The organism is Streptomyces sp. CY-1 (assembly GCF_047218265.1).
Classification (GTDB): domain Bacteria; phylum Actinomycetota; class Actinomycetes; order Streptomycetales; family Streptomycetaceae; genus Streptomyces; species Streptomyces niphimycinicus.
Genome location: NZ_CP178393.1, coordinates 1,261,358 through 1,319,028, shown reverse-complemented (window position 1 = coordinate 1,319,028; position 57,671 = coordinate 1,261,358). Strand labels below are relative to the sequence as shown.

Genomic DNA, 57,671 nt, shown 5'->3' with positions numbered 1-57,671 from the left:
CGAGAACGGACTGCTCAACCCGCTGGGCATCAACTGCCTGCGCACCTTCCCGGTGGTGGGCCCGCTGGTCTGGGGCGCCCGCACGCTGCGGGGCGCCGACGCGCAGAGCAGCGAATGGAAGTACGTCCCGGTGCGGCGGCTGGCGCTGCATATCGAGGAGAGCCTGCGCCGCGGACTGCAATGGGTCGTTTTCGAACCCAATACCGAGCAGTTGTGGCAGCAGATCCGGCTGAACGCCTCCGGCTATCTGCACACCCTGTTCGAGAAGGGCGCGTTCAAGGGCGGCACTCCGCGTCAGGCGTACTTCGTCAAGTGCGACAAGGACACCACGACGGACGAGGACATCGCCAACGGCATCGTGAATGTCGTGGTCGGTATTGCGCCGGTCAAGCCCGCGGAGTTCGTGATCGTCAAGATCCAGCAGATGGCCGGACAGTTCGAGATTTAGGAATGTGATGGCTGAGTTCCAGGTCAACGCCCATCGCTTCGACCCGTACAAGAACTTTAAGTTTCTGGTCCTCTGGGACGGTCGTACGGTCGCGGGCATCAGCAAAATCAGTCCGCTCAAGCGCACCACCGAGGTCGTCAAGCACCGCAACGGCGGCGACCCCAGCTCGCCCCGCAAGTCCCCGGGCCGGTCCGAGTTCGAGGGGATCACCCTGGAGCGCGGGGTCACCCACGACCCCGAATTCGACCGCTGGGCCAACAAGGTCTGGCAGGTCGGCGCGGGGCTCGGCGCCGAGGTCTCGCTCGCCGACTTCCGCAAGGACATCGTCATCCAGGTCCTCAACGAGGCGGGCCAGGTCGCCGTCTCGCACAAGCTCTACCGGACCTGGCCGAGCGAGTACCAGGTCCTCGGCGAGCTGGACGCCAACGCCAACGCGGTCGCGATCCAGAGCCTGAAGCTGGAGTGCGAGGGCTGGGAGCGGGACTACGAGGTGCCGGAGCCGGAAGAGCCCTCGTTCACCCACCCCGCGTAGGCGGGGAGCGGACGGCCTGAGAGATGGGGAACACGGGGCCCGCGGAGCTGCTGGCCATCTGGGAGGCGGGGCTGGCGCACCACGGCCCCGGCCGCGCCCTGCTGCTGCACCGGGCGGCCCGCCCGGAGTCCGCAGCGGACGAACTGCGGTCGCTGCCGGTGGGCGAGCGCGAGGCGGACCTGTACGCCCTGCGGCGCGCGCTCTTCGGCGAACGGATGCAGATCCGGGCCGAATGCGGTGCGTGCGGCGAGGCCATGGAGTTCGACCTCGACGCCCGCGACCTGGGGGTGCGCCCGCGGGAGCGGGACGGGCCGCTCCGGGTGGAGGAGGGCGAGTGGACGGTCGAGTTCCGGCTGCCCACCGTCGCCGACCTCGAGGCGGCCGCGCACGCGGTGGCCGGAGGGGGCGGTCGTGCGGTGGGCGAAACGGGCGGTCGTGCGACGTCAGGAGCGGGCAGTCGTGCGACGTCAGGAGCGGGCGGGCCCGGGGGCGGGGACGGAGTCCTGGGTGAGGACGTGGACGTGGGCGGGCTCGTGGGCGCGGACGGCAGCGAGGCCGCCGAGGCGTCCACGGCCGCGGACCGCGCCCGGCGGGCCCTGCTCGCCCGTTGCCTCGTCTCCGTACACCGTGCGGGGCAGCCCGTCCCGGCCGACCGCCTCCCGGTGGCCGAACTGCCCGAGCCGGTGCAGCGGAAGCTCGCCGAGGCCGCCGAACACGCCGACCCGGCGGCCGATGTGACGCTCAACGTCGCCTGCCCCGAATGCGGTGAGGCCACCCGGGCCGAGCTGGATATCGCCTCCTACCTGTGGGCCGAACTCGACCACTGGGCACGGGACCTGCTCCTCGATGTCCACCTGCTCGCCACCGCATACGGCTGGAGCGAGCCTCAGATCCTGGCGCTCAGCCCGCTGCGGCGCCGCTACTACCTGGAGCTGTGCGCAGATGGCTGACTTCTTCGACCGGCTGCTCGCGCGGCACGCCCCCGTGCCCGCGTCCGGGCGGGTGGCGGGCGGCGGCGCCGGCGACCGCCCGGTCCGGGCCCGGCCGCGGCTGCCCGGCCCGTACGAGCGGATCGAGGCGCTGGGGGAAGAACAGCCGCTGCCGGGGGAGCCCGCCCCCGCGAGGATGGCCGCGCCACCCGCGGCCGACCGCCACCGGGAGGTGGTGCGGCACGAGCGCGAGGTCAGGACCGACCGGCACACCGTCGTACGCGCCGAGCCCATGCCGTACGAGGACGTGGAGCGGTACGCCGAACTCCCCGCCCCGGCACCCCTGTTGCTCCCCAGCACCCAGATCACCGTCAGGCCGCAACCGGCCGCCCCCGACACCCCGGCCACCCGCCGGGGCGACACGGCGGCCCCGGCACCCGACACCGCACCGGCCGCCGCCGGACCCCGGCCCGGCCCGCCGTCCGGGGGCCTGTGGCCCGCGGCGGCCGCCGTGCCACTGCCGCCCTGCACGGCCGACCCCGCCATGGGCCGGGATGGCGCGCGGCTCCCCGCCGGGCGGCGCCGCGGCCGAACCGCCCAGCGCACGGTTCATGTCCAGATCGGACGGCTGGAGGTCACCGCCGCCGCCCCGCCCGGCGCCGACCGAGCCGCGCCCGCCCGCCCCGGAACGGCGGGACGGCGCGCACCCGCGCTGAGCCTGGACGACTACCTGGCGCGCGGCGAGAGGAGGGACTGACACCATGAGCAACGGACTCGCGTTCGCCACCGTCACCCAGGCCCTCGCGCTGCTGATCGCGAACAATCTGCGGCCCGAGATCGACATCGCGGTCACGGTGGACACCCGCAGGCCCCCGACGGAGCCGCCCACCGAACCGACCATCAACATCTTCCTCTACCAGGTCACCCCCAACGCCTCCATGCGCGCCACCGACCTGCCCACCCGGGCCTCGGACGGCACGCTGCTCAAGCGACCGGCCGCGGCGATGGACCTGCACTACCTGATCAGCGCGTACGGGGAGGAGTCCGAACTGGTCGGACAGCGTCTGATCGGCAGTGTGGTGCGCACTCTGCACGAGATACCGATGCTGCCGAAGGACGTGATCGAGGAGGCCGCCCGGCGCCCGTATCTGGCGGGCAGCGACCTGGCCGAGTCGGTGCAGCGGGTGCGCTTCACACCGACGCAGATGGACGTGGACGAGACCTCCAAGCTCTGGGGGATGCTCTACCAGACCCCGTATGTGCTGTCGGTCTGCTATCAGGGCTCGTTGGTCCTGATCGAGGGGCGCGAGCGGCCGGTCCCGGCGAAGCCGGTGGAACGGCCCACGGTACGGGTGCTGCCCTTCGGCGCGCCGGGAGCGCCGGAGCCACCCACCCTGCCGGGGGCGGATCCGGAACGGCCCGAGGAGCCCGCCCGGGCGGAGGCGGCGACGGAGAACGAGACGGCGGCCGCCGCCGAGCCCGCCAAGAAGCGTTCCGCCACCACGAAAGCGGCTGCTGCCAAGACGCCCGCTGCCAAGACGGCTGCCGCCAAGACCGCCAAAGCCGCCGCCACCAAGTCGGCCGCGAGCAAGACCACCAAGACCGCCGCCGCCAAGTCGGCCGCGAGCAAGACCACCAAGACCGCCGCCGCCAAGTCGGCCGCCGCGCCCAGCCGTACCCGCAAGGCCACGCCCCGGCGCCGCGGCGGGCGCTCCGAGGACACGGAGAGCTGAGGCACGCGATGGGGGAGAAGGGGGTGGACGACGGCATGGGTACGCGGGACGGCCACGCATCGGTGGCCGCCGATGCCATCGCGGACGGAGACGCCATCGCGGGTGGGGACTCCGTAACGGGTGGCGACTCCATCGCCGCCGAGGACGGACAGGCCCTGGCCGCCGCCGTCCAGGCCGTGCTGGCCCGCGTCGACGCCCATGCGCGCCGCGCCACCTCCAACGGCTCCCGGCCCGGCGCCTCCAGCTCCGGCGGCGCCGCACCCCGCGATGCCGTCACCGCCGACGAGCCCACCACCCCCGCCGAGGGCGACGAACACCATTCGCCGCAACGGACCAGGTCCCAGGCGACGACCCCCGGTCCCGCGCCCAACGGCTCCCGTTCCGACGGAGACCGTCCGCACAACCCCTCCGCGGCCCCGGACGATGCCACCGCCCCCCACCCCGCCCCCGCTCGGAGGGCGGTCTCCGGCCCCGCCACCCTCGACGCGCTCGTGGCCTGCTTCGGCCTCAGCACCTTCGAGCGCCAGCTCGTCCTGCTGGCGGCGGCGGCCGAACTGGACCCCACCGCCGCCGCGCGGTGCGCCGCCGCCAGCGGCGACCCGACGCGTACGTACCCCACCTTCTCGCTCGCCCTCGCCGCGCTCGACGAGCCGCACTGGAGCGCGCTCACCCCCGTGTCCCCGCTCCGCCGCTGGCGGTTGACGGAGCTGGACGACGAGACCCGGCTCACCACCTCCCGGCTGCGGATCGACGAGCGCATCCTGCACTTCCTGGCCGGATCGCCCTACCTCGACGCCCGGTTGCACGGGCTGCTGCGCCGCGCACAGGCCCCGCGGACCCTGCCCGCCTCCTACGGCCGGGCGGCGGACCGGGTGGCCGCGGGCTGGAACGAGTCCCGCCCGGAGGCCCCGCTGCGCGTGGAACTCGTCGGCGGCGACCTCACCACCCGTACCGACATCGCCGCCACGGCCGCCCGTCGCACCGGACTCGCCCTGTACGTCATGGCCTCGGACGACGTCCCCACCGACGCGGCCGAACGCGACCGGCTCGCCCGCCTCTGGCAGCGCGAGGCCGTCCTGCTGCCCGCGGCGCTCCTGCTGGAGGTCGGCGAGATGGACCGGGACCAGACGGCCGCCACCGACGCGTTCATCGAGGCCGCCGCCGTGCCCCTCGTCGTCTCCGGCCAGGACCCGCGCCCGACCGGCCGCCCGCGCGGCGAGCGCGTCACGGTACCCGGGCTGGACGACACCGAACAACTCGCCCTCTGGGCGGACGCCTTCGCCGACATCCCGCGGATCCAGGAGGGGCATCTGCGGTCGCTGGTCGCCCAGTTCCAGCTTCCGCCGCATGTCATCCGCTCGGCGGCCGCCGCCGTACGCCGTGACCTCCCCGACACGGGCACGGGCACGGGCACGGACGCGCTCGACCCCACCGAACTCGCCTGGCGCGCCGGGCTCATCGAGGCGCGCATCGGCCTGGACGAGCTGGGCCGGCGGATCGAACCCGAGGCCGCCTGGGACGATCTGGTGCTCGCCGGCCACCAGTCGCGGATCCTGCGCGAGGTCGTCGCCCATGTGCGGCAGCGCGCCACCGTCCACCAGGAGTGGGGCTTCGCCGCGACACTCCGCCGGGGCCTCGGCGTCACCGCCCTGTTCGCGGGCGGCTCCGGCACCGGCAAGACCCTCGCCGCCGAGGTGATGGCCAAGGAGCTGGGCCTGGACCTCTTCATCATCGACCTCTCCCAGGTGGTCAGCAAATACATCGGCGAGACCGAGAAGAACCTGCGCAAGGTCTTCGACGCCGCCGAACGCGGTGGCGCACTGCTCCTCTTCGACGAGGCGGACGCGCTGTTCGGCAAGCGCAGCGAGGTCAAGGACAGCCACGACCGGTACGCCAACCTGGAGGTCAGCTATCTGCTGATGCGCATGGAGGCGTACCGGGGCCTGGCCATCCTCACCACCAATATGAAGAAGGCCCTCGACCCGGCCTTCATGCGCCGGATCCGCTTCGTCGTCGACTTCCCCTTCCCCGGTGAGAGCGAGCGCGCCGAGATCTGGCGCCGGGTGCTTCCCGCTCAGGCGCCGATGAAGGACATCGACCCCCAGCGCCTTGCCCAACTCACCGTGGCGGGCGGTTCGATCCGCAATATCGCGCTCTCGGGCGCCTTCCTCGCCGCCGAAGAGGGCGACCGCCTCCAGATGCGCCACATGCTGGCGGCGGCGCGTACCGAGTACCAGAAGCTGGACCGTTCGCTCACACCCTCGGAGGTCCACGGATGGGTCTGAACGATCAACCGCGTGCGGTCCGTGTGGACATCGGCGAGCTGGCGCTGTCCGGCTTCGGCGCCGGGATCGACCCGGACCGGGTCTCGGCGGCGTTCCAGACGGAGCTGGCCCGGCTGGTGCGGGAGCGCGGCGTACCCCTGGCTGCGGCCGGGGAGGGCACGGCGATCGAGGCCCTGTCCGACCTGCCCCCGCTCCCCGCCACCACCTCCCCGGCCCGGCTGGGCGAGGCCCTGGCCAGGGCCGTGCACGCGGGCCTGTCCGGAAGGGGGCGGGAGGGGACATGAGCAACACACCGTCCGCCACCCAGGACGACCGCGCGTCCCAGTCCGCCAAGCGCCGCAAGCGCAAGGAGCGGACCGGCAAGGCCCGTGCGCCCGAGCCCAAGGACATCGTCAGCGGCGCGGGACAGCCCCTCGACCCGAGCGTCCGGCGCGACCTCGAGGAACAGCTCGGCCACGACCTCGGCCAGGTCCGCCTGCACACCGACCGCGACGCCGGCCACCTCACCGAACTGCTGGGCGCGGACGCGGTGGCGGTCGGCCAGGACATCTTCTTCCGCGAGAACACCTACCGCCCCGGCACGACCGAAGGCCGGCGCCTCCTCGCCCACGAACTGCTGCACACCGTCCAGAACCCCCACGGCCTCGGCACCCTGCGCGCGGGCCGCGACCTGGGCGCGGTGAGCCTCCCGCAGGACACGATGGAGCGCGAGGCGGAGGGCGCGGCGCGGGAGCTGGTCCGCGGCGGGCAACCGGAAGCGGACGTGACCCCGGAGAAGTCCACCACCCCGGGCTGGCTCCGCTACGCCACGGTCGACGCCGACCGCAACCGCATGGAGAAGCTCGACCCGGCGACGCTGGTGGACCGTCTGGCCAACGGCGTGATCCGCTCCCTGCGCGGCGATCCCGAGGACCGCTCCAAGCGCACCCGTATGCAACTGGCGCGGATGCCGGACGAGGTGCAGGACGCCGTCCTCGACCGCCTGGAGACCAGGCTCCTCAGCTCGGAGCACGAGCGGGTGCTCGACTTCGTCGACGAGATCGAGGCGGACGACGACCTGGAGCGGGAGCCGCTGGCCGCCCCGGACGTCGAGCCGGATCCGGTCGAGGAGCTGCTGTTCGAGCGTGAGACGGGGCGGCGGAGGGCGGAAGAGCGGCGCGAGGAGGAGCAGCGTCCCGCGCCTGCGTCGGGTCCGGAGAAGGACGAGCCCGCGGAGGAGGGCGCGCCGGGCAGTACGCCGCGGAACGGCGGGGGCGCTTCCGGGAAGGAGGGCCAGGGCGGGAACCAGGCGCGGAGGCCGGGCGCCGACGCGGGACGCGAGGGCGGAAGCCCTGCGTCGGGTGGGAAGTCCGGCGGTTCGGCCTCGGCGGCACCGGCCGCCGCGCCCCAGTCCCAGCAGCAGCGTTCGTCCTCTTCCTCGTCCTCGGGTGGGAAGTCCGAGGGCTCCGAGAAGGGCAAGGACGCCAAGGACGGCAAGGCAGGGGGCGAGGGGAAGGAAGGGCAGGACCAGCAGGGCGTCGCGACGCCGAGCAAGGAGGAGTCGGCGGCCAAGAACCGTCCGGGCGCGGCCGATGCGCTCGTGGCGGGCCGGCAGTTGAAGCAGCAGGACAAGCGGGGCGCGGACAAACCCACGGGTTCGCCGACGGTGTCCGGCAAGGACACCCAGTCGCCCGGCGCCTTTTCCACCCTCGATGGCGTACGCGCCCAGGATCTGGACGGCCCTAAGGAGCGGGCCGAGGAGGATCCGTTCGGCTCGGGCAGTGAGTCGGAGGTCGAGGTCGGGGGCGCGGAGAAGAGCGCCTGGGACACCAAGCTCCAGCCGGAGGACTTCCTGCCGGAGCAGGACCTCGATGTGTCCGGCGTACCGACCGCGGACACGTTCGACGCCGCCTCGTCCGCCACCCCTCCCGTCCCGTCGTTCCCCGCCCCGCCGGTGACCAAGGCCGACAAGGTGCAGGCCGAGCGGGACGCGGAGGACGCCGAGGACGAGGCGGCGGACGCCGAACCCGATGAGGACACCGCGGACTCGGCCGCGGACGCCGAGCCGTCGGCGGAGGCGGACGACGGCGCGGCGGCAGGCGGCGGGCTTGGCGATCTCGACGGTCTGGCCGTGGAGCAGGCCGCCGAGAGCCGACCGGGACCGGCCGCGACCCGGGACCCGAAGAGCGGCGCCGACCCCAAGGACGGGCCCGTCGTCGCCCAGACGACGGTGCGGGAGGCCGCGGGCAGGTCGGAGGACGGCAGCGAAGCCACGGAACAGGCCGCGAAGGAGGAGAAGGGCACACCCGCGGCGGGTGACACCTCCGGCGGTGCGCAGGAGAAGGCGTCCCCGCAGGCGGTGGCTGGCCAGGCGGCGCAGGAGCCCGCGGCCAAGGAGGAGCAGAAGAAGGCGGACACGGCACCGGCGGGCAGGAGCGAACCCACGGCGGACGCCAATTCCCCCTCACCCGCACGGGACACCCAGGTCACGGGCGGGTCCAACGCGGATACGCCCGGCGGGGCGAGCAGCGGGGCGCGGAGCGAGCAGAGCGCACCGACGGCAGACGCATCACCGCCCGCCCCGGAACCCAAGAAGACCGCCGAGCTCGAGCAGACCGCCGAGCCCGCGGCCGCGCCCTCGAAGGAGACACCGGCGCCCAAGGCCGCTTCCGGGGCTAAGGCAGCGGCGCCCAAGTCGGCACCGTCCGCCAAGACTCCAGGCGGCGGCGGTGGCGGCGGATCCCGAGCCGGTGGCGGGGGAGGTGGTGGCGGCAAGGCGTCCGCCCCGGCCAAGGGCAAGAAGAAGGACTCCGGTCCGGCCCCGAACCTCTCCCAGGTGTCCCCGGAAGCGGGCCTGTCCACCGCCTCGAAGCTCAAGCCCCATGTGGCGCTCCAGGCCATGACCGGTGTGAGCGGCTCGGTGGACCGTACCGTCGGCGACGAACACAAGGCGCTCGCCGCCTCCCCGCCCTCGATGCAGCGTCCGGCCGGCGCCCCGCAGACCCTCCAGGGCAAGCCCGCAACCGACGCCCCGGCCCAGTACTCGCAGGATCCGGCCCAGAAGTCCGAGGCGCCGGAGAAGGAGGACGCCAAGGTCACGGGCGACAAGCCGCCCGAGGGCCAGATCGAGGCGGAGAAGGCCGAGGAGCCCGGCGGCTGGGACACCTTCAAGATGGCCTTGGGCTTCATCGGCGGCAAGATCGTGAACGGGATCGCGAGCGTCTTCGGCGCCGACAAACCCGTGGTGGACCCGCAGGAGCTGGCCGCGAAGTTCGCCGGCCTGCCGACCAAGGACGACGCGCTCAAGAAGGCCCAGGCGGGCAACGCGCCGGGCGTGCAGATGCAGGGCGCCGCCGATCAGACGGCCGGTGAGCAGGGCTCAGCCGTCGACACCAAGGGCCAGGAGACCGTCGCGACGGGCCGCGACGACGCGGGCCGCGGGATGGGCGAGGACCAGGTCTATCCCGACGCGCCCAAGGAACAGATGGCGGCCAAGGTCCCCGGCCAGGGTGGCGGCGGGGGCGGCGGTGCGCCCGGCGGCGGCGCCACGACGGGGGCCGTCCCTCCCGAGGCCGCGTCGGAAGTGGCCGAGCACGAACGCGGACCGCAGTTCCAGGCGGCGTTCACCGATGGCCAGAAGAGCATGTCCGAGGGGCGGCAGACCAAGGACCGCGACTTCCGGGACGGTCAGCAGAAGCACAAGCAGCAGGTCGACGCAGAGGTCGCGGGCAATACGAAGAGCCAGGCGAGCGAGCGCGAGAAGGCGATGACGGAGGTCACCGCCAAGCGCGCGGACTGGCGCACGGAGCAGGACAAGGAGCTTCATTCGCTCGGCGACAAGAAGTCCGAGCGCCACGAGAAGATCCGCAAGGACGTCAAGGACAAGGAAGAGCAGACCGACAAGGACGTCGACAAGGAGAAGGACGACAGCGACAAGAAGATCCAGGACAAGAGCGACCAGGCGGAGCGGGACGCCGAGAAGAAGCGAGACGACAGCGTCGAGGAATCGGGCAACTGGGTCAGCAAAGCCTTTGACTGGATCAAAGACAAGGTCATCGAGATCAAGAAGGCGATCGTCCGCGTCATCAGGGAGGCGCGGGACGCGGTCATCGGGTTCATCAAGAACTTCAAGGAGACCGTCGAGCGCTGGATCAACGACGCCCGTAAGGCGATCGTCGACGCGATCAAGAACTTCATCAACGATCTGATCGAGTTCGCCAAGGCGATGGTGCGGGCCGTCATCGACCTGGCGAAGCGCATCCGGAACTTCATCACGGGCCTGATCAACGCCGCGATCGCCCTTGTCAACAAGCTCGCCACGATGCTCAAGCAGGCCATCACCGACCTGCTGAACGCCCTCGGCAAGCTGCTGAGCAGCATCCTGGACGTCCTCAAGAAGATGCTGATGGACGTGGTCAAGGCCGTCGTGGACGCGGTCAAGCAGGTCCTGGACTTCGCCTCCAAGCTGCTGGGCGCGCTCGGCGACTTCATGCTCATCGCGGTCGACTTCCTCACCGATCCCGGTGGCTGGCTGAGCGGTGCCAAGAACTCGGCGGTGGACGGCGCGAAGAACCACCTGTTCAGGGAGGTCAAGTCCGCCGTCAAGGACTGGTTCCAGTCCAAGATCCAGGAGATTATCGGCGTCCCCAAGGCCATCCTGGACAAGCTGTTCAAGGGCGGCTTCACGCTGGAGCAGATCGTCAAGGAGACGTGGGACGCGATCGTCCCCCAACTGCCTTTGATCATCGGCGAGATCGTCATCACGAAGGTCATCGCCAAGCTGATCCCCGGGGCGGGCTGGGTGATGGCCGTCATCGACGCCATCCGCACGGCCATCGGCTCGCTCGGCGCGATCCTGCGCGCGATGGGCGCGGTCCTCGACTGGCTGAAGGTCGTCCGCATGGGCGGCGCGGGCCTCCTCTTCGCGAAGGCGGTCGCGGCGGGCATCGTGGCGCTCCTCGAACTGGCCTACCAGGCGCTGCTGTCGGGGATCGGCAAGTACGTGGCGAAGGTGGGCCGGCGCTTCAAGGCCATCGCGGCGAAGCTGGGCCAGGGCAAGGGTGGGAAGGGCGGGGCGGGGGGCAAGGGCGGCGCGGACGGGGAGGGCTCGGACGGCCGGGGCGGCAAGCCGAAGCCCGACGAAAAGCCCGAACAACCGACCTCACCGAAAACCACGACGCGACCGGCGCCAACGGCCACGAAGCCGAAACCGGGCGCCGAGGCACCTCCCAAGAGGCCCACACCGCAGTCCCAGCCCAAACCCACCAGGCCCGAAACCCCCGGCAAACCCAAGCCCACACCCGACGCCAAGACCCCAGCCCCCACGACGAAGGACAAGAACGGCAAGCCCAAGCCCGAGGAAGACCGCCCGGACACCCGCCCAACCCCGACGGCCAAGCCCACCCCCAAGCCGGAACCCCCGGCGAAGCCGAAGCCCGAGCCGCAGACGAAGCCCAACCCCAAGGACGACAAAACCCCGGGCACCCCCAAGGACGACAAGGGCCCCGAGAACAGGCCCAAGAGCGACGACGGCAAGCCCTCGACCAAGGACCCCAAGGACCAGGACCCGACCAAGCCCAAGCCCGACAAGGACGGCATGGGTAAGAAGGGCGCCGACGGCAACGGGAAGAAGGACACGGGCGGCCCGGGCAAGAAAAACTCCGGCGGCAAGGGAAAGAAGGACGGCGACGGAAAGAGAAACAAGCACTCCAAGGGCGACCGCGACGATGACCGTGACAGGCCCGGCAGGCCGAAGAGCACGAAGGGTAAACGAGATAGGGAGAACGAGGAGAAATCCGATAGCGAAAAATCGAAGCGGTTGGCACTGATCATTTCGAGGATCAGGCCGATCATCAAGCGCAGGACCAAGCATGGGATGCCCGACACGGATTTCCAGGACATGCTCACGAGGATGCGTCTGCACTATCACCTGAAGCGACTCTACGGCGTCGGATCTCCAGAAATTACCCTGTTCGCCGGGCTGAGCCCTACAAGGCCCTTCGAGGACTTGTACCAGGAGCAGGGGGCGGCGCAGGGGCAACAAGTGGACTTTGACGAGCGGCAGGAGGAACCTCCCCTTCCGCCGACGAAACTTCCGACATTCAGAGACGGGCCAGAAAAGGCGCCGAGCCTTAAAGCACATCACATCAAGAAATCGACACCGAAGGGAACGGAGGCAGACGAAAGGCCGAATGCCTTGCCCAAGGGCTGGGATGCGGTCTCACCGAAATACAGCAAAGGTGGCGCGTGGGTGCGTATGCACCTGCTTCCCGCGCAATTGGGGGGCGAAGCAACAACTTCCAACCTCGTTCCTGCCCGCGGGACTCAGAACAAAGATGCCGCCAACGAAATTGAGCATCCCGCCATCAGGTCTCTTGGCAGCACAATCCGAAACTCCCCGTGGCGGGGGAAGAGTAACAAAATGATTTGGTATGACGTCAACGTCTCCTACTACGGCGACGATAAATTCCCAGGATTCCCAAGCTCGATGACCATCACTTGGGGCGGATACGACCATCCTCGTGGCCATTGGCAGCGGGATCCCGCCACCGGAATCTGGTCACGCGGATTCCAGCCGCCCCCTAAAAAGGATGACATTCCGTCAGCGCCCGTCGCCAACGTGAATCACGATGACTCGAACGCCATCCGCCTTGCGACTGGAATCAGCGTGTACTTCGCCGAGCGAATCTCCCGCATGACGGAGCCAAACCGGGGAAGGTCCCAAACATTCGCCAACATGGCCGCATTGACAAGGGCGCTCAACAAAGGTCAGCACCTATCCCCGGGGGAGTCCGACGAGACCCGCACGGGCGGTAGCCACAAGAACAGGATTGAGGCACTGGCCAGACTCAAAAAAGCCGCCAAGAAGGGGCGACTGACTTTCTAAGAGATTGTGAGGATCATTCAGAATGATGAAACTGACGTCCTGGGAGCAGGAATGGGTCCAGATCCAAGAGGATCTCCGTCAAAGTCCGGGGGTGCGTGTCCTCCAGGATATTAGGGGGGATATCCTGGAGGGGGGCCTCCTTCCTGATGCAAAAGACCCCGGCGGGGGTCCACATTTTGCCCCGTCTCTCTACAAGCGGTCTGTTCGGTTCTCCGAGATCGGGAGCCAGTGGCAGACAGTGGAGCCGTATTCATTCGTCGTCGGTGAATTCTTTCTGACCCCCCTTGAACGGGCATTGTGTGAAGAGCCACCCGATTTAACATCCTCCTTATATTCGGACGAGGAACAGCGCATCGGGCAGGGACTCCGCGTTATCGACGACACCCCTTTCACGGGGGCCGGATCTTTCACCGCGATCAGGCTGCATCCAGAGTCGACCGGCTCTGAAATGTGGTTTTCTGACCACCTGCGGGGCTTGTGGAGAATGGAACTCGACTACAGTACGTATGTCGAACTCCTCCGTCTCACCAAGGGTGCATTCGGCTGGCAGCATCTCTTCACCCAAGCCCCATTAGAAGAGGAAGAGTTCCAGCGGACAGCTGACCGGATCGTGAACATGCTCGACGCGCTTCCACAGATCTTTCCAGACCGTGACTACACACCACTTCGGGAGCGTTGGGAGGCCCGCCTGTGACCCGCTACGCCGACATCCCCAAACCCATCCGCTCCGGAATAGTCCTCGTCGACCCTGAGCGGGGGACACCCCAACGCATCATCGTGTTGCAGTTCAATCCGGACACGCTGGAGCGGTCGCTCTCCCCCCAATCCGCCGGCGACCAAGCCGACAGCGGCGGAGGCGGCAGCGGAAGTGGGGACAAGAACGAGGCACTGCGCCTCAAGGGGCCCGCACAGGAGACGTGGAAGTTCACGGCGGAGATCGACGCGACCGATCAGTTCGAGGTGGCCGCGCCCGACGGGATACACCCGCAGCTCGCCACGCTCGAAATGCTCGTGCAGCCGACCACCGCCAAATTGCGGGAGGCCATGCGGCTGTCCAAGAAGGGGACCATCGAGATCAGCCCGATCGAGATGCCGTTGACCCTCTTCACCTGGGGCAGCAAGCGCGTCATGCCGGTCCGCATCACCGAACTCTCCATCAACGAATCGGCATTCGACGTCAACCTCAACCCCATCCGCGCCTCCCTCAGCATCGGGCTGAAGGTGCTCACCGTCAGCGACCTCCCCGCCGGCCACCGCGGCGCCGAGCTGTATCTCGCGCATCTCGCGCAGAAGGAGCGGCTCGCCGCGGCGGCGCGTGGCGGGGCGCTCAGTGCGTTGGGGTTGAACAGCGGGGACATCGGGCTGGGGAGGGTTTAGCAGATGACAGAGCGACAGCCGTACGAAAGCGCGCTCGACGCGATTCCGGGGGCGCACCCCTACCCCCGCTCCAGCCGCTACCACGACGCCGAGATCGGGATTCACACCCAGCCCGACGGCACCGCCGTCCGGTACGTCAAGCGGCGGCTGCTGCCGCCCCTCGGCGAACCCCCCGAGGACACCGGGACCACCCACACCGTCAGCAGCGGCGAGCGCCCCGACCACCTCGGTCAGCGCTACTTCGGCGACCCCGCCGCCTGGTGGCGGATCGCCGACGCCAACCCCGTCCTCGACCCGCGCGAGCTGACCGCCGAGCCGGGCGAGGAGATCGAGATCCCGAACGGGTTCCCCGGAAGCGGGCCAGGGGGTGGGAGGCGTGGCTGATGAGCCCGTCGGGCAGGGGCCCATCCACCTCGAATTACGGATGGGGCCCAAGCTCACCCGCCCCGTGCCCCCCGAGGTCACCGAGGCGCTGCTGTCCGCGCAGATCACCACGACCGCGGGCGAACGCAGCGGCTTCCAGATGGCGTTCGACCTCACCAAGAAGGGGGCGATCATCGACCGGCTGCTCCCGGAGGGGTTCTTCGATCCCCGCACCCGCGTGGTCGTCACGGCCGCCGTCAAGGGCACGCCGATCGTCCTCCTCGACGGCCTCATCGTGCGCCACGAGGTGGGGGCCAGCAATCAGCCGGGGCAGACGACCCTCACCGTCACCGGCGAAGACCTGACCCTCCTCATGGACCTCGAGGAGCGGACCGACCGCTATCCCAACCTCCCGCCCTTCAAGCGCGTCGCCCGCGTCCTCTCGAAGTACACCGACTACGGGATCGAGGCGGACGTCATCGAGGAGAAGATCCTCCAGCCGCCCAACGCGCAACGCCGGGTCGACTACCAGACCGGCACCGATCTTCAGTACGTCACCGACCTCGCGCAGGCCAACGGCTATGTCTTCTATCTCATCCCCGGGCCCTTCGCCGGGGTCTCCACCGCCTACTGGGGCCCCGAGAAGCGCATCGGGACACCCCAGCACGCCCTCAGCGTCAACATGGACGTCAATTCCACCGTCGACCAGCTCACCTTCGCCTACGACGGCACCGCACGCGAGGAGCCCCAGGCGCGCTGGCAGGACCCGGCCACCCGCACCTCCACCCTCCTCGCCCAGCCCGACATCAGCCCGCTCCGCCCGCCGCTGGGCAAACGGGCCACCCCCGCCCTCAAGCGCAAGACGCTCTCCGGCACGGCCAAGAAGGACCGGGCGCAGGCCGAGGCCGAGGCCCTGGCGCGGGCCGCCGTCTCCGCCGACGCCATCTCCGGTTCCGGCTCGCTGGACGTCAACCGGCACGGGTACATCCTCCAGCCGCGCCAGCTCGTCGGCGTCCGGGGCGCCGGGGTCACCTACGACGGCGAGTACTACGTCAAATCCGTCACCCACCATGTCCGGCCCGGCTCCTTCCAGCAGAACTTCACGCTCACCCGCGAAGGGCTGATCGCCCGGAGCGACACCGTTCGGCCCTAGGCCGCAGAAGACGACAGAGCAGGAGCCCCTATGGCGGCCACGCCCAACAACCGCTACCTCGGGAAATTCCGGGGCCGGGTGCGGGACAACCAGGACCCGCTCGGAATAGGCCGGATCACCGTCGAGGTGCCCGATGTCCTCGGCGACGAGCCGTCGACCTGGGCCATGCCCTGCTTCCCCTTCACGGGGGATCAGTCGCGGCCCGCCGGGCAGTACGTCGTGCCGTCCGTCGGGGCCGGGGTGTGGGTGGAGTTCGAGCAGGGGGACCCCAGCTTCCCCATCTGGACGGGGTGCTGGTTCGGGGCCAGGGAGCAGCTCCCGGAGGACGCGCGGACCGATCCGGCGACCGCGCACCCCGTGGTGATCCAGACACCGGGGAAGCACAAGATCGTGATGTCCGACGTTCCGGCCGAGGGAATTCTGCTCCAGGCGCCCGGCGGCGCGTCCATACGGATCGACGCGACCGGAGTGCACATCGACAACGGGCAGGGGGCTTCCGTTTCCCTGGTCGGAGATCAAGTCGACCTGAACCAGGGCCGGTTGACAGTACCCAAGAAGCGATAGTCAGAAGTAAACGGGGAGGGACCAGAGACGTGTCCGGGAATTCCGGCAATCTCGTCAGCCATACCGCCGTGATCAGTTGCCCGCACGGCGGACGCGTACGGGCGGCATCCGTTCCGTCGTCCGGTGTGCGGCTCGACGGGCAGCCCATGCCATCCGCCGACGACGTCTTCACGGTCGTCGGCTGCCCGCACACCGTCGACCGCGTCCCGCTGCCGTGCACCACCGTCCGGTGGACTCCGGACCGCGATGCGGTGCTGATCGACGGCGTGCCCGTACTGCTCGACACCTCCTCGGCACAGTGCTTCAGCGCGGGGCTCGTGCCACAGGGGCCACCCGTCGTCCCGGCCGCGCGGCAAGGGGTGAGGTGCGGATGAGGACACGGACCGGCAGGACCCGCGCGGTACGGACCGATATCGCCTTCCCGTTCCGCATCGACCGGCGCGGGCGCACCGCGCACGCGGACCACGACGACCACATCCGCGATCTGATCGAGCAGTTGCTCTTCACCAGCCCTGGCGAGCGCGTCATGCGGCCCGACTTCGGATGTGGCCTCCTCGACCTCGTCTTCACGCCCAACAGCCCCGAACTGGCCTCCGCCGTCGAGCTGTCCGTCCAGGCGTCGCTGCAACGCCGGCTCGGCGAGCTGATCGAGGTGGAGTCCCTGGACGTGGTCAGCGAGGAGAACGTCGTGCGTGTCCATCTGCGGTATGCGGTGCGCGCCACCGCCAGTCTGCGCGACGAAATGTTCGAGGGGAGGGGGCCGGCATGAGCGTGTCTTGGCGCGCTGCGCGGGCTGGACTGAGGAGCCGCGCAGCGACGAAGGAGCGAGCAGTGACGAAGGAAGCCCGCGCAGGGAAGCGCGCCAGGACTGAGCGGGAGGGAGGGGCGTGAGTCACCCGACCACCGCGTCACGGCGCGATCGCATCAGGGCCGCCGACCTCAACGGGGTGGACGCCGTCGAGGTCGGCGACGACGGCACCACCCTCACCGTCACCTTCCTCGGCAAGGCCCCGCACGGCCTGTGCCCGGAGAACGTGCGCATCGACGGTGGCCGCCGGATCACCGGCATCGAGGTCCTCGAGATCGCCGTCGAGCGCGAGGAGGACCCGGAGCTCGACGACAAGCTGTACGTCACCGTCGACCGGGCCGGGGACACCTCCGCCTACCGGCTCTCCATCGTGGACACCGATCCCTACGGGCGGCCCGGCACCGAGCCCCTCCCCGGCTTCGACCAGCGGTATTTCTCGGCCGAGTTCACCTTCCGGCCCGACTGCCCCACCCCCTTCGACTGCGCGGAAGAGGGCGACGACCTCCCGGCCACCTTCCGGACCGCGCCCGCCCCCGTCATCGACTACACCGCACGCGACTACGACACCCTCCGCCAGGTCGTCCTGGACCGGCTCCGGCTCACCACCCCCGACTGGGTCGAGCGCAACGCCGCCGATCTCGGCACCACGCTGGTCGAGCTGCTCGCCTACACCGCCGACCAGATCAGCTATCAGCAGGACGCGGTCGCCACCGAGGCGTATCTGGACACCGCCCGCCGCCGGGTGTCCGTACGCCGCCACGTACGGCTCATCGACTACGCGATGCACGACGGCTGCAACGCCCGCGCCTTCGTCACCGTGGAGACGGTCGAGCCGCTGACCCTGGACCCGGGGGAGTACCGCTTCGCCGCCATCGACGTCCGTGCGCTCGGCCCGCTGGACCGGCCGGACATCGGGGCGGTGCTGGACGACCGGGAGCTGGCCGTGCTCGACGAGCGCGGGTCGGTGGAGGTGTTCGAGCCCGTCGTCACCGATCAGCCCCTCCATCTGCGGCCGGAACACCACCGCATCCGCCTGTGGACCTGGGGCGGTGAGGTCTGCTCGCTGCCCGCGGGCGCCACCTCCGCCACGCTGCGCGACGCGTGGGCCGACGAGGAGTGCGCGACCCGCACGATCGACCTGCGCCCGGGCGATCTGCTGCTCTTCGAGGAGGTGCGGGGGCCACGCTCCGGAACGCCCGGCGACGCCGACCCGTCGCACCGGCAGGCCGTGCGCCTCACCTCCGTCACCCCCGCTGTGGACCGGCTCGCCGAACAGCCGGTGCTGGAGGTCACCTGGGCGCGGGAGGACGCGCTGGCCTTCCCGCTGTGCCTGGCCACCCGGGGCGGTACCGACTGCGCGCCCATCGAGGACGTCAGCGTGGCACGTGGCAATGTGGTGCTCGTCGACCACGGGCGCTCGCTGACCTTCTGCTGCGGCACACCGGAGACCTTCACCGCGCCGCCCGTCCCCGCCGTCGTCGGCTCCTGCGAACCCCCCGCCTTCGGCTGCTTCGACCAGGACGCCGGGAACGCGCCCGCACGGCTCATCGACTCCCTGCTGGACCGGACCCGCCACGGGCGGCCACTGACCGCCGACGACGTACGGGAGCTGTTCACCACCGTCGGCCTCGAGGCGACCGGCCGCGCCGGGATCGGTCTGGAGTCGGCCGGGCAGCGGCGCGAGAAGGTGGTGCCCGGCACCGCGTACGCCCAGGCCGAGGCCCTGCGGACACTTCTGGCCCAGTCCGTCTACCCGGGGATCGTGCCGCGCTTGCGGCCCGTACTGCACCAGGCGCCCGTCACCCAGGCCGTGCCCTTCCCCGATCCGCGCCATATCGCCGCCGGACAGGCCGAGCACCTGGCCGCCATCCCGGGGCGGGTACGGCAGCGGCTCACCGAGCTGTGGCGCAGCGCCCGCGACCGCGACGGGCTCTCGGACGAGGAGATCGCCGAGCTCACCGTCCTGTTCGGGCTGCGCGTGCTGGACCGCCTCCAACTGGCCCGCCATCCCGTCCGCGCGCTGCGCGAACTGCTGCACCGCTGCGACCGGCTGCTCGACACCAAGCTGAGGCGGCTTCGCGCACTGACCGCCAGGGCTCGGGCGGGCACCGTCCTGGACGGGCGCATAGCCTGGGAGATCGCGCACAGTTGGGGCCGGGCGTACGCCGCCGGGCTGCGCCCCGAGGACCCGGTGCTGCACGGGCCGGCCGCCACCCTCGTCCCGGATCCACGGGCCGCGCTCCCCGCCGTACGGATCGAGGCCGACGGCGAGACCTGGACACCGCGCCGCGATCTGCTGGGCTCCCGCCCCCGGGACCGCCACTTCGTCGGGGAGCTGGAGGACGACGGCCGCATCGCGCTGCGCTTCGGCGACGGCCGGTACGGCGCCGAGCCGAGGCCCGGGGCGCGGCTCGCGGTCCACTACCGGGTCGGCGGCGGCACGGCGGGCAACGTCGGCCCCGAGGCCATCAACCACCTGGTGCTGTGCCGGGATCCGGAATCGCAGGGGAAAGCCACCACCGGCCGGCCCATGCCCGTGGCCGGGGTGCGCAATCCGCTGCCCGCCGTCGGCGGCACCGAGCCCGAACCGGTCGAACAGGTCCGCCAGCTCGCCCCGCTCGACCTGAAGCGCACCCGGCACCGCGCCATCACCGCCGAGGACTACGCGGCGCTCGCCTCCGGGCTGCCCGGTGTGCAGCGCGCGGCGGCGGAGATCCGCTGGACCGGCAGTGTGCAGGAGGCGCATATCGCCATCGACGCCTACGGCACCGGGGAACCGCCCCCCGACCTCCTCGACTCGGTCGCGCACGCCCTGGAGGGCTACCGCCGGATCGGCCACGATCTGGTGGTCGGCCCGGCCCGCGCCGTGCCGTTGGACATCGCGCTCGCGGTGTGCGCCGCGCCCGGGCATCAGCACGGGCAGATTCTCGCCGAGCTGTACCGGGCGCTGGGCGGCCGCCGGTACGCCGGCGGGCGGCTCGGCTTCTTCCACCCCGACGCCCTGACGTTCGGCGAGCCGGTGCGGCTCAGCCGGCTGGTGGCCGTCGCCGCGGCGGTGCCGGGCGTACTGAGCGTCGAGGTCACCCGGCTGCGACGGCTGTGGCACGAGGGGCTGGAGGGCCCGAAGGGGCCCGCTGACGGCACCTCGTACGAGACATCGCACGGCGAGGCGCTGGAGGACGGCATCCTGCGCCTCGGCCCCCTGGAGATCGCCCAATGCGACAACGACCCCGACCGGCCCGAGAACGGCCGCCTGGTCATCGAGCTGAAGGGGGCCCGATGAGCGACCACCCCGACCACGTCAACTCCGCCGGCTGCGGTTGCGGCGGCCACGACGAGCGCCGGGCCCCCGGCGCCCCGCATAACCCGCCCGGCCGCACCGCCCTGGACTATCGCGTCGGCGACTACGGCTCCTTCCTGGCCGCCATGCTCGACCGGCTCGCCTCGCCCGCCTACCCCGCGCTGCGCGGCCTGACCGTGCGCACCCCGGACGACCCGGCCATCGGGCTGCTGGACGCCTGGGCGGTCCTGGGCGACCTGCTGACCTTCCACTCCGAGCGGATCGCCGACGAGGGCTATCTGCGCACCGCCCACGACCACCGCTCGCTCGCCCTCCTGGGGCGGCTGGTCGGACATGTGCCACGGCCTGGCGTGGCCGCCGACACCCATCTCGCGTACACCCTGGACCGGGATCCGCGCGCCGAGGACGTGGTGGTGACGATTCCGCGCGGCGCCATCAGCCACAGCGTCCCGGCGGCCTCCGACGAGGAGTCGCAAACCTTCGAGACGAGCGAGGACCTGGCCGCCCGCTGGGCCTGGAACGAACTGGCGGTGCGCCGCCGCCGACCGGCCCTGATCGGCCCCGACGACCTGCGGCGCCGGTCGGAACTGCTGGTCTCGGGGACCTCGCTCGGGCTGACCGTCGGCGACAAGCTGCTCTTCGTCTTCGGTGGGACGGCCGAGTCCGGCAGTGGCGGCCGGAGGTTGTTGCTGCCCGTGGCGCGCGTGAGCGTCGACCGCGAGGAGGACGTGACGGCGATCGGGCTGCCGGAGTCCGCCCCGCCGTCCCTCAAGGAGCTGGTGGACGAGGCCCGCCGGTGGATCACCGACCCGGAGGCGGGCGAGGACCCGGACGACCGGGGGGACGCCGAGCCCGCGCCGGACCACCCCAATCCGCGTCCCGTCAGCCGGCTGATCGAGGAGTTCGACACGCAGGTGCTGGCGCCGTTGCGAGCCGACCTGGACGGGATCACCACCCCCGCGCAGCTCGCCCGGCGGCTCGCCGAACCGCATGACCGGCTGGCGGAGGCGCAGGTGCTGGCCACCCCGTACGAGGAGGTCGCCGCCTGGTTCGAGCGGCTGGAGGCGGTGATCGGCCAACTGCGGGAGCATGCCTTGGAGTTGGACTCTTCCGGTCCTGGCGGCGAGGTACGGCTGAGGTCGCAGCTCGCCGAGGACCGGCCCGCGACCGACCACGGCTTCGGCGCCAAGACCTTCACCGCCGCCCACGGCTCCGCCGCCGTACGCGCGCTCGGCGCCGTCCTCCCCGCCCTGCGCACCCGCGTCGTACGGCCCCCCTCCGGCGCCCGCTCCACGGCGGCGCACGATCCGCGGCGGCTCTTCGGGCCGGGCTCCGACCTGGCCGCCGGGCTGCTCGCCGCCCTCGACCCGAGGGTGGCGAGCGGGATGTACGCGGCGTGGCGGCGCGCCGCCCCGGCCGCCACCGCCCCGCCGGGGACCGTCCCGCTGCTGCGTGAGCTGCTGGCGATGCGGGTGACGGCCGCGCCCTTCGGGGCGATGGCGCCGCTCAAGCCGGTGCAGGACGACCGGGGCCGGGTCATCCGGCAGACCGACTGGCCGCTGACCGGCGGTGAGCTGACCGCCGTACGGATCGTGTACGACACGGCGGGCAAGGTGCCGGTGAAGGCGGAGTTCCAGCACATCGAGACCGGGACGTCGTGGCAGCGCACCGAGAACCTGCCGCAGAGCGCCGAGTTCGACCTCGGCCCCGGAAAGGTCCAACTCTCCACCCGCCTCGGCCAGGACCACGACCTGGGCTGGCTCAGGAGCCGTCCCACCGACTCGCAGGAGCCCGGTGTCACCGCCACCCTGCTGCCCGGACTGCCCCCGCTCACCCTGTTCGTGTCCCGGCCCGCCGAGGACGGCCGGGTGCATGTGGTCGTGGACAACGGGGAGACCCAGCAGTGGATGCTGAGCCGTGGCGAACCCCCGAAGCAGATCACCTACGGGAGCTACGAACTGACGCTGCGGTTCACCCCCGGCAGCGAGCCCCCGGCCGTCGAGATCGGCATCGCCACCGTGCCGGAGCCCGCCAACCGCTATGTGCTGCCGCTGGATTCGGTCCAGAATTCCGTCACCGTCGGAAGCTGGGTGGCCATCGAGCGCCCCCGCAAGGGCTCCGGCGAGCCGGACGGCATCCCGGGCGACAAGAACCTCGCCTTCGTGACCACCCGTGTCGTCGCCGTGCGCACCGCCGCGTACACCAACTACGGCATCACCGGCCGCGGCACCCAGCTCACGCTCGCCGACCCGTGGCTCGACGAACACGATGTGCTGCTCTCGGCGATCCGCGACACCACCGTGCACGCGGGCGGTGAGCCGCTGCGCCCGGCGGACGAGCCGCTGGGCGAGGATGTGCACGGCAACGAGATCGAGCTGGCCGAGCTGTACGACGGGCTGCGTCCGGGCCGCCGGATCGTCGTCTCCGGCGAGCGCACCGACATCCCGGGCCCGGCCGGGCCGGGCGGCCCGACCGGGGTCCGGGGCACGGAGCTGGCGGTGATCGCCGCCGTGGACCAGCGCGTCGACCCCGAACTGCCCGGCGACCACGTCCACACCACCCTCACCCTCACCGCCGAGCTGGCCTACCGCTACCGCCGGGAGACGGTCCGAGTCCAGGGCAACGTGGTGCCCGCCACCCATGGCGAGAGCCGTGACGAGCCCATCGGCAGCGGTGACCCCGCCCTGGCCAACCAGACCTTCGCGCTGTGGCAGTCGCCACTGACCTGGCTCCCCGCGGACAACCCGCTGGGCGCCACCCCCGCCCTCGACATACGCGTCGACGGGCTGCTGTGGCACCGGGTGGACAGCCTCGCCGGCCGCGGACCGTACGAGCGCGTCTACGTCACAGGGACCACCGGCGACGGGCGGACCACGGTGACCTTCGGCGACGGGGTGCACGGGGCCCGCCTGCCCAGCGGCCACGAGAACGTACGGGCCCGCTACCGCTTCGGCACCGGCAAGGCCGCCAACGTTCCCGCGGACCGCGTCACCCAGGCCCTGACCCGGCCGCTGGGCGTCACCGCCGTCACCAATCCGCAGCCCGCCACCGGTGGCGCGGACGGCGACGGCCCGGGGATGACCCGGCGCACCATCCCGCTCGCGGTCTCCGCGCTCGACCGGCTGGTCTCCCTCCAGGACTACGAGGACTTCGCCCGATCCCGCGCGGGCATCGGCCGGGCCCTGGCCCGCGAACTGTTCGACGGGCGGCGCAAGGTGCTTCATGTCACCGTGGCCGGGGTGGACGACGCGCCGCTCGGCGAGGACGCGGAGGTGCTGCGCGCCCTGCGCACCTCGCTGGCCGCCTACGGGGACACCCGGCTGCCGGTCCGGGTGGATGTGCGCGAGCTGGTGCTGCTGGTGCTGGTGGCGCGGGTGAAGGTGGCGCCGGACCACTCCTGGGAGCTGGTCGAACCCCGGCTGCGTCAGGCCCTGCTGCGTCAACTTGGCTATCCCGGGCGCGAGTTGGGGCAGCCCGCCGTGCTCTCCGAGGTCCTGGCCACCGCCCAGTCGGTGCCCGGTGTGGACTATGTGGACGTGGACGCCTTCACCGGTGTCCCGGCCTCCAGCACCCCGCGGGAGCTGGCCGAGCTGGCAGGCCGGCTCACCGAGCCCAGCACGGTCGTCCCCGCCCGGCCCGCCGAGTACGCCGAGGACACCTACCGGGTCACCGCCACCGATGGCGAGACGCTCACCGACATCGCCGCACACCACGGCATCCCGCTCGCCGAACTGCTGCGCCTCAACCCCGACATCACCGACACCCGCCGGCTCGTCAGGGGCCGCTCGGTGTGCGTCTTCCGTGGCATCCGCCCGGCGCGGCTCGCGCTGCTGTCACCCGATGTCCCGGACACGCTGATCCTTACGGAGGTCACCTCATGAGCAGGGAGCCGGACGGGCTCGCCGAGCTGCTGCCGCAGTGGCATCGCCTCAGGGACGCCGAGGCTGGCGAGCCCCTGCGCGCCCTGCTCGCCGTGATCGCCGAGCAGGTCGATCGGGTACGCGACGGGGCCGAGCGGAGTTATGACGACTGGTTCGTGGAGACCGCCACCGCATGGGTGCTGCCCTACCTCGGCGATCTGGTCGGCTACCGCCCGCTGCCCGGCTACGAACGGGTCCTGGCCACCGGACTGCGCGACGGCGGGCCGCCGGACGCGTCCCGGGCGCGGCTGGCCGAGGCACTGGCGCCGCGCCGCGATGTCGCCGCCACCGTGGCCAACCGGCGGCGCAAGGGCACGCTCGCGCTGCTGGAGGAGCTCTCCGCGTCGGTGGCCGGTTGGCCCGCCCGCGCCGTGGAGTTCTCCCGGCTCACCGCACACCAGCAGCCGGTCAAGCTGTACGGCGGGACGGGCGGCGCGGCGGCGGACCTGCGCAGGCTCTCCCGGGGCCGGCTCGCCGATCTGCGCGACGGGGCGGCGCTCGACCTGGCGGGCGGGCCGTTCGGGACGGTGGCGCGCTCGGTGGACGTACGGCGCGCGGGCTCCCGCCGCAGGCAGGGCGGCCACACCCCGGCCGGGGTCGGGCTGTTCGTCTGGCGGCTGAAGCCGTACCGCGTGACCAAGGCGCCCGCGTACTGCATCGACCGGGCCCGCAACCTCTACACCTTCTCGATCCTCGGCAATGACACCCCGCTGGTGACCCGGCCCGAACCCGAGCCGTCCGCCGCGCACATCTCCGCCCTCGACAATGTGCCCGCGTACATCGGCCGCCGGCAGCTCGCGGACCATCTCCTCGACTATTACGGACCCGGCAAGAGCTTCACCATCTGGCGCGACGGCCACGACGAGCCCGTGCCGCCGTCGGACATCGTGGTGGCCGATCTGACGGACTGGCGCTACCGGGCCAAGCGCGGCCAGGTGGTCATCGACCCCGAGCGCGGCCGGATCGCCTTCGGCTCGCGCGCGGCGCCGCGCCACGGCGTCTGGGTCACCTACCACTACGCGTACGCCGACGACATGGGCGGCGGGGAGTACGAGCGGGACGACCGCGAGACCTCCCCGGCCGCGGAGGTCTACCGGGTCGGGCCGGGCTGCGCCCATCAGCGGATCATGGACGCCTACCGGCAGTGGCAGCACGACCGGCGGGGCGGGCGGTGCGGCCCCGAGGGCATCATCGAAATCACCCACAGCGGCGCCTACCAGGAGCAGCTCGACTTCGACCTGGATCCGGGCGACCGCCTCGAACTGCGCGCCGCCGAGGGCACCCGGCCGGTGATCCGGCTGCTGGACTGGTACAGCAACCGCCCCGACGCGCTCAACATCCGGGCGCGGGAGGAACCGGAGCACACCGGTGGCCAGGCGCCGCGCATCGTGCTGGACGGGCTGCTGATCGCGGGGCGCGGCCTGAACGTCACCGGGCCGGTCGGCGCCGTCGTGCTGCGCCACTGCACCCTCGTCCCCGGCTGGTCCCTGGAGCCGGAGTGCGAACCCCGCTCGCCCGACGAACCCAGCCTGGTCCTGGAGCGCACCACCGCATGCGTCCAGATCGAGCGCAGCATCCTCGGCACCATCGAGGTCATCGGCGAGGAGGTGCACACCGATCCGCTCGCCCTCCATATCCGCGACTCCATCCTGGACGCCACCGGACACGACCGCCCGGCGCTGTCCGCCCCGGACTGCCGCCACGCCCACGCCGTACTGCACGCCCACCGCACCACCGTCATCGGCGAAGTGCACACCCACGCCGTCCAGATCGGCGAGAACAGCATCTTCACCGGGCGGATGCACGTGGCCCGGCGCGGCGTCGGATGTCTGCGGTTCAGCTATGTGCCACCGGGCTCGCGCACCCCGCGCCGCTACCGCTGCCGGCCGGACCTGGTGGGGGCCGAAGAGGCGTGGCGGGTGCGGCCGCTGTTCAGCGGCGAGCGGTACGGCACCCCGGTGTACGGGCAGTTGGCGGCCGGATGCGCGGAGGAGATCCGCCGGGGCGCCGAGGACGGCGCCGAGATGGGCGCCTTCCACGACCTGTACCAGCCGCAGCGCGAGGACAGCCTGCGGGCGCGGCTCGCGGAGTACGCCCCGGCGGGCACGGACGCGGGAGTCATCGCCGTGACCTGACCCGACGTGACCCCGACCCCGGCCCGCTCGTCCGGGCCCGAGCCCGCGCCCGCCAGACTTCCGAACCTTCCGAGGGGGACCCCTTCCATGCACGCCGATCTCTCCCGTCTCACCTTCCGGCCCGACCGGCGCTACTCCGCCGTCGTCGCCCAGCAGGGCCGCGTACAGCTCGACGCCGACGCCAACGAGCAGACCGCGATCCAGCTCCACCAGGCCCGTACGCTGGCCGCCGACCTGATCGGGCAGCACGGCGGCCCGGCCGCGGACGCCGGTTTCCACATCACCTTCAAGGGTGGCAGCCGCGATCTGGACGACTTGATCATCGAGGGCGGCCGCTACTACGTCGACGGCATCCTGTGCGACGCGACCCGGCCGCTGCCCGGTGTGCCGGTCGACGACGAGGCGACGGACGGGGCCACCGGCAAGGAGGGCGAGGCCGATGCGCCCGAGCCGGAAGAGCCGCCCGCCACCTGGACCTACTGGGACCAGCCCGACGCCTACCGGGACCCGGAGCGGCCGGGCGACCGGCTGCCGGAGCAGCGGCCGTTCCTGGTCTGCCTCAAGGTGTGGGAGCGGTCGGTCACCGCGGCCGAGGACCCGGCGCTGCGCGAGGTGGCCCTCGGCTCGGCGATGCCGGACACCGCGGCGCGGGTCAAGGTGGTCTGGCAGGTGCTGCCGCTGGAAGGCTCGGCCCTGGAGCTGGAGAACCCGGAAGGGGCGGACAAGGACCAGGTCGGCAAGGCGTTCGAGGCGTGGGCGCGGAAGGCGTCGGCGCCCGGGTCCCGGCTGGCGGCCCGTGGCGAGCGGCCGGAACACGCGGATGAGGACCCCTGCCTGGTGCGGCCGGACGCCCGCTACCGGGGGCCGGAGAACCAGCTCTACCGGGTGGAGATCCACGAGGGCGGTACGGCGAAGGAGGCGACCTTCAAATGGTCCCGGGAGAACGGCTCGGTGGTCTTCCCGGTCGATGAACTCGACGGCACCTGGGTGGAGTTGGCGTCGCTTGGCGGTGACGACAAGCTGGATCTGGGCGTCGGGGACCTGGTGGAGTTCGTGGACACGGCCTACACCAGCCGGGGTGAACCGCTGCCGCTGCTGCGGGTGGAGGAGGTCGACCTGCCGGGGCGGCGGGTGCGGCTGTCCGGTGAGCCGGAGCCGGGCGTCGGCCGCCGCCCGGAGCTGCGGCCCTTCCTGCGCCGCTGGGACCACCGGGAGAGCGCCCGGCGCCCGCGCAAGGGCGCGGCGGCACGGCAGAGGCGCGGTGCGCTCAAGGTCGAGGAGGGCCGCTGGCTGCCGCTGGAGGACGGTGTCGAGGTGTACTTCGCCGCCGATGGCGTCTACCGCTCCGGGGACCACTGGCTGATCCCGGCCCGTACCGCCACCGGCACCGTGGAGTGGCCGGTGAACGCGGCGCGCACCCCGGTGCTCCAGGCCCCGGCCGGGATCCAGGTGCACTACGCGCCGCTGGCGTGGGTGACGGCCGAGCAGGCGGAGCTGGATCTGCGGATGGTGTTCGGGCCGCTGGCCACGCCCGCCCCGGCCGCGGACGCGCGGGCGCTCGCGGCGGAGGCCGAGGCGGAGGCGGAGACCAGGGCCGGGGAGGACACCGAGCGCGAAGCGTAGGCCCGTCCGGAGCCGATTGAGTTCTGTGACCGTGGCATCCGTACATCACCATGCCGAATCTTTAAGGAGCATATCCATGGCCACGCCGCTCACCGCCGACCGTCTGCTCAAGGCGCTTCGCGACGAGGGACTGGAAGTTCATGAGTACCGCGACTGGCGCACTCACAACCGCAACTCCAAGGGCCCCTGGGGCCCGGTCAACGGGGTGATGATCCATCACACCGTCACCAAGGGCACGGACTCCTCCGTGGCGCTGTGCTACGACGGACACTCCGCGCTGCCGGGGCCGCTGTGCCACGGCGTCATCGACAAGGCCGGCGCGGTCCATATGGTCGGCCACGGCCGCGCCAACCACGCGGGTCTGGGCGACAGCGATGTGCTCAGAGCCGTTGTCGACGAATCCACACTGCCGCCCGACAACGAGGCCGACACCGATGGCAACCGCCACTTCTACGGCTTCGAGTGCATCAACCTCGGCGATGGCGAGGACCCCTGGCCGGAGGCGCAGAAGCTGGCGATCGAGAAGGTGTCGGCGGCCATCTGCCGCGCCCACGGCTGGACCCAGCGGTCGGTGATCGGCCATCTGGAGTGGCAGCCGGGCAAGGTCGACCCGCGTGGTTTCACGATGGACTCCATGCGCGGCCGCATCGCGGGGCGGCTCGACGCCAAGCCAGACGGCCCGGCCCCCAAGCCGCCCGCGACCTATGAGCCGTTCCCGGGCGCCGACTTCTTCCGCACCGGCCGCGACAGCAAGATCATCACGGTGATGGGCAAGCGGCTGGTGGCCGAGGGCTGCGGACGCTACGAGGAGGGCCCGAGCCCCGAGTGGACCGAGGCGGACCGCAAGTCCTACGCGGCCTGGCAGCGCAAACTGGGCTACTCCGGCGATGACGCGGACGGCACCCCCGGCAAGACGAGCTGGGACAAGCTGCGCGTGCCGAACGTCTAGCCACGGCGCAGGTTTCCCCTGCCCCGGGGGCGGAGCGAGGAGAGGGTCAGCGGTCCTCGCCTCCGCGCCCGGGGCAGTCCGCGTCCAGCAGCGGATCGATACCGGCCCGCAGGAAGCGCAGCAGGGTGTCGTCCGGTGTGGCGGCCAGCGCCGGTGAGCGGATGGCCAGCCGCAGCAGGGTGATGCCCATCAGCCACGCGGCCAGCAACTCGGCCCGCAGCTCGGCGTCCTCGCCCTCCAGACGCCGCGCGAATCCTTGCGAGAACACCTCGGTGACCTCCTCGCGCAGCCTCCCCACGGTCTCCTCCCGGCTGGAGGAGCGGAGCTTGGTCAGCAGCGGATGCGGGGCCTCCTCCTCGGTGGGCCCCATCGAGACCGCTTCGCAGATCCACGCCGACACCTCGTCCAGCGGCAGATGGCACAGCGGCTCGAACAGCCCGGTGCTGGTCGACACGGCGTCGAACAGCGCCTCCTTTGAGCCGAAATAGCGGTAGACCAGGGCGGCGTCCACCCCCGCGTCCTTGGCGATGTCGCGCACGCTGCTGCGGTCGTAGCCGTACCTGGCGAAACGCAGCGCGGCGGCCCTCAGCAGTGCGCTGCGCGTGCCCGCCGCGTCATATCTGCGGGTCCGCGGGGGAAGATCGTCGCACCCTCGCGGGTCGCTTGCCCGATTCACCTGTCGTACCTCCGCCTGGACCGTGTCGTACATGCTGTCGATTCAGCCTCGCATGTCCAGAAGTCATCCACCGTTGTCATCGATTGTTGACCAAGATCGGGGTCAACGCGTTATGTTTTGTCAACGCGTGGTGACTTTGGTCGCCGGCTCGCGCGGTCCCGGCCGGACGAGGGTGTCCGGCCCGCTCGTCTCCCGAACGGGCGGCCACCGGGCCGGCCCTTGCCACGCGCCCGCATCTGACCCCCAGCAGAAGTGGTGAACCCCTGTGCAGATACGACGCGTGGCCGTGGTGGGCACCGGATACGTCGGACTGACCACCGGCGCCTGTCTGGCCACTCTCGGCCATCGAGTGGTGTGCGCGGACAACGACCGCCACAAGGTGGAGCGGCTCCGGCGGGGCGAGGTCGACATCCTCGAGCCCCGCCTGCCCGAACTCGTCCGCGAGGGACTGGACTTGGGTCGGCTGGACTTCGTCCCGGACACCCGGGCCGCGGTCGCCGACGCCGATGTGGTGTTCCTGTGCCTGCCGACCCCGATGGGCGTCGGCGGCGCCGCCGACCTGGCCGCCGTCGAGGCCGTGGCGGACCAGATCCGTGACGAGCTGCCGCACGGCAGCGTGGTGGTCAACAAGTCCACCGTGCCCGTCGGCACCGCCGAGCGCGTCGCCGCGCTGCTGGACCGTCCGGACGTGGCCGTGGTGAGCAACCCGGAGTTCCTCCGGGAGGGTTACGCGGTGCGCGACTTCCTCCACCCCGACCGCATCGTGGTCGGCGCCGCGGACCAGGACGCGGCACGGCGGGTGGCCGGTCTGTACGCCGGACTGGATGCCCCGCTGGTGCTCACCGACGCCGCGGGCGCCGAACTCGCCAAGTACGCCGCCAACTTCTTCCTGGCCATGAAGCTCTCCTTCGCCAACAACCTCGCCACGCTGTGCGAGCACTTCGGCGCCGATGTGGACGATGTGCTCGCGGGCATCGGCCACGACCCGCGCATCGGCTCGGCGTTCCTCAGGCCGGGTCCCGGCTGGGGCGGCTCCTGCCTGCCCAAGGACACCCACGCCCTGCTGACGATCTGCCAGGAGTCGGGCGTGGACTTCCCGCTGCTGGGCGCCACCATCGAGACCAACGTCGAGCACCAGCGGCGGCTCGTCGAGCGCGTGGTGGCCGGGTGCACACCGGTCGACGGCTCGCTGCACGGCGTACGACTGGCTGTGCTGGGCCTGGCCTTCAAGGCGGGCACCTCCGACCTGCGCGACTCACCGGCCCTGGCCATCGCCCGGCTGCTCAAGGAGCGGGGCGCCGAACTCCACGCCTACGACCCCGCCCTGACCGAAACCCGCCCCGACCTCAGCGATCTGCTCACCCTCGCCGACACCCCCGAAGCGGCCCTGAGGGGAGCGCGCGCCTGTCTCGTCCTCACCGAGTGGCCGGAGTTCCGCGACCTCGACTGGGAGCACATCGCCGGACTGCTCGGCTCCCCGCACGTCTACGACTTCCGCAATCTGCTCGACCCGGACCGGCTCCGCCGCGCCGGGCTCACCTGCGAGGGCATCGGCCGCACGCCCGCGATGGCGAGCTGACCGCCCCACCAGCCCTCTCTCGCCCCACCACCCCCCCTCTCGCCGTACGAGACCCTTCCCACAGAAAGGCCCCTGCGTTGCGGGTCATGTTCACCACGCTCGGCAGCCCCTCCCACGGCCGGGCCCAGCTTCCCCTGGCCCGGTCCCTCGCGGCCGCCGGCCATGAGGTGCTGGTCGTCACCACCCCGGCCCTCGCCTTCGTCTTCGAACCGGAGGAGGTGCGGGTGACCAGCGTCATCGGCGACTTCAGCCCGTCCGCCTACCTCGGCACCGTCCTGGCCGAGGAGAACGCCCAGGGCGCTCCGCCGGAGATGGCCGGCGAGGAGCCGCAGGCGCGCATACTGCGCCTCATGACCAAGGCCCTCTCCGGCCCGATGGCCACGATGCTGCTGGACACCCTGCTCCCCGTGGCACACGACTTCCGCCCCGACCTCATCCTGCGCGACGGCATGGACCTCGCCTCGTGCGTCATCGCCGAAGCGCTCGGCATACCGCAGCTCTCCACCCCCTCCGGGGCCTCCAACACCTTCGACCCGGCCGGAATCCTGCCCGGCCTCAACACCCTGCGGAAGCGGCAGAGGCTGTCCACCGTCGAGGACCCGCTGTCGCTCATCCCGCACGGGCGCATCGACTACGTACCGCCCGCCTTCTCCTTCGCCCGGCATCTGCCGGCCTCCTGGTCCTACCGGCAGACGGTGGACGTGGACCGTGGCGCCGCGCTGCCGCGCTGGGTCGCCGAACTGCCCACCGACCGGCCCCTGGCGTTCGCCGCCATCGGCACCGCGATCCCCATGTTCCACGGCAACAAGGAGGCGGACGTCCCTGCGTCGCCCATGCCGGTGCCGGATCCGGTGGACACGCTGCGCGCCATGATCCAGGGGCTGTCGAAGCTGGAGGAGTGCACCGTCGTCCTCGCCACCTCCGGTATCCCCGTGGACACCGACGGGGTGCCGCCGCATGTGCACATCACCGAGCGGCTGCCACAGCCCCTGCTGCTGGAATCCGTGGACCTCTTCCTCACCCACGGCGGCTTCAACAGCATCCGCGAATCGATGCGCACCGCGACACCGATGGCGGTGCTGCCGCAGTTCGGCGATCAGCCCGGCAACGCACAGCGGGTCGAGGAACTCGGCCTCGGCCGGCACATCACCGACCCCACGCCGGACGGCATCACCACCGTCTGCCGTGAGCTGCTGGCCGACGACGACTGCCGCGCCGTGGCCCGCCGGGCGCGGCTGGAGATGCTGGCGCTGCCGGAGATCGACAGTGCCGTCGCCGACCTGGAGAAGATCGCCGGATAACACCGGCTCCCGGAGCCCGGGCCGCGCGCCCGGGCTTCGAGCCCCGCTCCGGGCTTCGAGCCCCGGCTTTCCCCGGCCCTCAACGCGCGGCAGAGAAGGTTCGCAGGTACGTATGTCGTCCTCATCCACCACCACCGAGCCCACCGAGCCCCGGAGCCCCGCCCGGCTGTCCCACCGCCAGGTCGTCACCGTGCTGTCCGGGCTGATGCTCGGCATGTTCCTCGCCGCGCTCGACCAGACCGTGGTCTCCTCGGCGCTGCGCACCATCGCCGACGATCTGCACGGCCTCACCGCCCAGGCGTGGGTGACCACCGGCTATCTCGTCACCGGCACCATCGTCACCCCGCTGTACGGGAAGCTCTCCGACATCTACGGCCGCCGGCCGGTCTATCTGACCGCCATCGTGCTGTTCACCTTCGGGTCGCTGCTGTGCGGATTCGCCACGTCCATCCACCAGCTCGCGGCCTTCCGGGCGGTTCAGGGGCTCGGCGGTGGCGGACTGATGTCCCTGGCCATGACGATCATCGCCGACATCACCTCGCCACGGGAGCGCGGCCGCTACCAGGGCTACATCACGGCGGTCTTCGCCGGTTCCAGTGTCGTCGGCCCCCTGGTGGGCGGGGTGTTCGCCGGACGCGCCACGCTGCTGGGGCTGGACGGCTGGCGCTGGATCTTCCTGGTCAACATCCCGCTGGCGGCCCTCGCCATCGTGGTGATCCTGCGGGTGCTGCACGTGCCCCACCAGCCGGTACGGCACCGCCTCGACTACGGCGGGGCGCTGACGCTGGCGGTCGGGATCGTGCCCCTGCTCATCGTCGCCGAACAGGGGCGGAGCTGGGGCTGGGGCTCTCCCCGGGCGCTGGTGATGTACGCGGTGGGAGTGGTCGGGCTGGTCTCCTTCGTGCTGCTGGAGCGGCGCATGGCGGACGCCGCGCTGCTGCCGGTCAAACTGTTCCGCATCCGCGCGTTCCGGCTGGGCACCGTGCTGCACTTCACCGTGGGCATCACCATGTTCGGCGCCATGACGACGCTGCCGCTGTATCTCCAGCTCGCCAAGGGCATGAGCCCGATGAAGGCGGGCCTGGCCACGCTGCCCACCATGGTGGCGAATGTGACCGTGACCCTGGTGGTGGGCCGGCTGATGTCACGGACCGGCCGGTTCAAGGTGCATCTGGTGGCGGGCGTCGGCTCCCTCACCGTCGCCATGCTGGTGTTCGCCACGCTGAGGGACGACAGCCCGCTGTGGTACGTCGCCATCGGCATGGTGTTCATGGGGGTCGGCCTGGGCGCGGCGATGCAGACGATCACCACGCTCGCCCAGTCCGAGGTGCCCGGGCGGGACATGGGAGCGGCCACCGCGTCGGTGAACTTCTTCCGCTCCAACGGCGGCACGGTGGGCGCCGCCGCCTTCCTGTCCATCCTCTTCTCCCTGGCCGGTTCGCGAATCGGCGAGCGCCTCGCGGTGGCCTCCGAGGACGCGTCGTTCCGCCGGATGGCCGGGGAACCGGCGAACGCGGAGGCTCTGAAGGGCGTCCTGCGGCCCGACGGCGGAGTGAACCTGGAGGACTCGGCCTTCCTCCGCCACCTCGATCCGGGCGTGGCGCAGCCGTTCCTGGAGGGCTATGTCAGCGCCCTGCGCGTGGTGTTCCTCACCGGGGCCGCGGTGGGCCTGATCGCCTTCGTGATCGCCGCCTGGCGGGTGCCGAACACCCAGCTCTCCGCCGACTGACGACCCGGTCGGCGGAGAGCGGGCGGGCGCCGAGGCGACGGGCGGGGACGGACAGGGGGGCGACGCGCGGGGCGTCACCGCACGGCCCGTAGGAAACCCGGGGCCTACCAGGGCGCCGGAGTGCCGTCCCAGGAGAAGAATCCGCCGGTGGGCCCGGTGTCCGGCAGAAGGGCGAGCCGGACCGCGCCCGCCGCGGCCTCGGCCGGATCCCCGTCGCTCTCGGCGGCGCGGGCGTTCAGATCGGTCTTGCGCAGCCCGGGAGCCAGTGCGTTGACCTTGAAGCCCTCGGACGCCAGGGCCTGTGCGGTGTAGAGGGTCAGGGCGTTCAGGGCCGTCTTGGAGGAGCGATAGGCCGCGCCCGATCCGGCGGAGAAGACGAACTGATGCTCCGGGTCCGCGCTCCAGGTCAGCGAACCGGTGCCGCTGGAGACATTCACGATCCGGGGCGCGGGCGAGCGGCGCAGGGCCGGAAGAAAGGCGTTGGTGACGGCGAGAACACCGAAGACGTTGGTCTCATACGTCCGGCGGAAGCCATCGAGATCCGCCTCGGGCGCCGTGGCGCCGTCCACCATGATGCCCGCGTTGTTGACCAGGATGTCCAGCCGGTCCAGTTGCGCGGCGGCCGTGGCGATGCTTTCCGGGTCGGTCACGTCGAGCACCATCAGCCGGGCGCCGCCGCCGATCTCCTCGACGGCCCGGCGCCCCCGCTCGGCGTCGCGCGAGCCCACGTACACGGTGAGCCCCTCGGCGGCGAGCTGATGTGCGATGTCCTTGCCGATGCCCTTGTTGGCACCGGTGACCAGTGCTGTGCGATTGTTCATGACATCAAGGGTTCCCCGGCCACGGCCACCCTGCCAGGGACAACCTGTACCAGGCAGCCGAAGGAGGCAGCATGGCGAGGCACGAACTGGCCCGCTTCCTGCGGGACCGCCGCGAGGGGCTGCGCCCCCAGGACATCGGTCTGCCCGCCGATCCCCACCGCCGTACGCCGGGTCTGCGGCGGGAGGAGGTGGCGGAGCTGGCCCATATGTCGGTCGACTACTACACCCGCCTGGAACAGGCCCGGGGCCCGAGGCCCTCGCCGCGCATCCTGGACGGGCTGGCGGGGGCGCTGCGGCTTACGCCCGCCGAGCGCAGCCATCTGTTCCGGCTCGCGGGGACGATCGCGCCCCCGGGCGTGCGCGCGGTGCGGCGGGTCCGCCCGCATATCGTCCAGATGCTGCGGCGGCTGCCCGACACCGGGGCGATCGTCACCGACGCGGCCTACGACGTGGTCGCCTGGAACCCGCTGGCGCAGGCCCTGCTCGGCGATGACCTCGGTCGGCACGGCAACCTCGCCCGCCGCCGTTTCCTGGACCGGGGCCACGCGTACGAAAGCTCCAGCGCCGAGGAGTTCGGCCGCATCGTGGTCGCACGGCTGCGCCGGGCCGCCGACCGCTACCCCCATGACACGGCGCTCACCGCGCTGCTGGGCGAACTGCGCACCGGCAGCGGGGAGTTCCGGCAGATCTGGGACGAGCGTCCGGTCCATGCGCCCGGCCACCGGACCAAGACCATCGACCACCCCACGGCCGGGACGCTCAAACTGAACTGCGACGTCCTGCTGGTACCCGAGGACGACCAGGAGGTGGTCCTGATCACGGCCGACCCCGGGTCGCCCTCCGCCCGTACGATCCGCCGGCTCGCGGGCGCGGCGGCGTCCTGAGGCGTGGCCCGCGCGCCGTCAGTTCCGTGAATTGCCGAACAGCAGGCGGTACAGAACGAGGAGAACGAACGCGCCGCCGATCGCCGCCCCCCAGGTGGCGGGGTCGAAGAACTCCTTCTGGACCTCCCGGTCGAAGAACTGCGCGGAGATCCAGCCGCCCACGAAGGCCCCCGCGATGCCGATGATCGTGGTGCCGACCAGCCCGCCCGGGTCACGCCCGGGGAGAAGAATCTTGGCGATGACTCCGGCCAGCAGGCCGAGGATGATCCAGCTCACGATACCCACGTTGTCGTCCCCTTTGTTGTGCTCTGGTGCGGTTGTGCCGTGCCGGGGTGAGCGGCTTGATTTCCGGATGCCCAGGGGAGCGGGCGCCATGCCTGAACAGCGTGTGAAGAAAGCTGGTCAGCCATAGGACAGATTGGAACAGGGGTCGTCGTCGGCGGAGCGGGCGTCCTCGGCCACCTTCGAGGGCAGCGTGGAGGGCGTGGCGGGTGTGGAGGCGCCGGGCGAGGGCGCGGTGAGATACGTCTGCCCCAGGGTGAGGCTGATGCCCGCGGTGGTGGCGGGCCGCAGTCCGGCGCCGGGGAAGAGCTGCGCCACGGTCTTGGCCTCGTCCCGCTCGCCGGGGCCGTAGCCGATCACCGTGGTGGCGTGGTCCTGGCTGTCGGCGTTCGTGGCGCCGGCCACGGTGAAACCATGTGTGGTGAGGGTGTTCGCGGCGCGTGCGGCGAGCCCCGGGGTGGTGGTGCCGTTGTACACGGTGACGCTGATGCCCTTGCCCGCCTCGGTGGACGTGGCGCTCGGGGTGGCGGGGGCCCGACGCCCGTCCTTCTTCCCGCCGGCCGCCTTCCCGTCGATGGTGCGGTCGGCCCTGATGTCGGCCCACAGTGCATCGGCGTCGGGCTGGACCACGGCCACCCGTTCGCCCTGGTAGCGCCAGGGGATGGTGAGGAACTTGGTGTTGTGCAGATCGATGTCCTTCAGCGACATGGCGAAGGACATCAGTTTCTTGGCCGACCCGAGCCCCGGGTCCACGGTCATGGACTTGGTGGCCGCGTCCGCCAGCGGATACAGCGTGGTCGGGTCGAAGCCCTGGCCCTTCACCTTCTTGAACAGACTGGAGATGAACGCCTGCTGCCGCTGGATGCGCCCGATGTCGGAGCCGTCACCGATGCCGTGGCGGATGCGGACGTAGTCCAGCGCCTTCTGCCCGGAGACCGTCTGCACCCCCTTGCTGAAGATGCGCTTGCCGCGGGTGCTCCGCTTGGGGCTCAGATCGCGTTGATAGACGTTCTGGGGTACGCATACCTGCACCCCGCCGACCGCCGAGGTCATCCGCGCGAAGCCCTCGAAGTCGATGACGACGGTGTGGTCCATGCGCAGCCCGGTCAGCTTCTCGACGGTGTTCTGGGTGCAGGCCGGGTTGCCCTGTGCCGTCTCGCCCACCGAGAACGCCGAGTTGAACATGGTGTTCCGCTGCGTCCTGGTCCATTTGCCGTCGGGCAGCCGGCACGGCGGGATGTCGACCAGGGTGTCGCGGGGAATCGACACCCCGACCGCGTGCTTGCCATCGGAGTAGACATGCAGCACGAGGGCGGTGTCCGAACGGCCCACGTCCCCGGTGCCGCCGCCCAGCTTGCTGTTGTCGCCCGACCGGGTGTCCGATCCGATGACCAGCACGTTCTGACCGGCGGCGTTGCCCTCGGGCCGATTGTCCGAGAGGCCGTCCGCCCCGAAGGTGGTGATGTTGCCGTTCAGCTTGAAGTAGATCCAGCCCACCCCGCCACCGAGCAGCACCAGGAACGACACCACGATCAGCAGAGCGATCCGCAGCGGGCGGCGCCCCTTGCGCTGCCCGCCCGCGTCGGCCGACCCCGTGGCAGGGCTCCCCGTCGTCTGCCCGACTCTGCCTGTCATGCGCGTCCTTCGTCCGGCGGCTGTTCGAAGGAGAAGACGAACGATGTTGGCTTGAGGTTCTGCGGTTGGTGCGCGGAGGTTCAGCGGACCAGGGAGACGGCGAACGGCCGGAATCGCTCGCGGATCGCTCTGGTTACGGATGGCGGGCCGCGGCCCGTGGCGGGGGCGTCCCGGGGCGCTCAGAGCGCGGAGATCACCCGCCCGCGGTCCTCCATGGCCCGGCGGGCGAGCCGGGAGGCGGGGGCGAGACGGTCGTACTCGTGGATGGCCCCGCTGTGGACATGCAGTTCGGTGGAGACATCGGCCTCGGCGAGCCGCTGTGCGTAGGTGACGGCCTCGGCGCGGAAGATGTCGAGCTCTCCGACCTCGACATAGGCGGGTGCCAGGCCCGCGACGGTGGCCACGCGCGCGGGCGCCGCCTCCGGCGGCACGGCGTCGGTGCCGAACGCCGTGCCCAGCAGGGCGTGCCAGCCGGTCCAGTTGTCGTCCCAGGTCCAGGCGACATACGGGGTCAGCCGTGGATCCGGGGTGAGCGTGCGGTCGTCCAGCATGGGATACAGAAGCGCCTGGCGAGCGAGGGGGACGCCCCGCTCACGGGCGAGGATCGCCGTGCCCGCGGCGAGCCCGCCCCCGGCGCTGTCGCCCATGACGGCGATGCGGCGGGGGTCGACCCTCAGTTCGGCCGCCTGGCCGCCCAACCAGGTCAGCGCGGCGAACACATCCTCCACGGGGCCGGTGCCGGTGGCCGCGTCGGGGGCCAGACGGTAGTCCACGGACAGGAACGGCACCCCGGTGGCCTGGACATATCCGGCGACGACGGAATCGTAGACGTCGACACTGCCGGCGATCATCCCTCCGCCATGGGCGTAGACGACCGCGGAACCCGGCGCGGAGTCGGCCTTCTCGTACCAGCGGACGAGGATCTCCGCCCCGTCCGCGGACCGCACCTTGTGCGAGCCCGCCTTCACCAGGGGAAAGCCGGAGGGGTAGGCCGGGAGCAGGGAGGCCAGCCACCGCATCGAGGCCGTGCCCCTGGCGCGCAGCGTCCGCCAGTCGTCGCGTGCGGGCGGGGGAGTGGGGCCACCCTGCTCGGCGAGGGCCTGTAGCACCGCGGCGAGCTCAGGGTCGAGGGTGAAGGCCATGGTCGACTCCGTTCGAGGACAGCGGGGCGGTGGCGCGGCTACCCCAACTGTCCTCAAAGACTGCTGTGTTGCACTTGAGTGCCGGTACAGAAGCCCAGTGGCGGCCACAGTGAGCCGGCCGTGGCACGGCGGGAACCCTCGGGGCGGGCGCCCCTTCCCATCGGTGCGCCCGCCCCTGACCCTCGGCTCTCCCGACCAGCGCCTTCCCCGCCTCCGCTCCCGTACTCCAGGGAAAACCCGAGTGTGCGGGCGCCCAAGCACCGGTGCCCCGGCCGGAACGAGTCCGGCCGGGGCACGGTGCTGTCGCCTTCGCGGGGTTTGTGGATCAGTCCCGCTGGGCGCCCTTGGGAAGCTGGCGCCACTTCACCTCGGTGGTGGTGTCGTACGTCCAGTCGAGCATCTTCTTCGCGTCCGGGTAGCGGTCCGCGTCGTTGAGCACGACGCCCACGACCTCCTTGTCACCGCGCTTGGCGGCGAACACCAGACAGGGTCCGGCGGGGGTGGTGGTCCCGGTCTTGACGCCGATGGCGCCCTGGTACGAACCCAGCAACTGGTTGGTGTTGTCCCAGGAGTAGTACCGGGTGCGGCCGTTGGCCGCCGGTGCCTCCTGCTTGGTGGACACCGACTTGACAACCGTGTCGAACGTCGCGTTCTCCATGGCGTGGCGGGTCACCTGCGCCAGGTCACGGGGCGTCGAGTAGTTGTCGCTGTCGGCCGAGACACCGTCGAAGGAGTCGTAGTTGGTGTTGGCCAGCCCCAGGTCCTTCGCCTTCGCGTTCATCTTGGAGATGAAGGACTTGGTGCGCTCGGCGGTGGTGTCGCCGGTGCCGAAGGTGTCGGCCAGCGCCATCGCCGCGTCACAGCCGGACGGCAGCATCAACGCGTACAGCAACTGATTGACGGTCAGCTTGTCACCGGTCTGAAGGTCCGCCGTGCTGGCGCCCGACTTGGTGACATAGTCGCGGTATTCCTGCTTGACGGTGACCTGCTGGTTGAGGTCCAGACCCCGGGTCTCGAGCACCACGAGAGCAGTCATGATCTTGGTGGTGCTCGCCATCGGACGCTTGGTGTCGGCGTCCTTGGCCATCAGCTCCTTGTTGGAACCGGTGTCGAGCAGGTACGCGCCCTGGGCGCTGACCTCCGGTGGCGGCTCGGCCGAAGCCTGGGCCATCGCCACCGGAACCGCGATCGCTACGGCCACCGTGGACGCGACCGCCGCGACTCTCCAGCGGGGGGTCACGATTCCACGACGTTTATGCATTCGCCCTCCGTTTCGCTTGTTGAGGATTGGGCGAGCGCATCGTCTCACCGGGCGAAACGGGTCCACGCTCCGGGGTATCGGCCAAGCGATGGCATCGGGGACACAACTACTCCACGCAGCAGTGCGGTTGATCCGCCACGGTCGTGCGGTCCGATGCGTGCGCCCGTCGGTCTGCGACACTCATCGGGTGAGCCGGACACTCGATCACGACGCACTGCGCGGACGTGTCGCCGTCGTCGCCGGGGCGACCCGCGGCGCCGGGCGCGGGATCGCCGCCGCGCTGGGCGAGGCCGGCGCCACCGTCATCTGCACCGGGCGCAGCAGCGTGTCGGGCAGGGACGGGTCGGACTACGACCGGCCCGAGACGATCGAGGAGACGGCCGAGCTCGTCACCCGGCTCGGTGGCACCGGTATCGCCATCCGCACCGACCACCTCGACTCCGGGCAGGTCGGGCGGCTGGCCCGGCGCATCCGCGACGCTCACGGTGGCATCGACGTCCTGGTCAATGACATCTGGGGCGCCGAGCGGCTCAAGGGCGGGCCCGCCGACTGGAACACCCCGATCTGGGAACACAGCCTCGACGACGGGCTGCGCATCCTCCGGCTCGGGCTCGACACCCACCTGATCACCTCGCACCACCTGCTGCCGCTGATGATCGGCACGCCGGGTGGTCTGCTCGTCGAGGTGACCGACGGCACCGCCGCGTACAACGCCGACCGGTATCGCATCTCGGTCTTCTACGACCTGGTGAAGACCGCGGTGAACCGGCTGGCCTTCTCCCAGGGCCACGAGCTGGCGCCGTACGGGGCGACGGCGGTCGCCCTCACACCGGGCTGGCTGCGCTCGGAGATGATGCTCGACGCCTACGGAGTCGGCGAGGCCAACTGGCGTGACGCCTTGCTGCCGGATCGGGGCGAGGGCCGCCCGACCGCCCCTGGAGGTTTCGCGTCCTCCGAGTCCCCCCGTTACGTCGGCCGCGCCGTCGCCGCGCTGGCCGCCGACCCCGACCGGGCCAGGTGGAACCAGCGGTCGGTGAGTTCCGCCCAGCTTGCCGGGGAGTACGGATTCACCGACACCGACGGGTCGCGGCCCGATAGCTGGACCGCGACCTGACAGCGATCCCGCCAGGGCTGGTCAACGCGTCACGCATGTGGCGCCGGGCGTTCCAGTGGCTCTGCCACCGCCCGGGGAGGCGTGGCGCCATGCCGTGGCTCGGTGCCACGCCGTCGCGCGACCCGTCGGCACACCGCGAAACCGGCCATGGCCAGCAGCAGATAGCCGGGGACGAGCAGCACCGCGTCCGGTGTCGTCTGCTCGGCGTGCCAGCCCGCGCCGCGCCGGTCGCCCTCCAGCGCGATCCGGTTGACGGTCAGGAAGGTCAGATGGGTGCCGATGGCGGCCCACAGCGGAGCCCGGGCGAGGGCAGTCCGGGCCGCCACGAGCGTCAGCCCGAACACGGTCAGGAGCATCAGGTAGTCGGCGGGATTCTGCCCGCCCGGTGCGAACCCGATCGGGTCCGGATCGCCGCCGACCAGATGCGCGGTGGCGGCCCCGACCACGGTCGATGCCCCCGGCACCAGCAGGAACACCGCCGTCGTGGCGAGGGCCGAGACGGTGGCCCCGAACCGTGTGCGCAGTGACGTCCAGGCGTAGCCGCGCAGGGTCGTCTCCTCCGGCAGGGCTTCGAGCAGGAAGGCGACCACCCCGTTCGAGAGGATGAACCCGGCGAGGGTGACGGGCTCGATACGCGACCAGCGCAGCATGCCCGCGGCGGTACCCGCGCCGAGAACGACGGCGGCCGAGGCCGCCGTCACCCCCACCCCGGTCAGCAGCGCACGCAGGCTCGGGCCCGCCCCGCCGAACCCGAGCCACGCCGGGGACCGGGGCCCCCGGCTCAAAAGGAGGAGTGCGAGTGGCACGGCCAGCGCGGTGACCAGCACGCCCGGGAGCACCCGGGCCGCGAAGCCGGTGAGGCCAAGGGCGTCGGCGCCGACCGGACCCAGGGCCGTGCCGACGCCGAGTGCCGTGGCCATCACCAGACCACCGGTCAGCGCCCGGAGCAGGGCGGCGGCGGTCGAGGGGGCGGGCGTACCGGTGTGCGGCTCGGTCATGGGAGGTCCTCCGGGAAGTGCGGTGACTCCAGCCATCCTCACGTCCCACTTCGCCACGAAGCTCGTAGCCAGTGATGAAACCGCCCATACATCCTTCGGCGTACCGCGCGTCCGTGGGCTGAGCCCACGCCGGGAATGCGGGGCGGTGGTGAAATGTTAAACTACCTACACACCCCATGCTCGGCGCCGGCCGGACTCCCCCGTGCCGGCCGGTGCCGATTCCCTCCCCGCCGCCTCACCCGGGCGGGGTCCCGGCTCAGTGCAGGGACGCCACCGAGTCCTCGCCGAACGGGATGAGCTCGCTCATCCGGTCGTTCAGGACCTTGTCGGCCCACTCGGGGTCGGCGAGCAGTGCGCGTCCGACCGCGACGAGGTCGAACTCGTCCCGCTCCAGATGGTCGAGGAGCCGCTCGATGGTGTCCACGGCCGCGTTCGCACCGGACAGGGACCCGGGCTGGAAGACGGTGTCCAGGCCGACCGAGCCGACGGTGATGACCGGCTTGCCGGTGACCTTCTTCGTCCATCCGGCGATGTTCAGGTCCGATCCCGTGTCGGGGAACTCGGCCTGCCAGTGGCGGCGTCCGGAGGCGTGGAACGCGTCGACCCCGGCCTCCGCCAGCGGGGTGAGCACGGCCTCCAGTTCCTTGGGGTCTTCGGCGAGCCGGGCGTCGTAGTGATCGGACTTCCACTGGGAGAACCGGAGCACGACGGGGAAGTCGGGCGCGACCTGTTCCCGGACGGCGGCCACCAGGTCGGCGGCGAACGTGGTGCGCGAGGCCAGGTCGCCGCCGTAGCCGTCGGTGCGCCGATTGGTGCGTTCCCAGAGGAACTGGTCGATGAGATAGCCGTGGGCGCCGTGCAGTTCCACGCCGTCGAAACCGATCCGCTCGGCCTCCCGCGCGGCCTTGGCGAAGGCGCCGATGACGTCGTCGATATCGGCGAGGGTCATCGTCGCGCCCGCTCCGGACGTGCCGTCCAGCGCGATCCCGGACGGTCCCACGGACGGGGCGTCGGGGAACGGCGGCGCTCCCGCGGGCCGCTTGATTCCGACGTGCCAGAGCTGGGGCATGATCGCGCCACCGTGGGTGTGCACGGCTTCAACGACCCTTTGCCATCCGGTGAGTTGATCCTCGCCGTGGAACCGGGGAACGTCGTCGAGAAAACCGGCGGACCGGTGGTCGACGGTGGTGCCCTCGGTGATGATCAGGCCGGTGCCCGCCGCGGCCCGGCGCGCGTAGTAGGCGGCGACGTTCTCACCGGGAATGCCGCCGGGGGATTGTGCGCGGGTCATGGGTGCCATGACGATCCGGTTCGGCAGCTTGGCCGAGCCCAGTGCGAACGGGCGGGACAGTGCCGTGGCCACGCGGGTGCTCACCGTGTTGCGCTCCTGCCGTGTCGTTCCGGGGTGGCTTCCCCGGAGTTCGAAAGTGTGAATCTGAAAGATACAGTTTCTATGGCGTAAACTGCAACTGTAGCGATTGCACTTCAGGGGAACGGTGGTACGGCACCGTCGAGTAGGCTGTGTCACGATCTGCGCACGGAGGTGGAGACCTTGCTGGACATCCGGTTCTCCCGTGCGCTCCAGTTGATGCTCTTCCTCGCGGTCGCCGCCGAGGACGACTCCGCACCGCTGAGCTCCGCCGAGTTGGCCCGGGTGCTGAACACCAACCCGAGCCTGGTCCGCAAGCTCCTCGTCCCGCTGACGGAGGAGGGGCTGGTCGTCTGCGTCAAGGGCCGCGCCGGTGGGGCCAGGCTGGGGCGGCCGACCGACCGGATCACCCTGGCGGAGATCTACCGCTGCGCCGTCGGCGACAAGCCGCTGTGGGCCTGCTCGCCCGGGGTGGAGCCCGAGTGCCAGGTGACCGCACACGCCGGTGAGTACTTCGCCGCGCTCACCGCGGAGGCCGAGGAGGCGGTGCTCGAATCGCTGGGCGACCGCACGCTCGCGAACAGTGTGCGGGAACTGCGGCGCCTCGACGCGGGACGCGCGCGAGAGCGCTGATTCGCCGCCCCGGGCCCGCTTTCACATCGCCGGAACGCCGGTGCCCCCGTCCGGCTCGGACACCGCCGCCTGGCGCAGATGCTCGGCGAGTGCCGCGGTGGCGGTGGACGCGGCCCGTGCCTTCTCGCCCCAGGCCAGCAGATGGGTACGGCGCGACCAGGGATCCTGGAGCTCGCACACATCCAGTGGCCGGCCGGGGGCGATGGCCCGGCGTGGCACGACCGCGAGTCCCACACCGGCGGCCGCGAGGGAGACAAGGGTGGGCAGGTGGGCGACGGTGGTGCGGTACCGCACCACCGGAGCGTGCGGACCCAGGTGCTTCTCGATCGAGCGCCGCAGCGAGGAGCCCGCGTCGAGCCCCACGAGCGGATGCTCGGCGACCTCGCGGTAGGCCACCGCGGTGCGCCCCGCGAGGATCCCGCCGGACTGGCCGATCACCACCAGGGAGTCATCGCAGAGGGGTTCCATGGTGAGACCGCAGTCGCGGGCCTCGGTGTCGAGAACGACGCCCAGGTCCGCCTCGCCATCGGCGAGCAGCCGCACGGTCCGCGGGGTGCGGCTCTCGGACGCCGTCACATCGACGTCCGGGTGCGCGCGGAGGAACGAGACCAGGGCCCTCGGCACCAGGTGATGCATCGCCGAGCCGCCGCCCAGCAGGGTCAGTGGCGCGGTCGGCGGCCGGGCGTAGCTCGCCACGGCGCTTTCGAGGCGCGCCGTCTGGGCGAGCACATCCCGTGCGTGGCGGGCCAGCGCCGTCCCCGCCGGAGTGGGGCGCACCCCCCGCCGGCCACGGATCAGCAGGGCCACGCCCGCGTGGTGTTCGAGCGAGCGCACCCTGGCGCTGGCCGACGGGAGGCTCAGATGCATCCGGCGGGCGCCCGCCGTGATCGAGCCCTCCGCCACGATGTGAAGGAAGAGCCGCAGGTCGTCCAGGTCATAACGCACCCTGACGAGCCTATGGCACAGCCTTGCGCAGGCTACGCGGATCACGCATTGTGCGCCCACGGGCCGGGGGGCGATGCTCGGCGGGTGTCCGAGATGGTGATTGTTCTGCTGGCGGGCGTGGCCGCCGGGGCGTTGAACGCCGTCGGGGGCGGGGGCACGTTCGTGGCGCTGCCCGCCCTGGTCGCGGCCGGTCTGTCCCCGGTGACGGCGAACGCGTCCTCGACCGTGGCCCTCGTACCCGGGACCGTGGCGAGCGCGTGGGTCTACCGGCGCGACCTCGCCCCGGTCGGCGGCACGTCCACACGGGCGCTGACCGGGGTCAGTGTGATCGGCGGCGGGCTCGGCGCGGGTCTGCTGCTGACGCTGCCCGCGGTGTCGTTCGACGTCGCGGTGCCCTGGCTGCTCGCGTTCGCCACGGTGATCCTCGCCTTCGGGCGCCATGTCTCCCGTGTGGTGAGCGACGCGAAGGGCCATGCGGTCGGCATGAGCCCCCGGGCCGTCCTGATCGGCCAGTTCCTCCTCGCCGTGTACGGCGGCTACTTCGGCGGTGCCGTCGGCATCATGATGCTGGCCGTGTGGAGCGTCGGCCTCGGCCTCGATCCCTCGGCCGGCAACCCGATGCGGGTCGCCCAGATCGCGGCCGTCTATCTCAGTGCGACCGGGCTGTTCCTCATCGCCTCGGATGCGCTGAGCGCACCGTTGGTGCTCATCACCATGCTGGTCGGCGCGGTGGCCGGCGGGGTGGCCGGAGCGGAGATCGCCCGTCGTCTCCCCGCGTGGCTGCTGCGCGGCGTCGTGCTGACCACCGCCGTCACCATGACCGTCCTGTACTTCCTCCGGGGCTGAGCAGGCGGCTCAGCCCCGCGGAGGAGCAGCGGAGGGGCGCTACGACAGTGTGTCGGCCACGACATGCGCCGCGTCCGCGATCAGCTTGTCGTCGGACTTGGCGTCCTTGTCACCGCGGTTCGACATGATCGCCACGACGATGGGGGCGGAGTCGGGCGGCCACACCACCGCGATGTCATTGCGGCCACCGTAGTAGCTGCCGCTTCCGGTCTTGTCGCCGACCTGCCAGTCCTTGGGCACCCCGGCCCTGATGAGCGCGTCCCCGGTGGTGTTGGTCCGCAGCCACTTCGTGAGCTGTGCGCGCTCTCCGTCGCCGAGGACATCGCCGAGCACAAACGCGCGCAGATCCTTGGCCATCGCGCGCGGGGTGCTGGTGTCCTGGGTGGAACCGGGGACCCAGCGGCTCAACTCCGGCTCGCGGCGCTCCATCTGGATGACGTCGTCGCCCATCTTCTCGAGCATGGCGTCGAGGCCCCCCGGTCCGCCGAGCTCGTCGAAGAGCAGGTTGGCCGCCGTGTTGTCGCTGTAGCGGACGGCGGCGTCACACAGCGCGCCCAGGCTCATCCCGGTGTCGACATGCTCCTCGGTCACGGGGGAGTTGTCGATGAGATCGTCCTTGGAGTACTTGATCACCCGGTCCAGCCCGCCCAGCTTGACCTTCTTCAGCACGGCACCGGCCTCCAGCGCCTTGAACGTGGAGGCGTAGCCGAACCGCTCGCCGTCGCGATAGGCCACCTCGTGTCCGGTGCCGGTGTCGATGGCGTAGACACCCAGCCGCGCGTCGTAGGAGCGCTCCAGCTTCTTGAGCTCGCCGGTGAACGACGCCGGGTCGGTGCCCGCCTTCGCGGTCAGATCCGTGGACGTGGACGGCGAACGGGATGCGCTCGACGACCCCGATGCGTCCGAGGATCCGTCCTGGCCGCAGGCCGTCAGCGGGACGAGAAGCGTGAGCGCGGTGAGCGCGCCGAGGGCGGTGTGCCGGGCACGGGGGAATCGCATGATCCTGACCTCCGATTGGGCCCCCGAAACGCAGGGGGCACAGGGGATGGAACGACCGGGCCCCTCGCCGGGGCGCGGCCGTGGGCATCGGGATCACCTTCGCCGTCGGGCGGCTATGCGGTCCAATACGCTCCTGCGCTCTTTCATGCTGATCTGGCATAGAGTGCGGATGTGGATCTGGTGGGAGCGTGCCGGGCGTTCGTCAGCGTCAGCGAGCGTGGGAGCTTCACCGTCGGGGCGGCCGCTGCCCGGATGTCCCAGTCGGTGGCCAGCCGTCGGGTGGCCGCTCTGGAGGAGCGCTTCGGCGAGCAGCTCTTCGAACGCACCTCACGGCGGGCCGTACTCACCCCCTTCGGGCGGGAGATGCTGCCGGTGGCCAGACAGCTCGTACAGGCGGCCGATGTGCTGCTGCACGAGGCCGAGGCCGCCAAGCGCAAACCGTGGCGGCTCGCGGTGCCCGGCATCTGCTCAACGGCCGGTCTCGCCCGGCTCGTCGCCGAGGCACGCGGACACGGGATCACGCTCGATCTGCGCGTCGCGGCACCGGCGCAGCGCCTGGAGCTCATTCACGCGCAGCAGGTGCGGGCCGCCCTGCTCGCGGTGCCCGCGGACGAGGCCACCTGGTCCGTGCCGCTCGGGCTCGCCGGAGTCCAGGAGCCCGGTGTGCGGCGGGTCTATCTCGAGACGCTGCGGGTCGGCCGGGCCGCTCCGGGCCCGGCCCGCCGTATCTGGATCCAGCCCGAGGACGATGTGCCGCATATCCGCGACCCGCTGACCCGGCTGCGCGACGCGGTCGGTCTGCGGCCCGCCCAGCTCGTGGCCGCCACCGACCTGACGACCGCCGCCGCCGAAGTCCTCAGCACCCACGACCTGTTGCTGTGCTCTCCCGCGCAGGCAGCGGAACTCGCCCTGAAGTGGCGGCCCATCGGCGAGATCACACTCGACCGGGGGTTCGCTCTCGCCGCCGCCGCGGACGGCAATCCGCAGCCCATCGAAGGACGCCTGGGCGGCGCCATCGCCCGCTGCCTCGGCGCGGACAACCGGGCGGACACCGAGGAAGGAACGCAAGCGTGAGCACCGAGACACTGCTGCGCGATCTGCGCGAGCAGTTGCGCGACGGCGGCCTGCACGGCTGCCTGCTCGTACGGGACCTCCACACGGGGGACGAGCTGGGAATCGACCCGGACACCCAGTTGCCGTCCGCCTCCCTGGTCAAGGTCCCGCTCGCGCTGGCGACGGCGGAGCGCATCCGGCGCGGCGACCTCGACGGAGCGACGATGCTCGACGTAGCCCCGGGGCGGATCACCACGCCCGGCCCCACCGGGCTGAGCCGGTTCCGCCACCCCGCCCGGATCGCCATCGAGGATCTGCTCTACCTGAGCACCTGTGTGAGTGACGGAACGGCGGCGGACGCACTGTTCGACCTCACCCCGCCCGCCCAGGTGGCCGAGATCCTCCAGGAACTCGGGCTGCGTGGCATCACCGTCCGGCACGGCATGCGCGAACTGAGCGAAACCCCCGTGGAGCGCTTCGACGCCGAGCAGGTGCATCTCGCCCACGCCCTGGCCATCGACGCGGGCACCAGCGGCCGCGGCCACCGGGTGCCGCAACTCGACACCACGCGCGCCAACACCGGCAGCGCACGCGCCTGGGCGGACCTGCTCCAAGCCCTGTGGACACCGTCGAAAATCCACCCCGACGCGGCCCTCCAGGTGCGCGACCTCATGGCCCACAACGTGCTGCGGCACCGGCTCGCCCCGGACTTCAGCTCCGACGCCACCACCTGGTCCTCCAAGACCGGCACCCTCCTCAACCTCCGCCATGAGATCGGCATCGTCGAGCACTCCGACGGCCAGGCGTTCGCCATCGCCGTGCTCACCGAGTCACTCGTGCCCGCGAGCACCCAGCCCGGTGCCGACGCCCTCATGGCACAGGTGGCCCGCACCCTGCGCGACCACCTCCGGCAGCTCTAGCCCCGGTCGCCGGAGGTGGTGACCAGCCATGGTCAGAGGGTGCGGCCGAAGAGTTCGAGCAGGGCCTCCCAGTGGCGTTCGGCCGCCTCGGCGTTGTAGGAGACGGTGTCGGCCTGGGTGTAACCGTGCTGCGCGCCCGTGTAGACCTCGGCGCGGTGGCGGACACCGGCCTCGGTGAGGGCCTTGTCCAGGCGCTCCATCTGCTCGGGCGGAAGGGAGTGGTCCTGGTCCGCGTGTCCGAAGTACAGCTCGGCGGTGACCTGCCCGGCCACGGTGTGCGGGCTGTCCGGTGCGTCGGTGGCCAAGTTGCCACCGTGGAATCCGGCCACCGCGGCGACCCGGTCGGGGTAGCTTCCGGCGGTACGCAGGGCCAGCCCGGCGCCCAGGCAGTAGCCGGTGATGCCCACGGGCCCGTCGGTGGCCTGCGGGCAGGAGGCCAGCCACTCCAGATAGGTGCCGGCGTCGCTCATCGCGCGCTCGGGAGTGAGCTCCTGTGCGATCGGGATGATGTTCTGGAAGATCTCCGGGCGCGCCGCGAAGTCGATGAAGTCGGGCAACTCCACCACGGGAGCCCGCCCGTGGCGGTAGAAGACATTGGGCGCCAGCACGGTGTAACCGGCCGCGGCCAGACGGTCGGCCATCCCCCGCAGGTGGGGCCGGAGGCCGAAGGCGTCCATGTACAGCAGAACGGCCGGGTGGCGGTCGGTGTCGTCGGGATGGACCAGATAGGCATCGGCGATGCCGTCCCGGGTGGGGATGTCGACGGCTGTTCCGCGCACTGCGGTCATCACGGGGTTCCTTTCCTGCGTACCGGACGACGCGCGTGGGCGCCGCCGACCAAGATCTTCGGGCCGCCAGAAGGGCCTAGAGGCATCCCTCGGGCAGGGCGGCCCCACCGGCGCGTACATGTCTGATCGCCGCGGCGATCGAATAACAGTCGAAGAGCGCTGAATGCTCCCTGCCGGCCACGGGTTTGGGCAGGCCGAGTGCTTCCCATAGCCGACCGGAGTTGGCCGATGCCGTTATCGGTGCGACGGTATTCAGCCATGGGCGGATATTCAGGAAGCCGGCGGAGAGAAAGCCGTTCTTGATCTCCTCGCCGCGCGCCCGGGCCCATCCCACGTTCTCCCCGAGGACGACCATGTCGTTGCCGTAGGAGAGCACGGACTGGCCCCGGCAGAACGCCAGGAAGTCACTGAGCGCCTCGGCGGGGGCGACTCCCTCGCGGTCCACGGTTTCCTGGTCGATGCCCGTGAGACCGGTGAAGAACGGGGACAGCCGCGGGTTGACCACTGGCCTGACCAGCGCCTCGTATTCCTCGACAACGGAGTGGTCGTCAGCGGAAGTGCCGGTGCTGATGCGCAAGGCGCCGATCTGGACGATTTCGCGAAGCTGCCCCGGCTCCGACCAGTCCTGCTCGAGCGATCCCGGCCATGAGGTGAATTCAAGGTCGAACACGACAAACGTCGACAACCGGTCTCTCCTCGTTGTGGTGTGGGGCGAACGAACCGTAAGAGCCGCTGTGCAGGAGACTACTCCTCCCCGAATGCCGTCCCGGGCGGGGATCCCGGTGGGCCGCCGAGCGATGTCGAGGGCGAAGACGGCGGCGGGATGGCCGCCCAACGGTGTCCGAACCCCGTGTGACAAGGCGGTGCGGAAAGCGGTGACCGGCCACGTCGTGGGCCGGTGATGTGAGCCGGCGGAGTCTCAGTCGCGCAGGCTCATGCCGCCACAGACCGACCACACCTGGCCGTTGACCCACTCGGCGTCGTCCGAGAGGAGAAAGGCCACGGTGCCGGCCACGTCCGCGGGCTCGCCCAGCCGCGGACTACGGGCGATTTTCAGCGCCATGGCCTGGAGCCGCTGGTCGTCCCGCTGCTTCTGGGTGTCGCCCATGACCAGCCCGGGCGCCACGGCGTTGCAGCGGATGCCCTCCTTGCCCCAGCGGGAGGCGATATGGCGGGTCAGCGCGTTGATCCCGGCCTTGGAGGCGGCATACGCGGGACGCCGGGGCTCCCCTCCCCAGGCCGCGCCGGAGGAGGTGTTGACGATGACGCCGCCGCCCTGGGCCAGCAGCCGCGGGATGACCGCCCGGCAGGTGAGGGCGTAGCCGAGCAGATTCACCTCATGGGTGCGCCGCCACAGTGCCGGGTCCATCTCCAGCAGGTCGGTGTCCCGGCCCAGATGGTCGTCCGAGAGGTCGGCGCCGACGTTGTAGAGCCCGTCGATCCCGCCGAACTCGGCGGCGGCCCGGTCGACCAGCGCACCGATCGACACCTCGTCGGCGAGGTCGAACTCGACGGCGACCGCGGTGCCGCCGGCCTCGGCGATGCGCTGGGAGGTGGCCTTCGCGCCGACGAGGTTGATGTCGCCGACGACGACCGAGGCGCCCTCCTCGGCGAGCCGCTCGGCCGTGGCGGCGCCGATCCCGGTGGCGCCGCCCGCGACGACGATCCTCTTGCCCTGAAGTCCCCGCATGCCGCTCTCCCGCTCACCGAGGTCTGGAACCGAAGGATCGCCGTGAATCAGCATTCCTAGCATGGAACCCGGTGTCATAGAAGGGCTCGGTTCTCATCTCCGCGATGGTGGTTCAGACCGGCGGTAGCATCGCGACGGCTCCGCGGCGCGCCATGGACGTCGTCATCGCGTACCACCGCCGGGACCCGGCCGGCGCCCTCGCGACGACCCGCCTGGTCCGGAACACCCCCGCCCTCCTGGACGAGGCGTTCGCCGCCCTCGCCGGGTGACCTCCCGCTCGGCATACTGGTCGGTGGGGCATCGTTCGCCGGCCGCCCAGGGGGAAGGTTTTCTCCCTGGTTGCTTTCCTCCCGAGATGGAATTCTCCCCTTTCGGTTACTCGTGAAGGAGGCAGAGGATGACGACATGGACCAGTGACGAACTCAACCGGATCGCCACGACGGACGAACTGGAAATGGCGCCGCTGAAGGGCGACGGCACACCGCGTACAGCGGTGCCGATCTGGGTCGTCCGTGACGGCGACGACCTGTACGTCCGCTCCTTCCGGGGCACCGACGGCTCCTGGTGGCGCACCGCGCATGGGAGCCACGAGGGCCACATCCGCTCCGGCGGCGTGGACCGCGACGTCACCCTGATCGAGGAGGGCGACCCCGGTGTCAACGACCGGGTCGACGACGCGTACCGCTCCAAGTACAGCCGCTACAGCGGCACCTATGTCGAGCCCATGGTCGCGGACACGGCGCGCGCCACGACGCTGCGGCTCGTGCCCCGGTGAGGATGGGCGAGTCGCGCCCGAATATCCCGAGCGCCCGGAGAACCCATGACCACCCTTGCCATCATCGGAGCCGGCCCCGGTCTCGGTTCCGCCGTCGCGCGCCGCTTCGGCTGTGAGGGCTACGACACCGCCCTCATCTCCCGCGACCAGGACCGGCTCGACGCCCTGGCCGCCGGCCTCACCGGCGAGGGCGTGACCGCGCGCGGCTTCGCCGCCGACGTACGCGATCCAAAGGCCCTCACCGCCGCCCTGGACGCCGCGGCCACGGCCCTGGGGCCGATCGAGGTCCTTCAGCACAGTCCGGTGCCGCAGCGGACGAGAAGAAGGACCCGGCCGTGCTGGCGGACACCCTGTGGACCCCGCACCAGGATCGGCACGGCTTCCGCCACTTCGCCGACGACCTGGAGTCCTGACCCGGTCCAGGTCAGATGGGTGCGGGGCGGCCCGGTGGCCGCCCCGCGCGGTGTCTCAGGGGAAGCGGTCTCAGGAGAAGGTGTCGGGCCCCACCTGGTCGGGGTCGGGACCGCCGCGCGCTCCGGTGTCGAGCGCGTCGATGGCGGCCACCTCGTGCGGGGTGAGGGAGAAGTCGAAGATCGCGATGTTCTCCGCGATGCGGTGGGGTTTGACGGACTTCGGGATCGCGCACAGGTCGTGCTCGACCTGCCAGCGCAGGATGATCTGGGCCGGGGATTTGCCGTATTTCTCGGCGAGGCCGGTGATGGTGGGTTCCTGGAGCGGATCCCCGACCTTGTCCGGGCTCTCGCCCCCGTAGCGGTTCACCCCGCCGATGGGCGACCAGGACTGGGTGACGATGCCCTGGCGGACATCGAAGGCGCGCAGCTCGGCCTGGCTGAAGAACGGATGCAGTTCGACCTGGTTCACCGCGGGCACCACGTCGGTGCGTGCCATGAGATCGGTCAGATGCGCGGGAGTGTGGTTGCATACGCCGATCGCCCGCACCCGGCCGTCGGCCAGCAGTTTCTCGGCCGCCTTGTACGAGGCCACCGTGGTGTCGAACGCCGACGGGGCCGGCCAGTGCAGCAGATACAGGTCGAGTCGGTCCAGGCCCAGCTTGGTGAGGCTGGTGTCGAAGGCGCGGAGGGTGGCGTCGTAGCCGTAGTCGGACATCCACACCTTGGTGATGACGAAGATGTCCTCACGGCCGATGCCCGAGCGGGCGATGCCCTCACCGACCTCCTTCTCGTTGCCGTAGGCGGCCGCGGTGTCGATCAGGCGATAGCCGTTCTCGATCGCGGTCGTCACCGCGGGGATGGTCTCGTCGGGCGGGCTCTGGTAGACGCCGAGGCCCAGAGCGGGCATCCGCACGCCGTTGTTCAGGGTCAGAAGGGGGGCTGGTCCATTCATACGGGATCCTTGGGTGCGTCGGAGACCGGCGGGCCCGCCCGGTGCCGTGCCCCGGCATGGGGTGAAGCCCGCTCGTACTGCGACAGGGGTTCCCGATCACGGGCCGTGTGCTCGCTCCGCACCCCGAACGTCACCACGTTGGCGCGATCAGGGCGCCGTGCCCGGCCCCGGAGGCCGCCGCCCCGGCGCCGTATGCCAGGGGATCACGGTGAGGGGCTGTTCTCGTCGGCCGTCATGTCCTGTGTGCCGATGACCGAGAGAAGTTCGAGCTGGGCGGCGCCTTCGGTGCCGGGCGGGGCGCTGAACCACAGCAGGCGCTGGCGGCCGTCCTCGCTGAACAGGGAGTGGCAGTCCAGCTCGATGACGCCCAGCGCGGGGTGGACGATGCGCTTGTGGTCGGTCCGCCGGAGGGCGACGTCATGGGTGTCCCAGAGGGTGGCGAACTCCTCGCTGTGGCGTCGCAGCGCGGCCACCATCCGCCGCACCTCGGGGTCGCCGCCACGCCGGGCGGCCACGGCCTGGAGGTCGGCGACGAAGACCCGGGAGTGGTGGGGGTGGTCCTCGGGCGGGTAGAGCGCACGGGCGTCCGGATCGGTGAACCAGCGGTGGACGAGGCTGGCCGCGGGCCCGCGGACCGCCGGGGGACGGCCGACCAGCGCGGCCGCCGGCTCGTTCTGCGCCAGGGTCTGGTGCAGGTCGGTGATGACCTGGGCGGGGGTGGTGCCCAGCCGGTCCAGCAGGCCGAGCAGGGCCGGCTGGGCCTGTGCGGCCGGGCCGTGCGTCACCGGCGGAACGGGGCGGTCGGCGAGGTGGAACAGATGGTCGCGCTCGTCGCCGCCCAGCCGCAGCGCCCGGGCGAGGGCGGTCAGCACCTGGGCCGAGGGCTGAGCGCCGCGTCCGCGCTCCAGCTCGGTGTAGTAGTCCGCGGACAGCCCGGCCAACTGGGCGACCTCCTCGCGCCGCAACCCGGGCACCCGGCGCCGCGGGCCGGTGGGCAGGCCGACGTCGGCCGGGCGGATGCGGTCGCGCCGGGACTTGAGGAACGCGGCGAATTCGGAGTGGTTCACGCCCTCCATGGTCGCCTGTACCCGTGGGCCGAGCCAGGGGCTGACAACCCCTGGGTGGAGACAGCCGTGGCTGGCGCGGAAACTCCGGCCCAGAGTGGAGACACCGACAGGGCGTCGGCGGCGACACCGCCGACGCCCCGGGCCACGGCCACACCATGTGGCATCCGCCAGCCAGCACCCTGTTCCAGGAGTCCCCATGTCACCCCAGGCAACCGCGCCCCAGCACCCCACCGACCGGCCCCGCGTCGCCATCGTCACCGGCGGCTCCCGCGGTATCGGCCACGAGGCGGTCAAGCGGCTGGCCGCCGACGGATACGCCGTCGTGGTCGGATACGCGGGCCACCGGGAGCCGGCCGAAGCCGCCGCCCATGACATCGCCGCCGCCGGTGGCCGGGCCGTCGCCGTCCGGGCCGATGTGGCCGACGAGCGGCAGGTGGCCGCGCTCTTCGACACCGCGGAGTCCGAGTACGGCGGGGTCGACGTCGTCGTCCACGCGGCCGGCCGGCTGTATCTGGCACCCATCGCCGAGCTGGACCTGGCGGAGCTGGACACGCTGCACCGCACCAACATCCGCGGAACCTTCGTCGTCGCCCAGCAGGCCGCCCGCAGGATCCGCGGCGGCGGGGCGCTCATCACCTTCTCCACGTCCATCGTGGGCCTGGCCCTGCCCGGCTACGGCGCCTACAGCGCCAGCAAGGGAGCGACCGAGGCACTCACCATGATCCTGGCGCGCGAGCTGCGCGGCCGGGACGTCACCGTCAACACCGTCGCCCCCGGCCCCACCGCCACCGATCTGTTCCTCGAGGGCAAGGACGAGGAGACCATCGCCCGGATGGCGGCCCAGCCCCCGCTGGAGCGCCTCGGCACCCCCACCGACATCGCCGAGGTCGTCGCCTTCCTCGCGTCCCCGGCCGGCCACTGGGTCAACGGCCAGGTCATCCGCGCCAACGGCGGCATCGTCTGACCGCCACGGCGCCCCCGCACGACCCCTTTCCACCCCATTTCCCCACCAGGAGAGAGAACGACCATGCCCTTCGCGAACTTCAAGGTCCCCGCCGGATCCCTCGACGAGAAGCAGAAGCAGGAGATCGTCACCCGCACCACCGAGCTGTACGTCGACATCTACGGTGAGCGCGCCCGCGCCAACACCCTGGTCGTGGTCGAAGAGGTCACCGACGGCGGCTGGGGCATCGGCGGCAACGTCCTGACCCTCGCCATGCTCCAGCAGCCGCCCGGCCACTGACACCGGCGGACACTCCCCGGCGCCGCTCGGCGCCGGGGGAACCCCGGGTGCTAGCCCGCGGTGACCGCCGTCGGGCTGAAGGTGACGGGCAACGATTCCAGGCAGCGGTACCAGAAGGAGTCCGCCCACCTCAGCTCGTCGGGCGCGACCGCGAGCGTCAGGTCCGGGACGCGGTCCAGCAGCACCTCGATCGCCGTCTCCGCGATGATCCTGGCCGTCTCCGGGCCGCCCACCGGGCAGCCGTAGTCACCGCCGCTGAAGCTGACATGCGAATGGTTCCCGCCGTGGCCGACGGGGGTGTCGGGCCACAGCAGCGGATCGGCGTTGGCGGCGGCCAGGCCGAGGATGACGAGGTCGCCGGTGCGGATGCGCCGCCCCCCGAGTGCGGTGTCGCGCGTGGCGTACCGCCCGATGAGGTTCTGGAGCGGGGAGTCCGCCCACAGCACCTCGTTCATGGCCTCGCCGATGCTGCGGCGGTTGCCCGAGAGGGTCATGGCGAAGCGCTCGTCGGTGAGCATCAGCCGCAGGGTGTTGCCGATCCAGTACGAGGTGAGCGGCAGCGCGGCCGCCATCAGCACCATCAGGTCGGCGGTCTGCTGTTCCTCGGTGAGGTCCGGGGTGTTCAGGATGAACTGCGAGGTGAGGTCGGGGCCCGGTGCCTCTCGCTTGGCCTTCACCAGCTCCGCCACATACGCGGCGACCTGCTGCTGGCCGGCGATGGCCTCCTCGTTGGAGAGGAACGAGACGGTCAGCCCGCCCGCCAGGGCCTCCAGCCCGGCCTCGTCCTCGGACAGGCCGAACAGCTCGGCCGTGGCGAGGGTGGGCACCGAGTAGATGTAGTCGTACACCAGATCCGCCTTGCCGCTCACGGCGAACTTGTCGATGAGCTGGTCGGCGAAGCGCTCGCAGTGCCCGCGCAGCACGAAGGGGTCGATCGTGGCGAGGGCCTCGCTGACGGCCGTCGCACGCTGCCGGTGCTCGTCCCCCTCCGTGAAGGCCAGCATCGGGTTGTACGCCACCCACGGCATGAGCGGCCAGTCCGGCGGCACCCTGTCCCAGGCGTTCCAGCGGCGCGGGTCCCGGCCGAAGGTCTCGACGTCGGACAGCACCTGGCGCGTCTCGCGGTAGCCGAGGACGAACCAGGCGTCGATGTCGCCTTCGAGCAGGACGGGCGCGACCTGTCCGCTGTCGTGCCGTATCCGCTGGTAGGTCTCGTCCGGCCGGCGTCGGAAATCCGGCCCGTACAGCCGTGCGGCGTGGGCGGGGCAGCCCGGGGGTGGCGCCTCCGGTGTGGGGTGCGGGGCCTGCGTGTCCTGGTCGTCCTGGGGGTTCGTCACTGCATTGTCTTCCTCGGGAGCGGCGGATCTGCGGGGCTGCCGGGAGGCTAACGAAGTGATCGCGTCAGGCCAACTTCCCTGCGGTGACGATTCCTCGCCGGATCCCCGTGGTGCGCCGGGCGGGTCGTGGACGAGGTGGGGCGGCGGGCGGTCCGCCGTGCTCCCGTATCCGCTGCGGCGGGCGGTGCGAATAGCGCTGTGCGGGGCTGCTGTGCATATATGAATGGCCCCTCC

The 57,671-nt window shown here is 71.3% G+C and carries 49 protein-coding genes and 1 pseudogene (1 of these 50 cut by a window edge); 34 read left to right on the top strand and 16 right to left on the bottom strand.

Annotation, left to right across the window (positions count from 1 at the left end):
- The 20 genes from ACK1X7_RS05340 to ACK1X7_RS05245 form a co-directional block, all read left to right on the top strand.
- On the top strand, positions 1-448 hold the final stretch of the coding sequence (locus ACK1X7_RS05340; protein ID WP_390794746.1) for a phage tail sheath family protein. 1,400 nt of this gene lie to the left of the window's left edge; only the last 448 of its 1,848 coding nucleotides appear in the window; the start codon falls outside the window, past its left edge; its stop codon occupies positions 446-448.
- Between the two features lie 7 nt (positions 449-455).
- On the top strand, positions 456-980 hold the full coding sequence (locus ACK1X7_RS05335; RefSeq protein ID WP_014058531.1) for a phage tail protein: 525 nt from the start codon (positions 456-458) through the stop codon (positions 978-980).
- A 23-nt stretch (positions 981-1,003) separates the two neighbouring features.
- Positions 1,004-1,930, top strand: a complete 927-nt coding sequence (locus ACK1X7_RS05330) for a hypothetical protein (protein ID WP_385156789.1) — start codon at positions 1,004-1,006, stop codon at positions 1,928-1,930.
- On the top strand, positions 1,923-2,666 hold the full coding sequence (locus tag ACK1X7_RS05325; protein ID WP_413114703.1) for a hypothetical protein: 744 nt from the start codon (positions 1,923-1,925) through the stop codon (positions 2,664-2,666). Before ACK1X7_RS05330 ends, ACK1X7_RS05325 begins: the two co-directional genes overlap by 8 nt.
- A 4-nt stretch (positions 2,667-2,670) precedes the next feature.
- Positions 2,671-3,642 carry a DUF4255 domain-containing protein gene (locus tag ACK1X7_RS05320; RefSeq protein ID WP_413114702.1) on the top strand — a complete coding sequence of 324 codons (972 nt, stop codon included), beginning with the start codon at positions 2,671-2,673 and terminating at the stop codon, positions 3,640-3,642.
- Between the two features lie 8 nt (positions 3,643-3,650).
- A complete protein-coding gene (locus ACK1X7_RS05315) occupies positions 3,651-5,927 on the top strand; it encodes an ATP-binding protein (protein WP_413114701.1) in 2,277 nt (758 codons plus the stop codon).
- Positions 5,918-6,211 carry a hypothetical protein gene (locus ACK1X7_RS05310; RefSeq protein ID WP_137964242.1) on the top strand — a complete coding sequence of 98 codons (294 nt, stop codon included), beginning with the start codon at positions 5,918-5,920 and terminating at the stop codon, positions 6,209-6,211. The genes ACK1X7_RS05315 and ACK1X7_RS05310 overlap by 10 nt, the downstream gene beginning before the upstream one ends.
- On the top strand, positions 6,208-12,792 hold the full coding sequence (locus ACK1X7_RS05305) for an eCIS core domain-containing protein (protein WP_413114700.1): 6,585 nt from the start codon (positions 6,208-6,210) through the stop codon (positions 12,790-12,792). Before ACK1X7_RS05310 ends, ACK1X7_RS05305 begins: the two co-directional genes overlap by 4 nt.
- Before the next feature lie 22 nt (positions 12,793-12,814).
- Positions 12,815-13,486, top strand: a complete 672-nt coding sequence (locus ACK1X7_RS05300; RefSeq protein WP_413114699.1) for a hypothetical protein — start codon at positions 12,815-12,817, stop codon at positions 13,484-13,486.
- On the top strand, positions 13,483-14,169 hold the full coding sequence (locus ACK1X7_RS05295; protein ID WP_385145603.1) for a hypothetical protein: 687 nt from the start codon (positions 13,483-13,485) through the stop codon (positions 14,167-14,169). Before ACK1X7_RS05300 ends, ACK1X7_RS05295 begins: the two co-directional genes overlap by 4 nt.
- A 3-nt stretch (positions 14,170-14,172) precedes the next feature.
- Complete coding sequence (locus ACK1X7_RS05290) at positions 14,173-14,553, top strand: hypothetical protein (protein ID WP_390794740.1); 381 nt, start codon at positions 14,173-14,175, stop codon at positions 14,551-14,553.
- Entirely contained in the window at positions 14,546-15,685 is a 1,140-nt protein-coding gene (locus ACK1X7_RS05285) for a hypothetical protein (protein WP_385145599.1), read from the top strand. The genes ACK1X7_RS05290 and ACK1X7_RS05285 overlap by 8 nt, the downstream gene beginning before the upstream one ends.
- 30 nt (positions 15,686-15,715) lie before the next feature.
- Positions 15,716-16,249, top strand: coding sequence for a phage baseplate assembly protein V (locus ACK1X7_RS05280; protein WP_385145597.1), 534 nt, complete (start codon positions 15,716-15,718; stop codon positions 16,247-16,249).
- Positions 16,250-16,278: 29 nt separating this feature from the next.
- Positions 16,279-16,623 (top strand): hypothetical protein, encoded by a 345-nt coding sequence (locus ACK1X7_RS05275; RefSeq protein WP_385145595.1) that lies wholly within the window; start codon positions 16,279-16,281, stop codon positions 16,621-16,623.
- Entirely contained in the window at positions 16,620-17,018 is a 399-nt protein-coding gene (locus ACK1X7_RS05270) for a GPW/gp25 family protein (RefSeq protein ID WP_385145594.1), read from the top strand. Before ACK1X7_RS05275 ends, ACK1X7_RS05270 begins: the two co-directional genes overlap by 4 nt.
- Before the next feature lie 118 nt (positions 17,019-17,136).
- Complete coding sequence (locus tag ACK1X7_RS05265) at positions 17,137-20,340, top strand: putative baseplate assembly protein (RefSeq protein ID WP_413114698.1); 3,204 nt, start codon at positions 17,137-17,139, stop codon at positions 20,338-20,340.
- Entirely contained in the window at positions 20,337-24,239 is a 3,903-nt protein-coding gene (locus ACK1X7_RS05260; protein ID WP_413114697.1) for a putative baseplate assembly protein, read from the top strand. Before ACK1X7_RS05265 ends, ACK1X7_RS05260 begins: the two co-directional genes overlap by 4 nt.
- On the top strand, positions 24,236-26,413 hold the full coding sequence (locus ACK1X7_RS05255) for a hypothetical protein (protein ID WP_413114696.1): 2,178 nt from the start codon (positions 24,236-24,238) through the stop codon (positions 26,411-26,413). Before ACK1X7_RS05260 ends, ACK1X7_RS05255 begins: the two co-directional genes overlap by 4 nt.
- Before the next feature lie 87 nt (positions 26,414-26,500).
- On the top strand, positions 26,501-28,036 hold the full coding sequence (locus ACK1X7_RS05250) for a DUF6519 domain-containing protein (RefSeq protein WP_385145586.1): 1,536 nt from the start codon (positions 26,501-26,503) through the stop codon (positions 28,034-28,036).
- A gap of 76 nt (positions 28,037-28,112) precedes the next feature.
- Positions 28,113-28,985: a peptidoglycan-binding protein gene (locus ACK1X7_RS05245; protein ID WP_413114695.1), complete on the top strand. Its 873-nt coding sequence runs from the start codon at positions 28,113-28,115 to the stop codon at positions 28,983-28,985.
- Between the two features lie 46 nt (positions 28,986-29,031).
- Here the strand turns inward: ACK1X7_RS05245 and ACK1X7_RS05240 are convergent, their stop codons facing one another.
- Entirely contained in the window at positions 29,032-29,661 is a 630-nt protein-coding gene (locus ACK1X7_RS05240) for a TetR/AcrR family transcriptional regulator (RefSeq protein WP_361505403.1), read from the bottom strand.
- A 265-nt stretch (positions 29,662-29,926) separates the two neighbouring features.
- Here ACK1X7_RS05240 and ACK1X7_RS05235 point away from each other — a divergent pair, with 265 nt between their 5' ends.
- The 3 genes from ACK1X7_RS05235 (at position 29,927) to ACK1X7_RS05225 (ending at position 34,270) form a co-directional block, all read left to right on the top strand.
- Entirely contained in the window at positions 29,927-31,240 is a 1,314-nt protein-coding gene (locus ACK1X7_RS05235; RefSeq protein ID WP_413114694.1) for a UDP-glucose dehydrogenase family protein, read from the top strand.
- Positions 31,241-31,326: 86 nt separating this feature from the next.
- Entirely contained in the window at positions 31,327-32,541 is a 1,215-nt protein-coding gene (locus tag ACK1X7_RS05230; RefSeq protein WP_385145582.1) for a glycosyltransferase, read from the top strand.
- A 112-nt stretch (positions 32,542-32,653) separates the two neighbouring features.
- Positions 32,654-34,270 (top strand): MDR family MFS transporter, encoded by a 1,617-nt coding sequence (locus ACK1X7_RS05225; protein WP_385145580.1) that lies wholly within the window; start codon positions 32,654-32,656, stop codon positions 34,268-34,270.
- A gap of 104 nt (positions 34,271-34,374) precedes the next feature.
- Here ACK1X7_RS05225 and ACK1X7_RS05220 read toward each other — a convergent pair whose 3' ends face one another.
- Entirely contained in the window at positions 34,375-35,091 is a 717-nt protein-coding gene (locus tag ACK1X7_RS05220; protein ID WP_386942798.1) for an SDR family oxidoreductase, read from the bottom strand.
- A gap of 71 nt (positions 35,092-35,162) precedes the next feature.
- On the opposite strand from ACK1X7_RS05220, the gene ACK1X7_RS05215 reads away from it, so the two are divergent.
- Positions 35,163-35,975, top strand: coding sequence for a helix-turn-helix transcriptional regulator (locus ACK1X7_RS05215; RefSeq protein WP_398160753.1), 813 nt, complete (start codon positions 35,163-35,165; stop codon positions 35,973-35,975).
- 18 nt (positions 35,976-35,993) lie between these two features.
- Here ACK1X7_RS05215 and ACK1X7_RS05210 read toward each other — a convergent pair whose 3' ends face one another.
- From ACK1X7_RS05210 to ACK1X7_RS05195, 4 genes are all read right to left on the bottom strand, one after another.
- Entirely contained in the window at positions 35,994-36,260 is a 267-nt protein-coding gene (locus ACK1X7_RS05210) for a GlsB/YeaQ/YmgE family stress response membrane protein (RefSeq protein WP_211127266.1), read from the bottom strand.
- Between the two features lie 117 nt (positions 36,261-36,377).
- The gene (locus ACK1X7_RS05205; RefSeq protein ID WP_390794731.1) at positions 36,378-37,892 is read right to left on the bottom strand and encodes an LCP family protein; all 1,515 of its coding nucleotides are present in this window, start codon (positions 37,890-37,892) and stop codon (positions 36,378-36,380) included.
- A 179-nt stretch (positions 37,893-38,071) separates the two neighbouring features.
- The gene (locus tag ACK1X7_RS05200) at positions 38,072-39,034 is read right to left on the bottom strand and encodes an alpha/beta hydrolase fold domain-containing protein (protein WP_385145572.1); all 963 of its coding nucleotides are present in this window, start codon (positions 39,032-39,034) and stop codon (positions 38,072-38,074) included.
- A 325-nt stretch (positions 39,035-39,359) separates the two neighbouring features.
- Positions 39,360-40,295, bottom strand: coding sequence for a D-alanyl-D-alanine carboxypeptidase family protein (locus tag ACK1X7_RS05195; protein WP_390794730.1), 936 nt, complete (start codon positions 40,293-40,295; stop codon positions 39,360-39,362).
- A 187-nt stretch (positions 40,296-40,482) separates the two neighbouring features.
- On the opposite strand from ACK1X7_RS05195, the gene ACK1X7_RS05190 reads away from it, so the two are divergent.
- Positions 40,483-41,409: an SDR family oxidoreductase gene (locus ACK1X7_RS05190; protein WP_385145568.1), complete on the top strand. Its 927-nt coding sequence runs from the start codon at positions 40,483-40,485 to the stop codon at positions 41,407-41,409.
- A gap of 29 nt (positions 41,410-41,438) precedes the next feature.
- Here the strand turns inward: ACK1X7_RS05190 and ACK1X7_RS05185 are convergent, their stop codons facing one another.
- Entirely contained in the window at positions 41,439-42,407 is a 969-nt protein-coding gene (locus tag ACK1X7_RS05185; protein WP_413114693.1) for a type II CAAX prenyl endopeptidase Rce1 family protein, read from the bottom strand.
- A 256-nt stretch (positions 42,408-42,663) separates the two neighbouring features.
- Positions 42,664-43,782, bottom strand: a complete 1,119-nt coding sequence (locus ACK1X7_RS05180; protein WP_390794728.1) for an NADH:flavin oxidoreductase — start codon at positions 43,780-43,782, stop codon at positions 42,664-42,666.
- 177 nt (positions 43,783-43,959) lie between these two features.
- On the opposite strand from ACK1X7_RS05180, the gene ACK1X7_RS05175 reads away from it, so the two are divergent.
- Positions 43,960-44,409 carry an RrF2 family transcriptional regulator gene (locus ACK1X7_RS05175; protein WP_390794727.1) on the top strand — a complete coding sequence of 150 codons (450 nt, stop codon included), beginning with the start codon at positions 43,960-43,962 and terminating at the stop codon, positions 44,407-44,409.
- 21 nt (positions 44,410-44,430) lie between these two features.
- On the opposite strand, the gene ACK1X7_RS05170 is transcribed toward ACK1X7_RS05175, so the two are convergent.
- Positions 44,431-45,354, bottom strand: a complete 924-nt coding sequence (locus tag ACK1X7_RS05170) for a LysR family transcriptional regulator (protein ID WP_385157644.1) — start codon at positions 45,352-45,354, stop codon at positions 44,431-44,433.
- Between the two features lie 93 nt (positions 45,355-45,447).
- On the opposite strand from ACK1X7_RS05170, the gene ACK1X7_RS05165 reads away from it, so the two are divergent.
- Entirely contained in the window at positions 45,448-46,200 is a 753-nt protein-coding gene (locus ACK1X7_RS05165; RefSeq protein WP_390794780.1) for a sulfite exporter TauE/SafE family protein, read from the top strand.
- A 39-nt stretch (positions 46,201-46,239) separates the two neighbouring features.
- Here ACK1X7_RS05165 and bla read toward each other — a convergent pair whose 3' ends face one another.
- Positions 46,240-47,199, bottom strand: a complete 960-nt coding sequence (bla, locus tag ACK1X7_RS05160; protein WP_385157649.1) for a class A beta-lactamase — start codon at positions 47,197-47,199, stop codon at positions 46,240-46,242.
- Positions 47,200-47,370: 171 nt separating this feature from the next.
- Here bla and ACK1X7_RS05155 point away from each other — a divergent pair, with 171 nt between their 5' ends.
- Positions 47,371-48,273, top strand: a complete 903-nt coding sequence (locus ACK1X7_RS05155; RefSeq protein ID WP_390794726.1) for a LysR family transcriptional regulator — start codon at positions 47,371-47,373, stop codon at positions 48,271-48,273.
- Positions 48,270-49,172 carry a serine hydrolase gene (locus tag ACK1X7_RS05150; protein WP_385156665.1) on the top strand — a complete coding sequence of 301 codons (903 nt, stop codon included), beginning with the start codon at positions 48,270-48,272 and terminating at the stop codon, positions 49,170-49,172. The genes ACK1X7_RS05155 and ACK1X7_RS05150 overlap by 4 nt, the downstream gene beginning before the upstream one ends.
- Positions 49,173-49,204: 32 nt before the next feature.
- On the opposite strand, the gene ACK1X7_RS05145 is transcribed toward ACK1X7_RS05150, so the two are convergent.
- The 3 genes from ACK1X7_RS05145 to ACK1X7_RS05135 form a co-directional block, all read right to left on the bottom strand.
- Complete coding sequence (locus tag ACK1X7_RS05145) at positions 49,205-49,960, bottom strand: dienelactone hydrolase family protein (RefSeq protein ID WP_385156662.1); 756 nt, start codon at positions 49,958-49,960, stop codon at positions 49,205-49,207.
- 76 nt (positions 49,961-50,036) lie between these two features.
- Positions 50,037-50,645 (bottom strand): 3'-5' exonuclease, encoded by a 609-nt coding sequence (locus ACK1X7_RS05140; RefSeq protein WP_390794725.1) that lies wholly within the window; start codon positions 50,643-50,645, stop codon positions 50,037-50,039.
- A gap of 234 nt (positions 50,646-50,879) precedes the next feature.
- The gene (locus tag ACK1X7_RS05135; RefSeq protein ID WP_385156656.1) at positions 50,880-51,650 is read right to left on the bottom strand and encodes an SDR family NAD(P)-dependent oxidoreductase; all 771 of its coding nucleotides are present in this window, start codon (positions 51,648-51,650) and stop codon (positions 50,880-50,882) included.
- Between the two features lie 104 nt (positions 51,651-51,754).
- On the opposite strand from ACK1X7_RS05135, the gene ACK1X7_RS05130 reads away from it, so the two are divergent.
- The 3 genes and pseudogenes from ACK1X7_RS05130 to ACK1X7_RS05120 form a co-directional block, all read left to right on the top strand.
- On the top strand, positions 51,755-51,919 hold the full coding sequence (locus ACK1X7_RS05130; protein WP_385156653.1) for a hypothetical protein: 165 nt from the start codon (positions 51,755-51,757) through the stop codon (positions 51,917-51,919).
- 128 nt (positions 51,920-52,047) lie between these two features.
- Positions 52,048-52,425: a DUF2255 family protein gene (locus tag ACK1X7_RS05125; RefSeq protein ID WP_385156650.1), complete on the top strand. Its 378-nt coding sequence runs from the start codon at positions 52,048-52,050 to the stop codon at positions 52,423-52,425.
- A 45-nt stretch (positions 52,426-52,470) separates the two neighbouring features.
- A pseudogene (locus tag ACK1X7_RS05120) lies at positions 52,471-52,656 on the top strand (SDR family NAD(P)-dependent oxidoreductase); the annotation flags it as partial.
- 252 nt (positions 52,657-52,908) lie between these two features.
- Here ACK1X7_RS05120 and ACK1X7_RS05115 read toward each other — a convergent pair.
- Positions 52,909-53,790, bottom strand: a complete 882-nt coding sequence (locus tag ACK1X7_RS05115) for an aldo/keto reductase (protein ID WP_385156644.1) — start codon at positions 53,788-53,790, stop codon at positions 52,909-52,911.
- Between the two features lie 203 nt (positions 53,791-53,993).
- Complete coding sequence (locus ACK1X7_RS05110; protein WP_385156641.1) at positions 53,994-54,857, bottom strand: helix-turn-helix transcriptional regulator; 864 nt, start codon at positions 54,855-54,857, stop codon at positions 53,994-53,996.
- Between the two features lie 196 nt (positions 54,858-55,053).
- Between ACK1X7_RS05110 and ACK1X7_RS05105 the strand changes: the two genes are divergently transcribed.
- A complete protein-coding gene (locus ACK1X7_RS05105) occupies positions 55,054-55,821 on the top strand; it encodes an SDR family oxidoreductase (RefSeq protein ID WP_216341587.1) in 768 nt (255 codons plus the stop codon).
- A gap of 63 nt (positions 55,822-55,884) precedes the next feature.
- Positions 55,885-56,100, top strand: a complete 216-nt coding sequence (locus tag ACK1X7_RS05100) for a tautomerase family protein (RefSeq protein WP_078638778.1) — start codon at positions 55,885-55,887, stop codon at positions 56,098-56,100.
- A gap of 50 nt (positions 56,101-56,150) precedes the next feature.
- Here ACK1X7_RS05100 and ACK1X7_RS05095 read toward each other — a convergent pair whose 3' ends face one another.
- Positions 56,151-57,437, bottom strand: coding sequence for a cytochrome P450 (locus ACK1X7_RS05095; RefSeq protein WP_385144069.1), 1,287 nt, complete (start codon positions 57,435-57,437; stop codon positions 56,151-56,153).
- Between the last annotated feature and the right edge of the window lie 234 nt (positions 57,438-57,671).

Coding starts and splice junctions, on each gene's coding strand:
- ACK1X7_RS05335 (WP_014058531.1), top strand. CDS start 456: ATGGCTGAGTTCCAGGTCAACGCCCATCGCTTCGACCCGTACAAGAAC.
- ACK1X7_RS05330 (WP_385156789.1), top strand. CDS start 1,004: ATGGGGAACACGGGGCCCGCGGAGCTGCTGGCCATCTGGGAGGCGGGG.
- ACK1X7_RS05325 (WP_413114703.1), top strand. CDS start 1,923: ATGGCTGACTTCTTCGACCGGCTGCTCGCGCGGCACGCCCCCGTGCCC.
- ACK1X7_RS05320 (WP_413114702.1), top strand. CDS start 2,671: ATGAGCAACGGACTCGCGTTCGCCACCGTCACCCAGGCCCTCGCGCTG.
- ACK1X7_RS05315 (WP_413114701.1), top strand. CDS start 3,651: ATGGGGGAGAAGGGGGTGGACGACGGCATGGGTACGCGGGACGGCCAC.
- ACK1X7_RS05310 (WP_137964242.1), top strand. CDS start 5,918: ATGGGTCTGAACGATCAACCGCGTGCGGTCCGTGTGGACATCGGCGAG.
- ACK1X7_RS05305 (WP_413114700.1), top strand. CDS start 6,208: ATGAGCAACACACCGTCCGCCACCCAGGACGACCGCGCGTCCCAGTCC.
- ACK1X7_RS05300 (WP_413114699.1), top strand. CDS start 12,815: ATGATGAAACTGACGTCCTGGGAGCAGGAATGGGTCCAGATCCAAGAG.
- ACK1X7_RS05290 (WP_390794740.1), top strand. CDS start 14,173: ATGACAGAGCGACAGCCGTACGAAAGCGCGCTCGACGCGATTCCGGGG.
- ACK1X7_RS05280 (WP_385145597.1), top strand. CDS start 15,716: ATGGCGGCCACGCCCAACAACCGCTACCTCGGGAAATTCCGGGGCCGG.
- ACK1X7_RS05270 (WP_385145594.1), top strand. CDS start 16,620: ATGAGGACACGGACCGGCAGGACCCGCGCGGTACGGACCGATATCGCC.
- ACK1X7_RS05260 (WP_413114697.1), top strand. CDS start 20,337: ATGAGCGACCACCCCGACCACGTCAACTCCGCCGGCTGCGGTTGCGGC.
- ACK1X7_RS05255 (WP_413114696.1), top strand. CDS start 24,236: ATGAGCAGGGAGCCGGACGGGCTCGCCGAGCTGCTGCCGCAGTGGCAT.
- ACK1X7_RS05250 (WP_385145586.1), top strand. CDS start 26,501: ATGCACGCCGATCTCTCCCGTCTCACCTTCCGGCCCGACCGGCGCTAC.
- ACK1X7_RS05245 (WP_413114695.1), top strand. CDS start 28,113: ATGGCCACGCCGCTCACCGCCGACCGTCTGCTCAAGGCGCTTCGCGAC.
- ACK1X7_RS05230 (WP_385145582.1), top strand. CDS start 31,327: ATGTTCACCACGCTCGGCAGCCCCTCCCACGGCCGGGCCCAGCTTCCC.
- ACK1X7_RS05225 (WP_385145580.1), top strand. CDS start 32,654: ATGTCGTCCTCATCCACCACCACCGAGCCCACCGAGCCCCGGAGCCCC.
- ACK1X7_RS05220 (WP_386942798.1), bottom strand. CDS start 35,091: ATGAACAATCGCACAGCACTGGTCACCGGTGCCAACAAGGGCATCGGC.
- ACK1X7_RS05215 (WP_398160753.1), top strand. CDS start 35,163: ATGGCGAGGCACGAACTGGCCCGCTTCCTGCGGGACCGCCGCGAGGGG.
- ACK1X7_RS05205 (WP_390794731.1), bottom strand. CDS start 37,892: ATGACAGGCAGAGTCGGGCAGACGACGGGGAGCCCTGCCACGGGGTCG.
- ACK1X7_RS05200 (WP_385145572.1), bottom strand. CDS start 39,034: ATGGCCTTCACCCTCGACCCTGAGCTCGCCGCGGTGCTACAGGCCCTC.
- ACK1X7_RS05195 (WP_390794730.1), bottom strand. CDS start 40,295: ATGCATAAACGTCGTGGAATCGTGACCCCCCGCTGGAGAGTCGCGGCG.
- ACK1X7_RS05185 (WP_413114693.1), bottom strand. CDS start 42,407: ATGACCGAGCCGCACACCGGTACGCCCGCCCCCTCGACCGCCGCCGCC.
- ACK1X7_RS05165 (WP_390794780.1), top strand. CDS start 45,448: ATGGTGATTGTTCTGCTGGCGGGCGTGGCCGCCGGGGCGTTGAACGCC.
- bla (WP_385157649.1), bottom strand. CDS start 47,199: ATGCGATTCCCCCGTGCCCGGCACACCGCCCTCGGCGCGCTCACCGCG.
- ACK1X7_RS05145 (WP_385156662.1), bottom strand. CDS start 49,960: ATGACCGCAGTGCGCGGAACAGCCGTCGACATCCCCACCCGGGACGGC.
- ACK1X7_RS05135 (WP_385156656.1), bottom strand. CDS start 51,650: ATGCGGGGACTTCAGGGCAAGAGGATCGTCGTCGCGGGCGGCGCCACC.
- ACK1X7_RS05130 (WP_385156653.1), top strand. CDS start 51,755: ATGGTGGTTCAGACCGGCGGTAGCATCGCGACGGCTCCGCGGCGCGCC.
- ACK1X7_RS05125 (WP_385156650.1), top strand. CDS start 52,048: ATGACGACATGGACCAGTGACGAACTCAACCGGATCGCCACGACGGAC.
- ACK1X7_RS05115 (WP_385156644.1), bottom strand. CDS start 53,790: ATGAATGGACCAGCCCCCCTTCTGACCCTGAACAACGGCGTGCGGATG.
- ACK1X7_RS05105 (WP_216341587.1), top strand. CDS start 55,054: ATGTCACCCCAGGCAACCGCGCCCCAGCACCCCACCGACCGGCCCCGC.
- ACK1X7_RS05100 (WP_078638778.1), top strand. CDS start 55,885: ATGCCCTTCGCGAACTTCAAGGTCCCCGCCGGATCCCTCGACGAGAAG.